Raw genomic sequence first — 57,671 nt, forward strand, 5'->3', positions numbered from 1 at the left:
TCTCAATTGTTTGGTGGCGATAGCGAAGAGGTCACACCCGTTCCCATGCCGAACACGGAAGTTAAGCTCTTCAGCGCCGATGGTAGTCGGGGGTTTCCCCCTGTGAGAGTAGGACGCCGCCAAGCAAGGTAAAGACCAGTTCAGCTGAACTGGTCTTTTTTATATCTGTACTGATTCGTTTTTCTCGGTGTTCATTTATTCGAGGTTTCGGCTTTTGAAGCTCTCTAGTATTTTTAATACCAATACAATAGCCAGCATGATCAACATGCTGAGCGGCAAGCCGGTTATCCGATTATGTTTATCACCCGCGGGATTTAACGGAGGATGAGGTCAGACACATTAATCAAGGAAGAAAGTTTGATGTGATCTTTGACGCGATCGGCAATCAGCTTGATTGGGCCTATCCGTTCCGTTAATAGACAAGGGAGGAAGGCTTGTGCCGATGGGGTTTGATGATACGTATGAAATGAAAATCAGGCCTTTCAATTGCTTTTTAACGGGGTTACGATCGTCGAAACCGGAGTGACTCGGCAGGTCATGGAGGCCGCGGTTTCATGCGCTGTAGTATACCGCAGCTTTCTGAGCTCTTTACGGAAGAAATGCCGCTGGAAAACTTCGAGTCCGCCATCCAAAAGTTGATAGGCATAGACCCGGTACCAATGTTCAAGCAGTCAAAACGATTCTTGTTTCTGATCCTGATATGGTGTGACCATGGACAATGGCTCAAATATGCTTTGCCATTTTTTTTCTTCAGCATTTGACCTTGCATATTGGATTAAAATTTATTATGATACTCTTTGTATAATAACTCCTTACCTCAATACACTATACTCGACGTTTCCCCTTTTTCTCCGAAAGTTTTTCTTTTCATTTTCTTCTGTAAAATAATTAAGCTCCCAATACAACAGAAACGGTGCGGATTTATTTTTAAAAAGGAGTCGTTATATTTGAATAGTTTTACATTAAAACAGCAGTGGTTCGGTAATATCCGAAAAGATATTCTTGCTGGTATTTTGGTGGCGTTAGCCTTAATACCTGAAGCGATTGGTTTTTCTATTATTGCCGGCGTTGATCCAATGGTTGGTCTTTATGCTTCATTTTGTATAGCCATTATTATTTCTATTTTTGGCGGAAGACCGGGAATGATTTCGGCTGCGACTGGTTCGATGGCGGTTGTGATGGTGTCGCTGGTTGCCGATTACGGGCTTCAGTATTTATTTGCGGCCACCATTTTGACAGGTGTTATTCAGATGATCTTAGGCATCAGTAAAATTGCGAGATTAATGAAATTCATTCCTCGTTCTGTGATGATCGGGTTTGTGAATGCGCTGGCGATTCTTATTTTTTCTGCGCAGCTGCCTCAATTTGAAGGTGCATCTTGGAGCATGTATGTGATGCTTGCCGGATCATTGGTTATTATTTATGTACTGCCGAGGTTTACGACTGCGGTGCCTTCTCCGCTTGTCGCAATTATTGTGATGACGATTATTGCGGTCACATTCCATGTGGATGTGCGGACGGTTGAAGATATGGGCAATATCTCTAGTTCATTGCCTCATTTTCTAATACCTGATGTTCCGTTTACCTTTGAAACGCTCAAAATTATTTTTCCTTATTCCATTGCTTTGGCGTTTGTCGGTTTGCTTGAATCTTTGCTGACAGCACAGATTATTGATGAAATGACGGATACGGACAGTGATAAAAATAAAGAGAGCCGCGGACAGGGAATCGCGAATATCGTTACTGGATTTTTTGGCGGTATGGCGGGCTGCGCTATGATCGGACAATCTGTTATTAATACAAAAGCAGGCGGCCGCGGACGGTTATCAGCCTTTGTTGCCGGTGCTTTTCTTATGTTTTTAATTGCCGTTTTGAGTCATGTCGTCATAAACATTCCGATGGCTGCGTTAGTGGCTGTTATGGTTATGGTATCTGTCGGCACATTTGATTGGTCTTCTTTAAAAGGCTTGAAAAAAGCGCCGATTACAGATTCAATTGTAATGGTTGTGACGGTGATTACGGTTGTCGTGACAGATGACTTATCGAAAGGCGTATTCGTCGGTGTTCTGTTAAGTGCCGTATTCTTCGTAGCCAAAATCTCGAAGCTGAAGATCGTTTCTCATGCAGAAGATCAAAAGCTGAGAACGTATCAAGTGAAGGGACAGATCTTTTTTGCGTCAGTAACTGATCTTACGAATGCGTTTATCTATCAAGAGGATATCGAGCGAGTTGTCATTGACTTGACCGATGCTCACGTATGGGATGATTCAGGAGCGGCTGCGCTTGATAAAATTGTTGCGAAGTTTAAAGAGCAAGGAATTGAAGCTGAATTAAAGGGGCTGAACAATGCAAGTAAAGCCCTTATGAAACAGATGGCATAAAAGTATGAAAGTCCAGATTGATGAGATCTGGGCTTTTTTATATAACATATGGTTGAACTGCATTGATATAATAGAGAGAAAGAAATTTTTAATAGGGGACTTGTATATGATGCTTCAGAAGCTGAACCGTGTATTGGGGAAAGCCATGCCGCTTTTGACACCGACTAGCGTTGTGATTGGCGTGCTGCTGTCACAGTTTTTAAATGGATATGAAAGCGCAGTGCCTTGGATATTTGCGTTTATTACGTTTGCGGGCAGCTTGAGTGCGAACTTTCAATCTTTAAGACACGCCTTGGCGCATCCTCTTCCTATGATTCTTGCATTATTTGTTCTTCATATTTTTATGCCGCTTTTCGCTTGGGGCAGCGGACATCTCATATTTCAAGGTGATCCATTAACGATCACGGGTTTGACATTAGCTGTTGTCATCCCTACAGGAATTACGAGCTTGATTTGGGCTGCAATGTACAAAGGAAATGTCGGTTTGACGCTTTCTATTATATTGATTGATACCGTGCTGTCGCCGTTAATCGTTCCGCTGAGTCTTTCTGTGCTGGCCGGTGCCCAGGTTCACATGGATATCTGGGGAATGATGAAGGGTCTGATTGTGATGGTAGTAATTCCTTCATTCCTGGGCATGCTGTTTAATCAGATATCATCTCCAGAAAGAACCGCGGCGTTGAGCAGTACGCTGTCTCCCTTTTCAAAGCTGTGCCTGATGGCCGTGATTGCGATTAACAGCTCTGCGATAGCTCCTTATTTCAAAGCGATTGATTTAAGATTTTTAGGGATTGCTGTCACTGTTTTTTGTATCGCGTTAACCGGGTATGCTGCGGCGTGGCTTATCGGAAAAATGATGAAAAGGCGGCAGGAGGAAATTGTCTCTCTTATTTTTACGGGAGGCATGAGGAATATCAGTGCCGGCGCTGTTCTTGCCGTCACTTTCTTTCCGTCTCAAGTAGCCGTTCCGGTTGTGATTGGCATGCTGTTTCAGCAAATCCTGGCTGCCTTGTTCGGCTATATGCTGAACCGTTTCGAATTAAAACCCGTCTTGCAGAAGGCATGAAATAAACCGCTCATATGTTGGAGCGGTTTTTTTCGTATAGCCATTCCAGCGCATTGATAAATTGTTTGCAGAAATGCTTGCGGTGGTGCACCGCCCCTTTTTCAATGACGAGGCATAGCTGATCTTGAGTGAACCCTTTTTCTATTAGGCTCTCGTGCACATATTTTGTTGTTTGGAGCATCGTCTGCTGAATCGATTGTTTTCCGGCGCCTTCTTCACTGCCGACAGACATAAAAATACGCGTTGAACCCGGTCTTACAGAGGAAGTATAGATGGTTTCTGCTGCGTTCTCGTACCAGTATGAACTTGAGAGAGATCCTATTTTTCCAAATAATGATGAATGTCTTAGAAAGGCGAACATTGAGATGAGACCGCCTAATGAGGCGCCGATCATACCTCTGGATTGAGCTCTTCTGGAGACATTCCAATTTCCCTCCACAAACGGAATGAGCCGGTTTGTTATTTCAGAAAGATAGTCAGCCCCCTTACCGCCGAAGTCTGGAAACTGATCGCTGAGTGATGCGGCGGGCCAAGGAGTATACTCGTCGAGCCGATTTTTAGGCTCTATGCCGATCAGCACAAGCTCAGGCACCCTGTTTTGATGAAACCTGTGTTCTATCAGTTCTAGTTGATCTTGAAACAAAGAACCGCCATCCTGTACGTAAACAGAAGGAAATGCCCTGCTGTCCGTACTGTAGGAAGGAGGGAGATACAGCTTAAACATCCTGTCGCCCGCCTTATGCTCTGATAAAGATCCGTTCAAACATTCTCCCCCTTTTTTTGCTTGAAAAGCAGGTATAAGAAATACGGAACACCGAGTATCGCCAAAATAATGCCGGCTGGCACTTCTGCGGGCTGGAAAAACAGTTTTCCGGCAAAGTCTGCGCTCAATACAAGCAGCATGCCGATCAAACCGCTCAAAGGCAAAATATAACGGTGTTCAACACCGGCCAATCTCCGGGAAATATGAGGCGCGATTAAGCCGACAAATGCCATGCTTCCCGCCACAGAGACACAGGCGCTAATGATGGCGACACAGGCGACGAGCAGAATGGTTTTTTCTTTATTTGACGAAATGCCGAGGCTTCTGACCGTGTCTTCGTCAAAGCGGATGGTATCGAGCAAACGAGATTTGGCCAGAAGAATAGGAATAAACAGCAGCATCCACGGAAGAACCGCTGTGATATATGTCCAGTTTGCCGACCAGATGCTGCCGTTTTTCCATACCATAGCCATTTCATAATCTTGCGGGTCCATTTTTAATGATAGAAACAAAGACAACGCGCTGAAGCCTGAATTAATCGCGATTCCTACCAGAATAATTCTGCCTGAATCTAAATTGCCTCTGTTCCAAGCGAATATGTAAATCATAACTGCGGCAGCCAGTCCGCCGATCAGGCCGAAAAACGGCATTCCCATTGCCGCGACAATCGAAGTTACTTCTTTCTGGCCTTGGAACAATAGCATAAACGCCACAATACCTGCCCCTGCTCCGGCATTGATTCCCAATATTCCCGGGTCTGCCAGGCCGTTTCGTGTGATGGCCTGAATGACAGCTCCTGCTATGCCAAGTCCGAGTCCGATAATGGCTGCCATGACAATCCGCGGCAGTCTTAAGTCAAACAGCAAAACTTCATATTGCGGATTGGGATTGATCTGAAAAAGAGTGGAGAGCAGCTCTGTCGGACGAACAGAAAATGATCCGCTGGTCATGCTGAAATAGCTGACGAGAAGAATCAATACGATTAACACTGCATATTTTTTAGCCATTTTGCTCTCCTCCTTTTCGTTTGATCAAATAAAGGAAGAAAGGAACGCCGATAATAGAAGTCACAACCTCAATCGGTGTTTCAAATGGATAATTGATAAATCTGCTGGCGAGATCGCACAGCGTTAAAAAGACGCCGCCCAAGATGCAGGAACAAGGAATCAGTCTGTTATAATCTGAGCCGACGAGAAATCTCGTGATATGCGGAACGACTAAACCGACAAACGCAATTTTTCCGGCAAGCGCTACAGCACTTCCGGTTAAAATGATGACAGAGATCATTGCCATGATTTTGATCGTTTTTTTCTTTTGGCCCAAACTCTTAGAAATATCGTCGCCTAGTGATACAGCGGTCACCTTTTTGCTGAGAGAAACAGCTATGACGATACCCGCCAGGAAAAATGGAACGGCAAGCTTTAGAAAGTCGGGGCTCATTTGATGAAGTCTGGCGCTGTACCAGAAACTCAGATCCTGTGAGATTTGAAAATAGATCGATATGGCAGCCGCTAAACTATTAAGCAGCATGCTTGTGACTGTGCCAATGATGGCTAGCTGTACGGGCGTAAACCCGTTAGGCAGCATTGTTGCCAGGCCGAATACCAATGCAGCCCCAAATGCGGAGCCGATAAAAGAGTAAATGATCATTTCGAGCGAAGTTGATTGCGGGAGCAGAACCATACAAAGCGTGATGATAAACGCGGAACCATCTGAAACACCCATAATTGAGGGCGATGCCAAATAATTGCGTGTGATGCCTTGCATGAGCGCTCCAGATACAGCAAGGGCTGCTCCAATGAGCAGAGCGCCTGCAACCCTTGGAATCCGGGAATGCCATATGATTTGATGGTCTGAGTTTCCCGGATCAAAATGAAAAAGTGATGCAAAGACAATATCAGCATTAAGCTGCTTTGCGCCATAGAGGACGGAAAGCAGCAATGATAATGCAATAGCAAATGGAGAAGTAATCAAAATGATACGTGTCCACTGTTTTGAATACATACAAAAACCTACTCTAATTTAGTCTTGTGTTAATTTTTCAGATGCCGCTTTCAGGAAGCGGACTTTGCTCCAAGCCGTACCGCCTTGTGCAAGAGGATCAACTGAATTGACGTACACATGATCTTCTTTGACTGCTGTGAGGCTTTTCCAGATTGGATTTTTCTCTAAATCTTTTAGTGCATCAGGTTTATCCGCATTTTCATCATCAGAAAATTGGACGAAAATGTGGTCAGGGTTCATTTCACTGAGTTTTTCTAATGAAATCAGCTCTTGCGCTTTTGCGGCTTTGACTTCATTCGGCGCTTTAAGGCCTAAGTCGCCATAAAGAGTTGAATTGAAGTACACTTGTTCAGGATAAATGTAAATATTTCCTTGTCTGATTCTGATGACAAGCGTTTTTGAATCTTTTGCTTGTTTACTGATTTTCGTTTTTGTTTCTTTTAGATCCTGTTCATAGTCTGCAATGATTTTTTTCGCTTTTTTCTCTTTTCCAGTCAGCTGGGCAAGCAGCATCATATTTTCCTTCCAGTTTGATGAGATGTGAGAAACCGGAATGGTAGTGCCGGCCGTGCTTATTTTTTGCAGGGTTTTTTCAGGGAACTTTGTAGATGCCAGGATCACGTCTGGCTGCATCTCAAGAATTTTTTCAATGTTTGGTTCCATTTTTTCCCCTGTAGGTGTTGCTTTATCTGTGATGTCCTTGAACATTTCAGGGAATTTTCCGGAGAATGAGATTGCACCCTGCGGATGAACGTCCAGCAGTTTTGCGTCTTCCATGGATTCAACGCTTCCCGTAATGGCAATCTTATCTGTCGGTACGTTTACTTCGTACGTTTTATCCAAATACTCGATTTTCTTTTTCTCGGACTCTGTGCCGCTCGCTTTGCTCGCAGAGGATTCTTCCTTGCTGCCGCAAGCTGCCGCCGTGAGTGCGAGAAGCAAGATTAATAAGGTAAGAGATAGCTTTTTCATCTATAGTGCCTCCTGTTCAATTGATAACTATTATCAATTGGAATTATAGAGAATCAACAGACATAACACCATGGACAAATTCCGTATTTATCATGGACTATCACCGGATAGCATAGAAATGGTTTGCTGAACAATCCGCTCGTGCCCGCAAGCCGAGTACTCATTCCATGGGTCTGAAGAGAGGTGATACACACGTCCGTTCCGCACTGCGCTTAGGTTTTGCCATATTTCCGACTGTTTTAATTGCTGATAATAAGCAATGGTTTCCGGCTCTTTAAAAAGAAAGAGCATGATACAGTCAGCTTGGCAATTTGTGATGTCTTCTAATGAAATCGCTTGTTCTGAAGGTGTGTCAGCCGGTTTGAATCCTAAATCTTCAAAGAAGACTTCGCGGACGCTGCGATTATGCGCCATATAAAAGCGCTGCTTATGCAGACGAAGAAAGAGATAACGAAATTCTTGAGCGTGCAGCAATGTCATTTTAGCGGCAGAAATCTGCTTGTCATAGGCTGCGAGCCACTTTTCAGCCTCCGATTCTTCCTTTAAAAACGAGGCGGTGTGCAGAAAGTGAGCTCTCCAGTTTTCTTCTGAAGGAAGGTAACATACTTCTGCAATGCTGTTCAGGCGCTTTTGTTCTTCTGAAGAAACAGAATCCATGCTGAAAATGATATCGGGTTCAGCTTGGGACAACGTTTGCAGGTTTTCCTCCCATTTTTCATTAAACCGGTATGCGCTGAGCTGAACTGGAATATCTGCTGAATAATGCTGATAATAGTAAGCCGTCCATTTTGGATGGAGTGCGGCTGCAAACGGTATGTGATGGAGAGGAATGAGCTGCCCTATTGTTCCCTTTCCATAGGCGGCTAGTTTTTGCCTGCGTTTTTTCATATAGCTTGTAGGTGAAGAGCCTGTGTGCTTTTTAAAGATTCTGCTGAAATAAAATTCATCTTGATAGCCGGTTTGATGGGCGATTTCTTTCAGTTTACAGTTGGATCTTGCCATAAGCCGCTTTGCTCGGGTAATCCGAGTTTTTGTAATGAATTCTGTTACGCTCTGGCCTGTCCATTTTTTAAAGGTTTCGCTGTAATGCTTGGCGCTGATTCCTGCCATTTTTGAGAGCTGGGCAAGTGTAATTTTTGTATCGGCATGAGTTTCAATGTAATGTTTTGTTTTTTCAATCGCAGACTGTGTATCGTTTTGATCGGATACATGAGCTGTGAATAGATCATAAATCAGGCTCTGAACCTCTATCACACATTTTAATTGAGAAAGCTGAGCTGATTCTGTCCATATTTCTGCAAGTTCTTGAAGCCGGGCTGAAAGGTTTTCGATATGTGAAACATTCACAAGGTTTAGACTGGATAAATCAGTTTCAGTGCATGGTTTTAAGAGATCTTGCCGGGCTTGAGCTGTATAGCAGTGAAGTCTGATCAGACACACATCTATATTTCTCTCTTCTGCAAATGTAATGCCGAATGTCTCATGAGGCGGACAAACATACAGTGTCTTTTTTTGGAGAGGATCGGTTCTCGTCCCGATAGAAATATGTCCATCTCCTTTTAAATGAAAGATCAGTACGAATGAGTCGGTCAATTGCTGTTCTGAGAAGAGATCACTCGTTTTCTTCATATATTCAATTTGTACCGGATGATAAATCATTGAGTTTTGCAAGGAGAAGACCACCTTTTCAGAAACGCTCGCTTAATTGATAATCATTTTCAATAAGATTGTACCAAATAAATGAAAGTTTTCCTATATAAAGTGTGTTGTTTTTTATATTTAAAAAACCCTTGCCGCGATGTGCGGGCAAGGGAAAATGACCATGCTTTTGTTGGGTAAGAAAATGTTACACGTGTAACATACCATTCTTAAGTCTTAATATAGGAGATATTGTTTTCTGGTTTTATTAAATTGCTTCAGCTGTTTTTGATAGGTGTCAATGATTTCATCAATTGAAGCATCGTTCTCGATTTTCGTTCTAATCCAGCCGTTGCCTGCCAATTTATCAAATGAGCCGGACGCTAGGAACTGGAAATCATCAGGATAGAGGTCTTGTATCATTTTAATAAGCGACAGTCCTGTTTTAACCGCTTCAAATTTTTCTCTGTCCGTAATATAGAGCTGCACGCCGTGGCAAAGTGTTCCTTGATGTTTAGAGAACGTTGGAGTGAAGGAGGAAGCTCTGAATGTAACGCCACGCAGATCAAGACTGTTCATTTTTTCTGCAAGCTCTGTGCTTTTGATAAAGGGAGCTCCGATCAACTCGAATGGCTTAGTCGTTCCCCGTCCTTCAGATACATTTGTTCCTTCAATTAACCCTGTTGCAGGGTATACAAATGTACTCTCTGCGGTTGGCATGTTTGGTGAAGGGAGGACGAATGGCAGTCTGGTATCGTTAAAATCCATAGAGCGTTTCCAGTGTTTCATTTTCACGACTGACACATCAGCATTAATATTAAATTCCTTGTTGAATAGTAAAGCCAATTCTCCAATGGTCATCCCGTGCTTTAACGGAATAGGATAGAGTCCGACAAAGGATGCGTACTCGGGCTCCAGCACTGGTCCTTCAACCTTTTTTCCGCCTTGGGGATTCGGGCGGTCCAGCACGATAAAAGGAATTCCGTTTTCTTTAGCGGCTTCCATTGCATAAGCCATGGTATAAATGTACGTATAGTAACGAGTCCCAACGTCCTGGATGTCAAAAAGAAGAACATCGACATTTTTCAGCATATCAGGAGTGGGTTTTTTCGTTTTTCCGTAAAGGCTGTATACGGGAACCCCGGTTTTTTCATCAATGTAAGAGCCTACTTCGTCTCCTGCCTGAGCGTCGCCACGAACGCCGTGCTCGGGCCCGAATAAAGCTGTCAGCTGAATATCGGGGTCTTCGTAAAGAATATCTACACTGCTTTTAAGGGATGCACTCACACCTGTTGGATTGGTAATCAGTCCAACTCTTTTTCCCTTTAGCTGCTTTTTGTGTTGTGACAAGAGGATATCAATACCGGTCTGGACTTTAGGTTTTTTTGCTGTTTGTTTTTCTGAATCAGGCGAAGCTGAGGCAGCCGTCATTGTTCCGAACATCATAAGCCCTGCGAGAAGAACCAATACCGTTTTCTTCATATGCTCCTCCTTATTAAAGCGGTTTTCCCGTTTTGATGTTTACTCCATAGCCATACGGATAAAGGATGTCTCCCGGTTTGGTGACGGATGGAATGTCGACTGGCAGCGTGCCCTTTGGCTTTGATTGTCCGAAGATCGCTTTAACGCCGGCCGGAATATTCGGCTGAAGATAACGCCCGTTTGCATATCCTTTAAAACCATAGACGGCAATCAAAGCTCTTGCTTCTTCGAAATTGGCGGCATCATATGGATTGCGCAGACTCATTAAGACAAATTGCTTTTTATGCTGCAGTGTGGCATTCATGACAGCTCTCGGAAAAGCGGTGGCCCATTTGCTTGAATCTCTTACCGTGTCGTCGATGACACCGTCGTTGACGACAGGATCATTTTTTACAACGTAAGAGCCTGTAATAATATAATCAGCTTCTTTTACTTGTTTTTCATACTCAGCATTAAATACCTTTTCTGCAAAGTTAATTTTGGTAAGGGAAACAGATTTGATTTTTTTTCGCTGCATTAAATCGTGAATGGTTTTTTCAATGGATGCTGTTTGTTCCTCGTAAGGTGCGGCAATTAAGATTCGGCTGCCTTTTTTGGGTTTGAACGGCAAGGTATGCTGATCATTTTTTAATACTGTCACTGCCTTTTCAGCGATTTTTTGCTCTGTCTTCGCATGGTGTTTGCTTCCCACTGTTTTGAGTGCTTTCTTCACCTTTTTATCTATATTGCTGTCATGCTGAGCGGGGTAAATACCGCGCTTTATTTTCAGGGAAATGATTCTTTCCACCGATTTGTTGATTTGCTGTAAGGGAATGTCTCCATTTTTAACAGCTTCTTTTAAGGAGTTAATCACGCTTGCCAACTTTTGTTCATCTTTTAAAGATGTAACTGAGACAGGCATTAACGCGATATCAACACCGGCCTTTATGGCCATGACGACCGCCTCTTCTTGACCGAAATGATCTGCTATGGCTTTCATATTGAGAGCATCAGTGACGATTACACCGCCAAATCCCATTTCCTCCCGAAGCAGCCCAGTCATTACTTTCTTTGAAAGTGTAGCGGGAACCATAATATCTGATCCATCAAGCTTGCTTTTATATGTGGTGTCGTCAAAGGCTGGGAATTGAACATGAGCTGTCATCACCATATCTGCTCCGGCATCAATCGCTTTTTGAAAAGGGTAGAGTTCAACCTCACGAAGCCGTTTCTGGTTATGAGAAACGAGTGGCAGTCCATAATGGCTGTCAACGTCAGTGTCTCCATGTCCCGGGAAATGTTTAAGAGCAGAGGCGATATTTTGCCGTTGCAAACCTTTCATAGAATATAAACCGAGTCGTGCTGTCAGTTCACGATCAGAACTGAATGATCTCACACCGATCACTGGATTATCAGGGTTATTATTAATGTCCAAGACTGGGCTGAAATCTGTATTGATGCCTAAGACAGAAAGCTCTTTTCCAATCATGCTGCCGGTCTGATATGCATTGATTCTGCTTCTTGTTGCGCCAAGCGCCATATTGCCTGGGAAATTAGTGCCCTCCCCTAATCTCGTCACGATCCCGCCTTCTTGATCAATGCTGAGTAAGAGCGGAATTTTGGGGCTGGCCTTTTGATATGCGTCTGTCAGCCGTACCGTTTGCTCAGTTGTTTTTACATTTTCTGCAAATAGTATGACGCCGCCGAATTGATATTTCTTGATGAGGCCAGCGACTTCCTCATTCATTTTTGTGAAGGCTTGCGGAGAAGACTCACCTTCCTTTTTCCAGTTTCTGAAATCCGGCATCAGCATTTGGCCAAGTTTTTCATCTAACGTCATACGATCAACGATCTGCTTGGCATCATCTGAGCTGCGGGGTTTTGCTTCAGCTGTCTGACTGACGCCGAGAAAACATGAAAGAAAAAGGACGGTGGAAAGGATAAGCGAAATGACAGGTTTCATAACAACTTCCTCCTATCGTCGATTATTTCATTGCTTCATAAATCGCGGTAATGACGCTTCCGTAACTGCCTGTTGAAAATTGGTCACCCTCAAACACGTTCGGATTTTCCGCTGGATCAGCGACAGGTGAATGCTTTTTATTTGTTAACAAAGCGATGCCTAAATTGTATGCCGGATCAATGATGGTAACCGTTCCTGTCCAGCCAGTATGTCCGTACGCATGTTCGCTTGCATAAGGGCCAAACATCCATTCCATGCTTTTACTGCCGTTTCGCCGCCACCCAAGGCCAAACGTCGGATCTGTTGCTGATGGCGCCGTAAATAGGTCAGCTGTTTTCTGATCGAATAATGAAACGTTTCGGTACGTTCCTTTGTTTAACATGACTTGAAGCAGAATCGCCATATCATCAGCGTTTGAAAACAGTCCGGCGTGGCCTGAAACGCCTTCCATCGAATAGAAGGCTTTTTCGTCATGTACTTCTCCTTGCAGCGTGTCTGTGCGGATATGAGGGAAATGGATAACACCGTCTCGTGTATTGCCCATACGTTCAGTGGCTGCGAATTGTTTTGCTTTAAAGCCCTTTTGCAGCGGATTGTACAACGTATGTTTTAGCTTCAGCGGTTTGTAGAGCTCTTGTTCCGTATAGACATCAAGCGGTTTGCCGGTGAGTTTTTCGACAATACAGCCGAGAAGCATGTATCCAATGTCACTGTATACGTGTTTTGTTCCTGTTTCATAATCCAGCGGGATTTTCATCAAGTATTCAATGGTTTTCTCCCGCTCTTGCGAATAGTACATTCCGGCTTTTTCCGGGCTGTAAAAGTAGAAGCTGGATGGAAGCCCTGATTGGTGCTGCAGGACATCAATGACACGAATGTTATCTTTCCCTTTGATGCGATCTGTAAGCTGATCATTGAAATCAGGCAAATAAGCAGATACCTTTTCATAAACGTCGAGTTTACCTTGGCTCACTAAGCGCTGTAAAGCAAAATTGGCCGCATACATTTTTGTATTTGATGCCAAGTCAAACATCGTGCGGGTTTTCATTTTTGCCGGACGGCGCAAGAGTTCAGCCCCGTCATATTTTTTACTGTAGCCGTAGGCTTCTTTTTTGATCATACGGCCGTCCTTCACGACGACTAGAACGGCGCCGGGGAATCCTGCTGCAATGTCCCGTTCAATCATTTGATCAACCTTCCTTAGTTTCTTCGACGAAAACTGTGCAGTTTCTGGATTTATTGTTTTCGGCTCAACCTGATTGTCTGCTTGATGAAGGGCGGTTTGTGCGAAGGCTTCGTTCGGCGTCAGAATGGACACGGTTAAAATAGCGCTGAGTAATGCTAATGTCTTCGTTCTCACAAGCTTGCTCCTTTCCGCGTTTCTATGCCGTTACTATTCCTAAAACGTCATCATTTAATCGAACTGGGCAGCCATTTCATCTTTATATCCGAAAGCGTAGGTCAACAAAAAGCCGAACGCATAGGAAATAAAGAGACCAATGATATATAAGATGATTTGTGAAGGCAGAACCAGGAAGGAGAGCGGCAATCCGGAGACACCGATCGCAACCGTGGCTACCTGAAAATAAGCTTGAAAAGCTCCGCCGATCCCCGCCCCTAAGCATGCTGTCAAAAACGGACGGCCAAGCGGCAGCGTTACACCGAATATGAGCGGTTCACCGATGCCGAGCAGTCCTGAAGGAAGACCCCCTGTGATCGCTTTTCTCAGCGTTTTTTTCTTTGTTTTAACGAATATGGCGAAGGCTGCGCCCACTTGTCCCGCGCCTCCCATGGCAAGGATCGGGAGAAGCGGGTCATCACCGATCGAATTGATGAGTTCCATGTGCACCGGCGTCAGGCCTTGATGTAGCCCGGTGACAACGAGAGGGAGGAAGGTCGCGCCCAGAATAAAGCCTGCAGTGATTCCGCCCATGTCTAAGATGGACAGAAGGCCGGATGTGATGACATCTGAAATGAACCCGCCTAAAGGCATGAAAACGACATACGTCAATATTCCAGTGATCAAAAGTGAAACTGTTGGAGTTACGATAATATCGAGTGATTGAGGAATAAAGCGGCGGACGAATTGTTCTGTGTAAGCAATGAATATAGCTGCGAATAGAACGCCGATGAGCCCTCCCCGGCCGGGAAGAAGCTGTTCTCCGAATAAGCTGATCTTTGCGATTTCCGGGTTAATGATCAGAATCCCTGCCAGAGCGCCGAGAGCGGGCGTCCCGCCAAATTCTTTTGACGCGTTAATGCCGACGAGAATGCCGAGATAAGTGAACAGGCCTGATCCGATGACTGTGAGGACAATAGCCGTTTGTGATTCTGCAGAGAGCCAGCCGGCTTGGATTATCGCTTTGGTAATCCCGGTAATTAAGCCTGAAGCGACGAGTGCGGGAATGAGAGGTATGAAGATGCTGGCTATTTTACGTAAAAAAAGCTTAAATGGAGTGGCGTTCTTACGATTAATATCGGATTTCTTTTTGGCGGCGGCCTCTTTTAGATTAAAATCTTCTTCTGATGATACCAGCTTCGAAAAAGCGGCGGTGACATGATTAACGACACCAGTGCCGAGGATAATCTGCAGGGTTTCAGCTTCGACGACTCCAAGGACGCCATCAAGTTCTCTTAACGCCTTACTATCCGTTTTGCTGACATCGTAAGGCGTAATGCGCAAGCGGGTCATGCAATGCGTATAGGAAGAAATATTGGATTTCCCCCCGCATAGCTCAAGGATTTTTTCCGCCAGAGTATTGTAGTGTTTTTCTTTGCTCATACAAACCCCTCCCTTTCATGATGCCTTATGTCTTTCTCATAGATTTGATTGCTTCTCTCGTTTTATCAATGCAGCCGACCGTTTCTTCATACTGCTCGGCCGCCATGCTTAAAAACAAAACATCAATCATAAAAAGCTGGGCGAGACGGGAGGAAGTGGCTGCGCTTCGAATCAGGGCCTCGTTGGAATGGGCTGTATATAATGAAACGTCGGATAATGCAGAGACGGAGGTTTGGCTGAATTGCGTGAGGCTGATGATTGTGACGCCTTTTTCCTTTGCCATCGAAAGCAGCTCGATGATTTCCTGTGTCTCACCTGAAAATGAAATGGCAAATACAATGTCTTTCTTATCTGCATTTGCGATTAAAGATGCCACAAGATGAGTGTCCGTGAAAGCAGTCGCCTGTTTATGAATTCGAAGCCATTTTTGCTGGGCGTCCTTGGCGACAATGGCCGAGGCGCCCAGACCAAAGAAATGTACAGTGTTCGCTTGAAGCAGCAGAGAAACAGCGCGCTCTAGCTCTTGATAATCCATGAGATCTGAGGTGTCTTGAATTGCTTGAATGGCATTGCCAGCTGCTTTTTCAGAGATGGAAGGCAGCGATTCATGAGGAGCGATGTCCCGGTAGCCTTGAACAGCAGGTTTTGCCAGATCGCCCGCTACCCTCATTTTTAAATCCTGAAATCCTTTTAGTCCCAGTGACTTGCAGAGCCTGATGACGGCAGCGTCACTTGAATTAGCTAAGGCGCTGATTTCGCTGACTGTGCTTTCTATCGCTTTGTGGGGATGGGCTAATATGTAGTCCGCAAGCTTACGCTCTGATTGTGGCAGCTTGTGTTTCATTGATTGAATGATAGCTAAACCGCCTGTCGCCATTACTGTCTCTCCTTATCATGAATGGTAGTTTTCAATTGCTTTGTCTATAAAACCGTTCGCTTCATCAAGCAATGTCTTCGCTTTGTTTTGATCTGTGCTGGTTTTGAGCATAACAATTGCTGTTTTGACATGAAGATTCGCCTGTTCAAGTGTGTATTGCGCTTTTTCATAAGAAACGTCTGCGAGGCTTTGAATGATGCTGATGGCGCGTTCTTTTAGTTTTTTGTTGCTGACATTGACATCCACCATCAAGTTTTCGTAGACCTTGCCGATTTTGACCATTACAGCGGTGGATATCATGTTTAGAATCATTTTATGAGCGGTTGCGGCTTTCATACGTGTCGAGCCTGTAATGACTTCTGGCCCGACGACGACCTCAATGCTGTGATCAGCGTGTTTGCTGATGGCAGATTGACTGTTACAGGTAAGGGAGACGGTGTTTGCTCCGATTTTGCGGGCGTATTTCAGCGCACCCGCTGCATAAGGCGTACGGCCGCTTGCTGCAATCGCGATCACTGTATCGGCTGAGGTGAGATGGATGGATCGTAAATCCTCGGCCCCTGCTTCTTCATGATCTTCAATCCCCTCTGCCGCCTGCAAAAATGCGTTGGGACCGCCGGCCATTAATCCGATTACCTGATCAGGACTGACACTGTAGGTCGGAGGACATTCAACTGCGTCCATCACACCGAGTCGGCCGCTAGTGCCTGCACCTGCGTAAATGAGCCGTCCGCCATTTTGAAAGGATTCATACGCGCATTCGACGGCTGCTTCGATATCGGGAAGGACACGCTGAACGGCGGCAGCGACTTTGATATCTTCATTGTTAATCATTTTTAAGATATCGAGGGTATTAGCTTTGTGTATTTCCGATGTTTGGCTATTGCGTGATTCCGTTGTAAGGCTGTGAAGATTCAATTGTTCTGACATGAGGATGCCCCCTGTGTAAAAATAAATATATCTCAATATTCAGTATATTCATTTCTGTTATGATATTTCAACTATCATTTTTGGTTTTTGAAACTTTATTTCAAAAGAGGCTATAAGAAATAATGAAGTATCAGCTGTTCGCCAAGCGGCCCGATTTTTCGGCGTCCTTTATCAAGAAATCCGGTTTTCATATATAGCTGCTTTGCACGGGTGTTCAGGTGGTTGACGGCTAAAATGATTTCATCGCACCATGGGAAATACCCGTTAACAAAAGAGGGGAGCTGAAGCATGGCTTTTTTCGCATAGCCTTGTCCGTGGTAGGCAGAGTTTAATGATAAGGAACTGAGCAATAAAGCAAATGGATTGTTGGAATAGGGAGCAATGGTTTCTTTTGACGTATGTAGAATGAAAAAGCCTATTGGCAGATCACCTTTTAAGATAACAACCGGATAGCGCTCCTGTATGCTTAGAGCCTGAGTCAGCACCTCTTTAGGGAGAGCGGTAAAGCGTTTGTCATCATTGTGTAAAGTAAATGCGTAAAGCTCCGGCAAATGCTCAGGCTTATAGAAGGATAAAGAGATATCTTGCGTCATGATGAGCCTCCTTATAATATGTCGTCTAACTGGTTTTCAGAAATTACACGGTACCCCGCTTGTTTTAATAGCGCGGCGGTTACTCCGTTCCCAGCGATTTTTTTGCCTGAAAATGAGCCATTATAGATGAAATTGCTTCCGCATGATGGGCTGTTTTCTTTCAATATGACGGCAGAGGCGTTGATTTCTTTTGCATAGGCCAATGTTTGGGCCGCGCCCTTCATATATAAATCTGTTACATCTTCTCCTGAAGACGTTATGATTTTCGCGGCTCCATTAAGAACATCCTCACCAGTACCCCCGATGATTTCTGCTGGTTCCCGGGGAGTGGAGAAGCCGCCGAGAAGCTCAGGGCAAGCCATCACTGCTTGTTTTTCTTCAATCAGTTTTCGAATTTTCTCTGATGCGGCATGCGAACCGTTGTATCTGCATTCAATGCCGCCGAGGCAAGAGCTGACTAGTATCATAATATTGGTTTCTCCTCTCTTGATTCGATCTATATCTATCTTAAAATAAATGATAAATGGAAGGAGGCTTTTTCAGTTAAAAAAGGGGTTAAAAAGTTTGAAAATAAAAAATTTAAAATTCCTCTTTACAAAAGGGGGGGAACCTGTATATAATAACTTTTGTCAGCTCGACGAGAACAGAAACGGCCCGTTGGTCAAGCGGTTAAGACACCGCCCTTTCACGGCGGTAACACGGGTTCGAATCCCGTACGGGTCACCATTTGGAGGATTAGCTCAGCTGGGAGAGCATCTGCCTTACAAGCAGAGGGTCGGCGGTTCGAGCCCGTCATCCTCCACCATCTTGCCGGTGTAGCTCAATTGGTAGAGCAACTGACTTGTAATCAGTAGGTTGGGGGTTCAAGTCCTCTTGCCGGCACTGTTTTTCTTGAAAATATGGAGGGGTAGCGAAGTGGCTAAACGCGGCGGACTGTAAATCCGCTCCCTCAGGGTTCGGCAGTTCGAATCTGCCCCCCTCCACCATCATTGGGCTATAGCCAAGCGGTAAGGCAACGGACTTTGACTCCGTCATGCGTTGGTTCGAATCCAGCTAGCCCAGTCACAGACACCTTTGATCAAAAGGTGTCTTTTTTCTTTTTGAAAAATCATTCCAACTTCTAACTGTTCAGTCTGTATAATAATTTTAAAAATATGTTAAGGTAGTTTATTCACAAATTGCCATCTACACCCTGCCAAAAATTTGTTAAACTTATTTTATAAAAAAATTGAAACCTTTAGAAACGAAGCTCGTATACATACAGACCGGTGAAGGCAGAGGTTAGATAAATATGGAAATGATGATTAAAAAGAGAATTAAGCAAGTCAAAAAAGGCGATCAAAATGCATTTGCGGACATCGTAGATATTTACAAGGATAAAATTTATCAGCTTTGCTACCGTATGCTTGGCAATGTGCATGAGGCGGAAGATATCGCACAAGAGGCTTTCATCAGAGCGTACGTCAATATCGACAGTTTTGATATCAACCGGAAATTTTCAACTTGGCTTTATCGAATTGCGACCAACTTGACCATTGACCGCATTCGCAAAAAGAAGCCGGATTATTACCTCGATGCAGAAGTGGCGGGTACAGAAGGCTTGACGATGTATTCCCAAATCGCCGCAGATGGAGTTTTGCCTGAAGATGCAGTCGTATCGCTGGAGCTTTCACACACGATTCAGCAGAAAATATTAAAGCTTCCTGACAAATACAGAACTGTCATTGTATTAAAGTATATTGATGAACTCTCATTAATTGAAATCGGCGAGATTCTGAACATTCCTGTGGGGACTGTAAAAACGCGGATTCACAGAGGCAGAGAGGCTCTTAGAAAACAATTAAGGGATCTTTAAGTGGGGTGATGAAATGAGCTGTCCTGAACAAATTGTGCAGCTTATGCATATGCATCTTGATGGAGATATCCTTCCGAAAGATGAACAAGTATTAAAAGAACATCTGGAGGCATGCGAGGAATGCAGAAAGCATTTTTATGAGATGGAAAAATCCATTGCGCTCGTCCGGAGCACATCGCATGTCGAAGCCCCCGCCGATTTTACCGCTAACGTCATGGCAAAATTGCCTAAGGAGAAGAAAAGGGCTTCTGTGAAAAGATGGTTCAGATCCCATCCGGTTATCGCGGCTGCTGCGGTATTCATCATTTTGATGGGCGGAGGATTGTTAAACAGCTGGCACAATGACCACAACTTCAGCGTGTCGAAGCAGCCGAATCTGGTCGTGCAAAACAACACTGTGATCGTGCCTGAAGGTGAGACGGTCAAAGGTGATGTCACCGTCAAAAACGGCAAGCTGATTATTAAAGGGAAAATAGACGGGGATGTCACCGTTGTAAACGGAGAAAAGTATATGGCCTCTGCTGGACAAGTCACCGGTCAAATTGAGGAGATTAATCAATTATTCGACTGGACTTGGTATAAAATGAAGTCTGCGGGGAAAAGTGTATTCAATGCATTAGACCCGAACGGAGAAGAGTAAAGCGTGTGGTGCGCTTTACTCTTTTTTAGGTTCTCAAACGGCTGGCATATTTCACTTGCCAAAACGAAATGTGGTATAATGGGCTCGCTATGTAAAGTACATATGCGTAACACATTAAACTTCAAAATACGAAATGACTGAATTCTTGGAGGACGAGGAAATGGCTTTTGAGGATATCCCTTTTTTGCAGTACCTCGGCAATGCCGTTGATATTCTCCTTGTTTGGTATGTGATATATAAACTGATTATGGTGATACGCGGCACGAAGGCGGTTCAGCTCTTAAAAGGAATCGTTGTGATCGTGCTTGTCCGTATGGCCAGTCAATATTTGGGCCTCAGCACGCTTCAGTGGCTGATGGACCAAGCGATAACATGGGGATTTTTAGCAATTATTATTATCTTTCAGCCTGAGCTGAGAAGAGCGCTTGAACAGCTTGGACGGGGCCGTTTCTTCTCGAGGAGCGGCACGCCGGTTGAGGAAGCGCAGCAGAAAACAATTGAGGCTATAACGAAAGCGATCAATTATATGGCGAAACGCCGGATCGGCGCCCTTTTAACCATTGAGCGGGATACGGGTATGGGGGATTATATTGAAACGGGCATTCCTTTGAATGCAAAGGTCAGCTCTGAGCTCTTGATCAATATTTTTATCCCGAATACACCGCTTCATGACGGAGCGGTCATTATGAAAAATAATGAAATTGCCGCTGCCGCCTGTTATTTGCCGCTTTCTGAAAGCCCGTTCATTTCAAAAGAACTGGGAACGCGGCACAGAGCGGCTGTCGGAATCAGTGAAGTTACAGACAGTTTGACGATTATCGTGTCTGAAGAGACCGGCGGCGTCAGTGTGGCGAGGAATGGCGACCTTCACAGAGAGCTGACGGAAGAAGCACTGAAAGAAATGCTTGAAGCAGAGTTTAAGAAGAACACCAGAGAGACTTCTTCTAACCGTTGGTATTGGAGGGGCAAGAAAAATGGATAAATTCTTAAACAACCGCTGGGCTGTGAAAGTCATTGCGCTGCTTTTCGCGCTCTTGCTTTATGTAGCGGTTAACAGCAACCAAGCACCAACTCCGAAAAAACCAGGTGAATCATTTTTTCCAACATCTACAACTGATGAGGCAACACTGACTGATATACCGGTTAAAGCATATTACGATGATGAAAATTATGTCGTGACGGGCGTTCCGCAAACGGTGAATGTCACGATAAAAGGTCCGACAAGCGCCGTGAAGAAGGCGAGACAGACAAAGAATTTTGAGATATACGCGGATATGGAGAAGCTGAAAACCGGCACGCATAAGGTCGAGCTTAAGGCCAAAAACGTGTCGGATGGGCTGACGATATCCATTAATCCGTCCGTGACGACCGTCACCATTCAAGAACGCACGACAGAAAGCTTTCCTGTTGAAGTGGAGTACTACAACAAAAGCAAGATGAAAAAAGGCTATTCTCCGGAGCAGCCGATTGTCAGTCCTAAAAATGTACAGATTACCGGTTCTAAAGCCGTGATTGATAATATTTCTCTTGTGAAAGCCTCGGTAAACCTGGAAAATGCAGATGAAACGATTGAAAAGGAAGCGAAAGTGACTGTCTATGATAAAGACGGAAACGCGCTTCCTGTCGATGTGGAGCCCTCGGTCATCAAAATTACCGTTCCGGTGACAAGTCCGAGTAAAAAAGTGCCCTTTAAGATTGAGCGGACAGGAAGCCTTCCTGACGGGGTCAGCATAGCAAATATCGAATCAAGTCCCAGTGAGGTGACGGTTTACGGCTCGCAGGATGTCTTGGATTCTCTTGAATTTATAGACGGTGTCAGCTTAGATTTAAGCAAAATCAAAAAGGATTCTGATATCGAGGCAGATATTCCGCTTCCTGACGGCGTCAAAAAAATCTCGCCGTCAAAGGTGACGTTGCATATAGAAGTAGATAGTGAAGCAGATCAGACGTTTGAGAATGTCCCTATTAAGACTGTAGGGCTGAGCAGCTCACAGAACATTGAATTTCTGGATCCGGAATCACAAACGATAGATGTTACGGCCAAAGGCTCTCCCGGCAACATAAAAAAACTGCAGAAATCAGACATAGAATTGTATGTGAATGTATCTGATTTAGATGACGGAGAGCACAGTGTGAAGCTTGAAGTAAACGGGCCTCAAAATGTAACCTGGTCCTTGGGGCAGAAAAATGCAAAAATCAAGCTTACGTCTAAAAAAACCAATACGACAACAAAAGATAACAGCAATACGACGTCAGGGAACCAGGATGAGACTGATGACAAGACGAATGACAAAGAGAATAATCAGCGAGAAGATACAACGAACAGTGATAAAAACAATGATGATCAAAATCAAGACGAAAACCAAGATCAAAATCAGGATCAGGATGAAGATGAATCAAATACAGGTTCACAATCTTCATCAGAATAAAAAAGGAGCGATTATAAAATGGGCAAGTATTTTGGAACAGATGGTGTAAGAGGTGTTGCCAACAGCGAGCTTACGCCTGAGCTGGCCTTTAAAGTCGGACGTTTCGGCGGGTATGTGCTGACAAAAGACAAACAACGTCCAAAAGTGCTGATAGGCCGCGATACACGCATCTCCGGCCATATGCTGGAGGGAGCCCTTGTCGCCGGACTTTTATCAATTGGCGCAGAAGTCATGCGTCTGGGAGTCATTTCTACACCTGGTGTTTCCTATTTAACAAAAGCGATGGATGCAGAGGCGGGCGTCATGATTTCTGCTTCTCATAACCCAGTGCAGGATAACGGAATCAAGTTCTTTGGAGGAGACGGATTTAAGCTTTCTGATGAACAGGAGGCTGAAATTGAGCGTCTGATGGATGAACCGGAGGATAAGCTGCCAAGACCGGTTGGAGCTGACTTGGGACTTGTAAACGACTATTTTGAAGGCGGCCAAAAGTACCTGCAATTCTTAAAACAGACTGCCGACGAAGATTTTACAGGCATTCATGTTGCGCTTGATTGCGCACACGGAGCGACGTCATCGCTTGCGACACACTTGTTTGCCGATTTAGACGCAGACGTGTCGACAATGGGAACTTCTCCGAACGGATTAAACATCAATGACGGAGTTGGATCGACTCATCCCGAAGCGCTCAGTGCGTTTGTAAAAGAGAAAAATGCTGATATCGGCCTTGCGTTCGATGGTGACGGCGACCGCCTGATCGCAGTCGACGAAAAAGGAAATATCGTTGACGGCGACCAAATTATGTACATATGCTCAAAATACCTGAAATCAGAGGGCCGTTTAAAGGATGATACCGTTGTTTCCACAGTCATGAGCAACCTCGGTTTCTATAAAGCGCTTGAAAAAGAAGGGATAAAGAGCGTGCAGACGGCTGTCGGCGACCGCTACGTGGTAGAGGCGATGAAAAAAGACGGCTACAATGTCGGCGGAGAACAGTCCGGCCACTTAATTTTCCTTGATTACAACACAACAGGTGACGGATTATTGTCCGCCATTATGCTGATGAATACATTAAAAGCGACAGGTAAGCCGCTGTCAGAGCTTGCGGCTGAAATGCAGAAGTTTCCGCAGCTTTTAGTCAATGTGAGAGTAACTGATAAATATAAAGTCGAAGAAAACGAAAAAGTAAAAGCCGTTATTTCTGAGGTTGAAAAAGAAATGAACGGCGACGGCCGGATTTTAGTGCGCCCATCTGGCACTGAGCCGCTCGTTCGTGTGATGGCTGAAGCGAAGACGAAAGAACTGTGCGATGAATATGTTAATCGCATTGTTGAAGTCGTCCGGTCAGAAATGGGATTAGAGTAACGAAATCTATAAACAGAGAGCGAACAAGACAAGTGCGACTCACATATAATAATTGTGAGACAGGCGGCAAAGTTGTTTAAAAAACAATTGACCATTCTTGGCACATGCTGTAAAATCAAGCTTGTCTTGTTCTTGTTTTCTAGAGGCAGGAAAGACGGGATTTTGTTTTACTTATAATTATAGCGCCCGAACTAAGCGCCCGAAAAAAGGCTTAGTTGACGAGGATGGAGGTTATCGATTTTTCGGCGGATGCCTCCCGGCTGAGTATGCAGATCACAGCCGTAAGGATTTCTTCAAACCAAGGAGGCGACTCCTTGAACAAAGGGAAATCACATGATCTTCCATAAAACATGTAGGAGGGGACGATTGAAAGTCCCCTTGAAAAATGACTTTCTTCGTCTCCTTTTACAATCTTAGGAGGAAGAAATTATGTGTGGAATCGTAGGTTATATCGGTCAGCTTGATGCGAAGGAAATTTTGTTAAAAGGGTTGGAGAAGCTTGAGTACCGCGGCTATGACTCTGCGGGTATCGCAGTTGCCAACGAACAGGGGATCCATGTGTTTAAAGAAAAAGGACGCATTGCCGATCTTCGTGAAGTTGTGGATGCCAATGTAGGAGCAAAAGCAGGAATTGGCCATACTCGCTGGGCAACACACGGTGAACCAAGCTACCTGAACGCTCACCCGCATCAAAGCGCACTGGGCCGCTTTACACTTGTTCATAACGGCGTGATCGAGAACTATGTTCAGCTGAAACAGGACTATTTACAAGATGTAGAGCTCAAAAGTGACACCGACACAGAGGTAGTCGTTCAAGTAATCGAGCAATTTGTCAACGGAGGTCTTGATACAGAAGAAGCGTTCCGCAAAACACTTACACTGTTAAAAGGCTCTTACGCAATTGCTTTATTCGATAACGATAACAAAGAAACGATTTTTGTAGCGAAAAACAAAAGCCCTCTATTAGTTGGACTTGGAGATACATTCAACGTCGTGGCGTCTGACGCGATGGCAATGCTTCAAGTTACAAACGAATATGTAGAGCTGATGGATAAAGAAATGGTCATCGTGACTGATGATCAAGTTGTTATCAAAAACCTTGATGGCGACGTTATTTCACGTGCGTCTTATATCGCTGAGCTGGATGCCAGTGATATCGAAAAAGGCACGTACCCTCACTACATGTTGAAAGAAACGGATGAGCAGCCAGTTGTGATGCGCAAAATCATCCAAACGTACCAAGACGAAAACGGCAAACTGTCTGTGCCTGGCGATATCGCTGAGGCTGTAGCGGAAGCGGACCGCATCTATATCATTGGCTGCGGAACAAGCTATCACGCAGGACTTGTCGGTAAACAATACATTGAAATGTGGGCAAACGTGCCGGTTGAAGTGCATGTAGCGAGTGAATTCTCTTACAACATGCCGCTTCTGTCTAAGAAACCGCTCTTCATTTTCCTTTCTCAAAGCGGAGAAACAGCAGACAGCCGCGCGGTTCTTGTTCAAGTCAAAGCACTCGGACACAAAGCGCTGACGATCACAAACGTACCGGGATCAACGCTTTCCCGTGAAGCTGACTATACATTGCTGCTTCATGCAGGCCCTGAAATCGCTGTTGCGTCAACAAAAGCATACACAGCACAAATCGCAGTGCTTACGGTTCTTGCATCTGTAGCTGCTGACAAAAACGGCATCGATATCGGGTTTGATCTTGTCAAAGAACTTGGTATCGCAGCAAACGCAATGGAAGCCCTTTGCGACCAGAAAGACGAAATGGAAATGATCGCTCGTGAATACTTGACTGTATCCAGAAACGCTTTCTTCATCGGACGCGGCCTCGACTACTTCGTATGTGTCGAAGGCGCATTGAAGCTGAAAGAGATTTCTTACATCCAGGCAGAAGGCTTTGCCGGCGGCGAACTGAAGCACGGCACCATCGCCTTGATCGAACAAGGAACACCAGTGTTCGCACTGGCAACACAAGAGCACGTAAACCTAAGCATCCGCGGAAACGTCAAAGAAGTTGCCGCTCGCGGAGCCAACACATGCATCATCTCACTGAAAGGCCTAGACGATGCGGATGACAGATTCGTATTACCGGAAGTAAACCCAGCGCTTGCTCCGTTGGTATCTGTTGTTCCATTGCAGCTGATCGCTTACTATGCTGCACTGCATCGCGGCTGTGATGTAGATAAGCCACGTAACCTTGCGAAGAGTGTTACTGTGGAGTAAAATGTTTAACCCTTTTGGTTGTTTTTGTGGCTTTAAAATAAAGTTACGACGTTTATAAAAATGTTGCGATGCTTTTTCCCTTAGATAATTTTTGTCTAAGGGTATTTTTCTATTTTAACTAAAGAGGCAGGTAACTAAAAATTATAAGGGGATTCCAATTGATTTTGGGCCCCCTTTTTACATAAAGATGTGACACCAATCTTACAAAAATGTAACTTTAATCTCAAATAATGTAATTTGATTCGATGGCAGGTCATCTAATTTTCTTTTATTATGTTCTAAAAAGAGATTGGATGGTGTTGGGTTTGGATATTTCAGAAGTTAATATATCACTGTTTAGACTAGTTAATGACTTAGGAAAAGAACATCCCTTTTTGAATCCTGTAATTAGTTTTATTGCTGAATATATGGTTTTTTTACTTGCACTAAGTGTTCTTTTTATTTGGTTTACAAGAGATACGGATAATAGAATTATGATTCTTTGTGCATCTATCGCTTTCATTTGTGCCTTTACGATAGGGAAGGTTTCAGGGGTATTTCACTCGAATTATCAACCTTTTGTTGAATTGGAAGAGGTTAATAAACTGATACATAAAGAAAAAGACAATTCTTTTCCAAGTGACCATACAATTTTATTCTTCTCATATTGTATTTCATTCTGGCTCTTTAAGAGAGGCTGGTCAATTTTATGGGTATTGTTAGCTGTTCTTGTGGGAGTCTCCCGTATATGGGTTGGTGTTCATTATCCTTTTGATGTTTTAGCAGGAGTATTAATAAGCCTAGCAGTTTCAACTTTTATATATTTAACATTCCCTAAACTAAATATTACTCAAACTACCATGAAAATTTATGAAAAATGTGAAAACATACTTCTTTATCGGTTCAAAAGAAAGGAAAACAAGTCAAAAAACCTTTAGATTTATTCAACAATCGGGTGCTAATGTTCAAAAAATCATAACCTAAAATGATAAACTCTTTTATAAAGATTCCATCTGTATTCAAAGCTGTAGAATTCATTTTGATCTATCTTTTTTTCTATGGATTCTTTAAATTTGCCGTAAACTGAAGGTTCATGTGTTATTTTTGATCAACCTTTATTTTAAAGCTACAGTTTTAGCCAAAGGGGTTTTTTGTTTTAAAGATGGCTATGTTTAATTTTACAAATATTTAGGATTGCCATAAGAATAAGAAAATATTAAAGAAGGTATTTTTAAGGAAAGTGACATCTACGGAGACATTGGGGAATTCTAGCTATAACAATATCCACAACAGCTAGTTCAATTTCTTGGTCGTTAAGGCTGTTGAAAATAAAGTAGGAACCAGTATTCATTTATAGTTCCTAATTGAACTCAGTTATTTACTAAACAAGAAAATAGAAAAATGATTATAAAATTCTTCTTGTATTTCTACAAAAAATTAAAGTGATAGATATCATAAGCCTTGGATAAAGATTCAGGATGTATATTTAAAGGGAAAGAAGGATTTGATACTTCTTTCTCTGTATTTCAACATCTTGACAATGCTTAAAATTTAGCATATCTTATACTTAACTTAATAATCGCGGCCAGATGTTTATTTTCGTTTGTTAGGTCTTTAGCATTCTTTCAACTAATCTTGACAGGATGAAAAAGTATCCTAGTTTAAATGGAGGAGAAACATAAGTCGATTTATAATCAAGCACTATATTAAAGTGTAGCGGTGAGTTCATTCCTTTAGAAGGAAGTTAAAACATAGCATATAGTAAAATGACCAATAATAAGGTAGCTCTTCAAAAAAACTTCGCAGGAGTTAGTTGAAGTGAAGCCGACAATTTTCAAGATTCAATGATCAAAAACATCATTGAAATTTTGAAATTGTCGGCTTTTTTATTGGAAAAAAATAGAGATATATAAAATTTGTATTAAATGATAGAAAATATGATCTGATCTAAAGGTCTTTTGAGCAATAACGACTTTTAAAAAGGGAGAATTTGAAATGTTAGTTTCGCTGAGTTTGTCATCATTATTAACATTATTTTTTATTACGCTTATTGCTTCTGGGATAAGTGGACTTTTGTTTTTACATCCGCGCGTACCCTTGAGTTTTGTTCGCATTCATATTGGTATCTTGGCTTTACCGCCGTTGGTTTCCTTAGTGATTCTTGCCAATAGGAGTGTGAATGGAAATGTTGGCCCTTGGCACTTCGATTCCTTAGCTTGGTTAATGACTTTCTTTGTTTTGACAATTGGTCTAATCATTCAGCGTTTTTCTGTACGTTACTTAATGGGTGATCGATCTTATCGAAAATATTTTACGCTATTTACTTTCACTACAGGTGCTGCTTCAATTGCGTGGTTAAGTGGTGATCTCCGCCTGATGGTTATTTCTTGGGGAGCAACTCTTGTCGGTTTAACCCTGCTTATCAGGTTAAACAGTGCTTGGCAAGTCGCTAGTGAAGCAGCCAAGGTTACTGGCCGATTATTTTTGTTAAGCTGGCTTTCTTTGTTTTTCGCGATAGTTTGGCTTTTCCAAGTCACAGGTCAATGGCAGTTATCATTGGTTTTAACAAATGAAAGCTTAGCTCAACTGGGGGCATGGGAGAGAACAGGGATTAATCTATTGATTGTATTAGCAGTGATCATTCCTGCGGCTCAATGGCCATTCCAAAGATGGCTGATTGAGTCTATTGTTGCTCCAACTCCTGTTTCTGCGATTATGCACGCAGGTTTAGTAAATGCAGGCGGGATTATACTAACTCGATTTTCGCCTCTATTTAATGGCGGTATAGCTTCAATTGTTTTACTTCTGCTTGCTGGTGTCTCTGTATTGATTGGAACTGGTATTAGTTTAGTCCAGGTTGACTATAAACGTCAGTTAGTAGGATCCACGATTGGACAAATGGGGTTTATGCTCATTCAGTGTGCATTAGGAGCCTATATCGCAGCCATTATTCATCTTATTTTACATGGTTTATTCAAAGCTACGTTGTTTTTACAGGCTGGTTCAGTGGTACGGCGTCATGAAGTATCGAAACGCGCTAATGAGGGATCATCCTTTTTATGGATCGTAGCTGGCCGTGCGTTAGCCTTAGTGATAAGCGTTGCTTTTTGGCTAGCTGCTCCTGGAGAGGGGTATCAATTCATTAGTGCCTTAATCTTAGGGTGGTCATTGTCCGTTTCTTGGACTCAGCTCGTGGCTTTTGGAGAGGGGAGAATGGGTCGCATTGCCGGCTTAACATGTTTAGGAGGAGCAGCCTTTGTCTATTTTATCATTCATAACCTCTTCTATAAGTGGCTGCATACAAGCGTTTTTCAAAGTGTTCAACCTCCAATGTCAGCTGTCATCATTGTCGTATGTCTCTTGCTATTTGGCAGTGCTCTAGGTACTTGGGTTGCTCGTCATCGTAGTTCAGTTTTCTTCGCAGTGCTCTATCTTTGGTTAGTGCGATTAGGTGAAGCAAAACCCAAGACAGTAGAGAGTCATCCAGACTACCTTAAACAATATTTATCATAAGGAGGTAATAAGTGTTGGGCATTACATCCGTATTAATGAAAGAAAATGTAAAAAAGAAAGAGACAGATATTGATGTTCAAGAAAGAGATATTCACGTTTTAATTGAATCTGCCAGCCGAGTGATCGCGCCACTCTGGCCTATTTCTACATTTGCTGCACGCAATCCGTGGATGGGACTTGAAAACCAACCTTTTGATCAGGTTGCGAGCTGGTTGAAAAACACTCGTGATGTTGATATATACCCTAGTGCGTCTATGATTCGTTCAGCAAGGAATAAAGGCGAGGTTGATGAAGATTTTGTGGAAATGGGGCTGCAGCGCTGGCTTGATTCACATTCCTTTCATATCCCAAGGGACGTGGCAGAGCGATTTTGTCATGCTGGATTAAAATTAGAACCACTGCCTTCCGACCTTTTATCATCACATAAGCTGGAGAAATTTGTGAATGAATGCAGTGGACTGGATCATATCGAGAATGTTTTTATGCAGCCAATCAGTTCGTATATAGAGAATCAGGTTGGTGAAAAGGTAGTCAATATACTAGATCATCATGTCATTAAATGGAGTAAATTATATCTTGATGACTCTCAAGCAGGCTGGACAATGCCCAACCGTGAGAAAGGTTTCTATCGGGCCTGGCAGCATCTCATTCAGTATGATCCAGCACTTAGTAAAAAGCAGCGTGAAAGGTTAAAAGGCTGGCCGCAAGAGGCACATGTGGCTTTACAAGAAGCGTTATTCGCACTAGAAATCCCTGAATCAGAAATACAGCGTTATCTTGAAGGCCATTTACTATCCTTACCCGGATGGGCAGGGATGATGCTGTGGCGCTCCCAACAATCGAGCCATGAACATGCACTTCTAACAGAATATTTAGCAGTTCGAATATCTATGGAATGGGCCCTTATAAAGCCTTATTTACCTTTGACTAATAAACAACGATGTGAGAAAAAAATTTCGATTACTCCCCTTTTAGCAGCTTGGATACATTGGGGGGGCCTTACATTAGAGGAATGGTCACAGATGCCGGCCAATGAACAAAATGAATATTTATCATTTGCCTACAGCTTTGATGAGAAACTTCGCAGGAAACTTTGGTTAGAAGCATGGGAGCAAACACACACTGATCGATTAAGTCAGAAGATCATCTCGAAACAACGTGAAACCAACGGTAAAAAATCTGCATTAGCTCAATTAGCATTCTGTATCGATGTACGGTCAGAGCCTTTTCGTCGTCAACTAGAAAAAGCAGGCCCGTTTGAAACGATTGGTGTTGCTGGTTTCTTCGGGGTGCCGATTGCAACTTGTGAACTTGGCAGTAAACACAGTCATGCCTCTTTGCCGGTCATACAAAAACCGCAAAACAAAATAAAAGAGTTCGCAGATGAAGATGTACTCGAAAAATACAACCAACGCAAGCAGGCAGTTCATTCCTTAAGCTATACATTTAAAAAGATGAAACAGAATGTACTTACGAGCTTACTTCTACCTGAGCTAAGTGGACCTTGGCTTAGTTTGCAAATGGTGGCACGCAGCTTTGCGCCAAGAAGAGCAGATCGTTTTATTCGTAATCTTCGTGAGACTTGGTTACGGAAACCTGATACAAAACTCTCGCTTCATCATGTTAATGACACAGAGGCAGAGATACCTATGGGTTTTACTGAAGAAGAAAAAGTGAACTATGCTCGGCAAGCACTAAAAATGATGGGATTAACAGAGAATTTTGCACCCTTGGTCGTGATTTGCGGACATGGCAGTCAAAGCACCAATAATCCTTATGCCGCGGCTCTTGATTGTGGTGCCTGCGGTGGAGCGGCCGGCGGATTCAATGCAAGAGTTTTAGCTGCTTTATGTAATCTTTCAGAGGTAAGAGAAGCTCTATTAACTGAAGGAATGAAAATCCCTGAGGATACGGTTTTTGCCGCTGCTGAACATAATACAACGGTGGATGAATTACATTGGCTTTATGTGCCAGAGCTTTCCGAAGCTGCACAGGAAGCATTTGATCATATTGAAGCCGTTATGCCGAAAGTAAAACATCATGCAAATGCAGAACGACTGGCCCAATTACCGAATGTCCAATCGAAACTTAAAAATCCGAAGGCTGAGGCACACCGATTTGCGGAAGATTGGAGTGAGATACGTCCGGAATGGGGACTGGCTCGTAATGCCGCTTTTATTATCGGCCAACGTGAATTAACACAGGATTGTGATTTGGAAGGAAGAGCTTTCCTTCATAATTATGATTGGAAGCAGGATGAAAGCGGTGAACTCCTAGCAAATATTATTGCAGGACCTGGAACTGTGGCCCAATGGATTAATTTACAATATTACGCATCAACAGTAGCACCCCATTATTATGGCAGCGGAAATAAAGCAACTCAAACCGTTACTGCAGGTCTCGGAGTGATGCAGGGGAATGCAAGTGACTTGTTAGCCGGACTGCCTTGGCAATCCGTCATGCAATCAGACCATAAGGCTTATCATTCTCCTCTTCGTTTGTTGATTGTCATCCAAGCGCCTAGACAACATGTAGAACGGTTATTAAATAATGACCCAGTATTTCTGCAAAAAGTTCAAAATGGATGGGTTCGACTGGCTAGTATTGATCCAGAAGGATGTTGGGAAAGCTGGTAATTATGAATCTAAACATTTCTCAAATGGATTTGTTACTTAATATAAAAATGATAAACATAAGGAAGAGGTGTGTTATATGAATGTAAATAAAAAAGTATTATTTTTGACGGACATGGAAAACGGTTTGGAGCCTATTTTACAAGAAGTGACTAATACTCCAGCAGAAAATATGCTGACGATACAAAGTTATGGTGCCGCTATCTCACACCCTTATGGAGAAATCATGAGGTCTGTTATTTTTGCGATTTACCAGGAAGATGTTGAGGAGGTCTTTGTAGTAGGAACAAAAGATAAGCAGACTCCAACAGGTCATAGACTAACTCAACTTGAAACAATGAAAGATAAAATACAAACATTGGATTATCTCTTTCAACATTGCAAGCCTGAATTTTTAGGTGGTACAGTCGATGAATGGCTAAATGAAGATAGCAGTGGCGCTGTTGAAAAAAGTGTTGATATCATTCGTCAACATCCACTGGTGCCGTCATATGTTAAAGTCAGAGGTTTAATCGTTGATCATAAGGATGGGGAATCCTCAATTGTGGAGGTTCCTTTTACTAAAACAGGTCAAGCCTTACCTGATCATTGCTTGTTATGATGGAGTGAAGTGGTCAGCTTCTACACCCATATATGGGAGAAAGCAGTTTTAAGGAGAATGTAATGGGCGCTAATATAACTGATTTTGTCACGAAAACAATAGAGGAAATGACTCTGTTTGATCGTGAAAATATGGAATGTATGAAAAAAGTAATAAGAAAAGCAATTCATTTTTATCATTTAAAATCTTATGAAGAAGTTGAGGAAACCCATTTAGGGAGCGTTCGATTTTTGCATGTACACTCTATGATGGAAGAAAATATGTTATCCAAAATTGTAGCGGTCACAAGAAACGGCACAACTGATTTGGATATTGAAGGTGTATATGAAGGATATGTTGTAAGAGAATATTAATGAGACGAAATAACTAATAGAATATGCCAATTATTTTGCCAGGAGATGTGTTATATATGAAAAAAACGAAAGGTTCTATTGAATCAGAGATCAGTAAGTCCATTACTCAATGGGAGAAGGATTATCTTGGGCGTGGGTCTGTATCTGTTAAAACTGATATACTGCGGGATATGATCATCGTTAATTTAAAAGGAATTTTAACACCAGCAGAATATGCAGTTTGTGGATCAAAAGAGGGTATGTTATCTATCAAACAAACTCGTTCGGAGCTAGTTGAATCAGGGATAGAGGGTCTAAAGGATATTATCCTAACGATAACCGGAGAAGAAGTGAAAAGTTTTCATACCGATTTAAGCTCTCGGACAGGCGAACGAGTGATGGTATTTAAATTATGTAATGATCTTGAGAAAAATCTATAATATTTGGAGAGATAAAAAAGCAGAATGAGAGCAAAGTATATATAAAGCAGCGCTTTCTAATGGTCAATCTAACAGTAGATATGCGAAAGTTAAGTTCTGTAATACCTCCAACTGAACTGAAATAAGCCTTCAGATTTTTAATGTCTAAAAAGAAGTCAGTCATCAAAAACAAAAAAACGAATTGACATATCGGAATATAACGATATAATAAACGATATGGAACCAATTGAAGTATTCAAAGCCTTATCAAATGAATCAAGGCTGCAAATTTTGCAATGGCTGAAGGAACCTGATCGTCATTTTTCACCCCATGAAGGGATTGATATGAACACAATCGGGGTATGTGTCAGTCAAATAACAGACAAATTGAAAATGACGCAATCAACGGCTTCCCAATATCTCACCATCCTTTTAAGAGCCGGCCTGATTAAGGCTCAACGAATCGGAAAGTACACTTATTACAAAAGAGATGAAGAAGCCATTGGGAAACTTGCGGACTTTCTTAAAACAGAGATATAAAAATAAACATCAAAAGATGTTTATTTTTATACCATACATATCGACATATTACGATGTGTTTATTTTTTAAATTAACACATCGATAATTCGTGATATGTTGTTTTAATAAAAAATAAGGAGTGAACGTTTATGTCTAACACCTTGAAAATTTATATGTTAGCCATTGTCAGCTTTTTAGTCGGAACTTCAGAGTACATCATTTCCGGTATTTTGGATCACATTGCGCATACACTCGGGATCACCTTGGCTGCCGCGGGCCAGCTCATTACGATCTTTTCACTTGTATATGCTCTTTTAACACCCGTACTCATGGCGTTGACAGCAAGTATGGATAGACGCAGATTGATGATTTATGCTCTCGGTTTGTTTGTGTTCGGCAATATCTTGGCCTTTGTTCTGCCTGGTTATGGTTGGTTTATTGCAGCGCGGATCATTATGGCGATGGGAGCAGGTGTGGTTGTTGTAACCGCATTAACGATTGCCGCTAAAATTGCGCCGGAAGGGAAGCAGGGCAGTGCCATCGCTACGGTCGTTATGGGATTTACCGCTTCTTTAATCATTGGTGTTCCGCTTGGAAGAATGATAGCAGTAGCATTAGGCTGGAAGTCTGTATTTGGTGCAATTGCTTTGTTGGGGTTGATCGCAATGGCCGTTATATTCTTTACTCTTCCGCATACTGAAGGGGATAAACCTGTACCTTTGCTTCAACAGCTTGCTCTTTTCAAAAAACGGAAAGTGGCGATGGGCTTATCAATCACTTTCTTCTGGCTCGGGGGATATTCTGTTGCTTATACCTATTTGTCACCGTATCTCTTGAACATCTCAGGTATAAACGGCAAACTGCTTAGCGGTGTTTTGCTTATATTTGGAATAGCCAGTTTGGTTGGATCAAAGTTTGGGGGATATAGCACCGATAAATGGGGAGTGCCCTTTACACTCGTTGGCGGGATGACATTGCATATCGTCACACTGATTCTGCTGTCACTTGTCACTCATTCCCATATCGGAGTGTTGGTGATTCTGATATTATGGTCGTTTGCCGCATGGTCTACCGGTCCAACACAGCAATTTCACCTGGCTACAATAGAACCGGGAATGTCAGGTGTTTTGCTTAGCATGAATCAGTCAATGATGCAATTCGCCATGGCAGTCGGCGCAGGAATAGGGGGAGTTTTTGTAGAAAACGTATCATTGGCCTCGATTACCTGGATTGGTGCATTAGGGGTTATGATTGCCATTATTGCATCATTGATGATTTTTCATTCACAGCCGAAACAGGCGCTAAAAGATATCAATCAATAATATACTGCTTTGTTTTACTGTTTAAAATTCAATGGGTTCATTTCGAAAGATCTAACATCCGCTTGTTATCAAGCGGGTGTTTTTTTATCAAAGTCAGTCCATAAGCTTTCCAAGGGCCGGTATCGTTCTGTATGTGTCGAAGGCCACTGAAGCTGAAAGAGATTTCTTAAGGCTTTGCCGGCGGTGAGCTGAAGCACGGCACGATTGCCTTGAGCAAACAAGGTACACCAGTATTCGCACTGGCAACACAAGAGCACGTAAACCTGAGCATCCGCGGAAACGTCGAGGAAGTTGCCGCCCGCGGAGCAAACACTTGCATCATCTCGTTGAAAGGCCTAGACAATGCGGATGACAGAATTCGTATTGCAGGAAGTAAATCCAGCTCTCAGCAGTTGCGAGAGTACATTTAAAAAGGCAGCCGAGTTTCTTATAGTGGACTAATACTAACTGATAAACAAGTTAACAGTAGTATATGATGTCAAAACGGTCAGTTTGTTAGTCGTTTTATTAGCTCCTCACAGGAGTATTTACAGTGTTTGTGGTATTTATAAGTTAATTGGAAGTTAAGGCGCTTACTGATATATCTCTATGGAAAATATGCTGAGTGTCTGTTATCAAACGAGAGAGGGGCTCTTTTATGAAATCAAATGGTGATGAATTGTCGTTGTCTGTTCAGAATTTAGCGAATACAAATGAGATCACAATTGTTCAAGTGATAGGGGAGCTAAAGAAATCAGGACAAGATGCAATACCTGTTTTGGTTGAGGCCTTAAAAGAGGAAGGTTCTTTGCGTAATATCGCGGCGGCCGTTTTAGGTGAGTTTGGGGAAGATGCGGGTGAAGCAGCGGAGGAACTGTCATGTTTATTAAAAAGTCATGCCGAAGATACAAGGATGGCTGCGGCCATTTCACTTATGAGAATCGGGAAGGCCAGTCTGCCCTTTGTCATCAAAATCGCTCAAGAAAGTGAAGGACAATCTCGTTTTTGGGCATCCTGGTGTATTGCATGGATCGATCCTTCTTACATTGAACCGAAGATGTATGAATGCCTAAAACATGAGCATGAACATCCTTCAGGAATGGTTGCTCCGTTTGCAGCTGAAGAGGCATTAGGAAAGCTGATTGCTTTTCAGCTTAAAGATAAGGAGGATTGAAAGGATGAAAGCTGAACAAATAATAAAAGAATGGCCAATTCATTTGCCCTGGTTGAATCAATCACAGAATGATTTGACATTCTTGTCAGTATGTATGGCAAACGGTCCTTCCTATAAGCAGGAAGGTTTTTTAATGAAGAAATATTTTTTTATTAGTGGGTAAATTCATCAAATGTTCTGCTATGCTCCAAATGTACACCTTTCCGTAAGGGCAAAGTCAAATGTGAAAATAAAACCGTTCCAAAGTTAATCAGTTATTTATTTTCATTTCGTATCCTTTCAGTATCACGTGAAAGGAGCATCATATGAAAACGTTATGGAAAGTCGTAAAAATCTTTTTTGGCAGCATAGTTGCTTTGATTTTGCTTGCAGCCGTCTCGGTCTTTATCTACCACCATTACCAGCTAAATAAGGAAGCAGCACTCCTTAAAGAAAAAGGCACATTAGTCGATGTTGACGGTAAAAAGATGAATGTGTATCAAGAGGGAAGCGGGAAGGATACGTTTGTGTTTATGTCCGGTTCGGGGATTGCGGCGCCTGCTTATGAGATGAAGGGGTTGTACAGCAAGTTTTCAAAAGAAAACAAGATTGCTGTAGTGGATCGTGCGGGCTATGGCTACAGCGACGTGTATGATGATGGCAGGGATATTGATACAATATTAGAACAGACGAGAAAAGCGCTTCTGCAAAGCGGGAATAAGCCTCCTTATATTTTAATGCCTCATTCCATATCCGGGATTGAAGCGATTTATTGGGCGCAGAAATATCCTGAGGAAATTAAGGCGATTGTTGCGATGGATATTGGATCGCCTCAGCAGTATGTCACGTATAAATTGAGCGGGATTGACAGACTGAAAATGAGAGGGTTTCATCTGTTAACTTCGATTGGTTTTCATCGATTTATGCCTTCCGCAGTATACAATCCTGAGGTGATTCGTCAGTCGTTTTTAACTGATGAAGAAAAAGAAATCTATAAAGCCATTAATTTTAAGCAATTTTTTAATGCTGATATGGAGCATGAGCTTTTACAGTCTGACCAAAATGGCAGCAAATCTGTGAATTTGCCGGTGCCAAAAGAAACCCCGATTTTATTTTTAGATGCCATCGCTGATCAATATAAAAACTCAAAATATACAAAACAGCAACGTAAAGATTATAAAGAACTTGCAGACCAATTAGAAGTATCAGAAGTGAAAGAGCTAAGGGGCACACACAGCATATATTTATACCAGCCTGATCAGATCTATCAGCTTTCTATGAAGTTTCTCAAACAAAAACTGAAATGAAAGGTTCGCTAAGATGAAGGGTTATCATATTTTAATCGTGGAAGACGATGTCATGATTGGTGATCTGCTGCAGAAGATTTTGCAGCGTGAGGGATATCATGTGATGTGGAAAACAGATGGAGCGGATGTGCTTTCGGTGATTCAGAAGGCGGATTTGGTCATTATGGATGTGATGCTGCCAGGTGAGGACGGGTATCAAATGTCTAAGAAAATAAAAGATTTGGGGTTAAACCTTCCTATTATTTTTCTGTCCGCCCGCAATGATATGGACAGCAAGCTTCAAGGGTTGAAAATTGGCGAGGATTACATGGTAAAGCCTTTTGATCCGAGAGAGCTGCTGCTGAGAATGAAAAATATGCTTGAGCATCATTATGGCACCTTTACGCAAATCAAACATTTGTCTATTGATGCAGACACCAAAAAGGTATTCAATGGGAGTTTGCACCATGAAGTGCTGTTTACCGCGATTGAGCGGAAAATATTCTTTTATCTGTATGAAAACAGAAACAATATTTTAACAAAGGAACATTTCTTTGATTATCTATGGCAGCTTGAAGACAGAAATCCGAATATCGTGAATGTGCACATTAAAAAAATCAGAGCGAAAATTAATGATTTAGCGGGTGAGATCATTGAAAATATCTATGGAGAAGGGTATCGGCTGAATACCGTTGTGAAGAAATGAAGCTAAAGACAAAATATCAGTTGTTATTATGTACGGCCGTCATTAGTGTTCCGGTACTGTTGCTGGCGGTTAGCATTTTGATGTCGGTGATTTATGACAGCATGTTTAAACCGATCAATCATGGCATGCCCTTTCACAGGTCTTTTGCGTATCCGGCAATGCTGGCCGTATTTTTATTATCACTTTTATTGTTAGCTTTTTTATTTTCAAAATCGATCCATTCTCTGCTGCGTAAAATCAATCTATTGAATCAAACCATTCGGCATCTGGCGAGTGATCAAAAGGTGCCCGATAAAATAGCAGTGAAACACGCTGATGAAATTGGCGAATTGATCAAGTCGGTCAACTTGTTAATTGAACGGACAACGTACCGGGAACTGGAACTAAGACAGCGAGAGGAAATAAAAAAGGAGCTGCTGCAAAAACTAAGGCATGATATCAATACACCTTTAACAGTTCTCAGGCTGCAGTTATTTTATTTGGAGAGCCAGTGCGAGGATCAAACCGCATTTGAATCTTTGTACCAGCAAATTGAATATATTGCGGAATTAACGAATGAATTCAATCATTACTCAGCCGAAACGTTAGAGAGTTCTTATATTGTAAATGAAGAAGTCAATATTTCTGATCTATTAGAAACCACAGTGAAAAAGTGGGATTATTTATACAGTATCAATGGCATTGAATTGCAATTTAAGCCGTCAGACCAAAGTTTGATATGGATGAGCAACAGTTTATGGATCCAAAGGTTATTCGATAACATTTTTCAAAATACGCTAAAGCATTCGAAAGCTGAAAAGCTGGAAGTCACGATAGAAAACGGCGCTGTTTCGATTCGCGATGATGGCATTGGATTTGATAGAGATCAAGATAGTAACGGGCTTGGGTTGAAGATTATTGAGGATATATGCCGGTTGCTTCATATTAGCTATGAGCTGCAGACAAATGAAAATGGGACTGCGTTTTTGTTTTCAAAAAAGTGATCGGGCTATGTTTTTCTTTCTACCGAACAATTATATATAATAGGAAGCAGAAAAGGGGTGAACAGCATATGTTTAAAAAAATCATCAAAACGATCAAGTACCTCTCTAGCAGCTCGAGTGATCGCCATCGCAGACACCGGCACTACAGCAGCAGCCGGCGCCGCCATTACCGGAGCTACAGCAGCAGTTCTGGCAGAAGAAGACATTATGATCGTTATGGCGGCAGTCACCGCTACAAACGCCGGAGCTACAGCAGCAGTTAATCGCAAAAAAAGTTCTTGTTCCGCATTGGGACAAGGGTTTTTTTATGTCACTGATTGAATCGCACGCTTCAGGTCTTCGCGAATGGAAGCCGTGTGCTGATACTCTTCATCAATGCCCAATAATTTTTTCAGCAGCAGGGTTACTTCTTTTGTCAGCGTTAATTCCTCCAGCCAAGTGGCGTTTTTCTTCTTTTTCCCTTTATATTGAGAGTACAGCAGGAACAACAGGGTTTCTCCGAGATCGAAGAAGTCATCCTGTTTTCTGAGCTTTAATTCCTCATCTTCTTCATGAGATAACTGTTTGGCAAGGCCGAAATCGATAAGATATACGTTACCGTGATTCATCATAATGTTTGGCGTTCTGATGTCAGTGTGGAAAATGAGACGTTCATGCAGGTATTCTACAATGTCCAGCAGCTGAGACATCAGCTGTAATGCCATCAGCTCTGTAAACGGCTGTTTTTGAAAAAATAACAATTCCTCTATATTATCGCCCTCGACCAGCTGCATGACATAGTAGGCTTGTCCGTCTATGCTGAAGTCTTCTATGAAGGCCGGGATTTGCGAGTGGCTGATGCTTTTGAGCAGACCAATTTCCTGCTGAAATCGGACTCTTTCCTTTTGTTTTTTGGCTTTTGTCGGACGGAGCTTTTTTAAGACGTACGGTGTTTGCGTATGGATATCGGTGCACACATAAACCAAGCCGTAGCCGCCCATGCCGAGGCATTCTTCGATTTTGTATTGGTTGTTCAGTATGACGCCGTTCTTCAGTGGGCGGTCAAATAATAGCTTTTTTAACTGTTTTAATGCCATTTGCGCTGCACTTCCCTTGGTTGTACTGATTATAGTTTATCAAAATAATTGCATCTTGGGCTAAGTCTATTCTATGGAAGCTTAGCATAAAAAAGAGCCGGATCATGGAATCTGAGCCAGCTCAGTATGACATTAAAACTGCTTTGTGACATCGTATTGATAATCTATTTTTGCCTTTACATTACTCATCGTCGATTTTGCAGTCGCTAATGTATTGTATTTAAAACTCCATACCTTTGCCACACTGAGTTGGTCTGTTAAGGATATATCATAAGATCCCGAAGTTGAGCTATTCACAAGAGCACGGCGCCATTCGCTGTTTTCACTCGTCATGATGATATGTCGTGTATTTCCCTGGCTTGGTGTTTGAGTAGCGGTTGTTTGGACTCTTGTTACAGTGGCATCACGAGGAATTCCAGATTGGTTTGTTAAGTCAAGCTTGATGACGCTGGAGTCAGAACCTGAGGGGCTAAGGCTTGTATTTCCTTTATTTTCAGCCACGCCGCTGAATTGGAACGTTCCGCTGCCGGATTTGATCCGGTCTTCAATTGAAAGTGTGAAATACATGTTTCCAGTATAGGTGCCGCGCGACACTTTTACATAGAATGTATCAGTGGTGTTTTGGGCGTCGGCATTTGCATAAATAAAAGAAGAAAATGTATTAGGATTAATGACTTCTGTGCCTTGCGAAACAGGTACTCTGTTCTTATCGTAAATTTCGATTTTCATCCCTGTGTACGCACTCTGGTATGTACTTCTTACGTATACTTTTTCTCCCTTATTGGCTGTAAATGTGAAATAGGCTTCATCTTGTCCGGCTTCCAGTATCGTTGTGTCTATATTCTTATATTTTCAATATCCGATTGGGGCTGCTGTATCAAATGAATTGTTCCCTGTAATGGCAGTGATTCCGGCTGCGGAAGCAGAATAAGTACAAGTAAATAGAACTGACAGCATGATAGCGAATTGAATGATCCATTTTTTAGCCATGAGAAAACCTCCTTTTTTTTCCATCATACATAATGAAGTTTCAAGTGTAAATAAATGTTTTAATAGGTTAATATATACAAGGGATTTGCCGATAAATAGAGAAGAGAGAATTATTCAGGAGGGAATCGAATGCGTCTGGATCGTCAATATATCCGCACCCAGCTCATGGCACAGAATATCACGAAAAAGGTTTCGGCTGATAAAGGCAGGAGTACATCTGCAGAGGTGCTGGAAAAGGCATACAGCCGGCTTGAGACACGGTCCTCTGAGAAGGGAATCGATCAGCTCAATTACTCAAAAACCAGTGTAGCGGGGAACAACGGGACTTTCAGCAAAGTGTTTCAATCAGCAAATGACCGAACAGTGGAAGAAACTGTGATTCGATCCAATAATCCTTATGAATCTGAGAGCGATATCCGAATCAAAATTCTAGATGAAAAGTACAGCCGGATGAATGCGATAAATAAAACGAAGTCTGATCCTTTAGGTTATATAAAGGATAAGTATCAAAATTCGAAGTCTCCTTATTTCAGAAGTGATCTGTCAGCTGCAGAAAGACAGGTTGCTTACGATAATGAAACAGAATGGCTATTCAAAGGAAAGGCGCAAAACTATAACCTCCAGGATGCAGCGTTTCGCAATCTTACGTTTAATGGGGAAGTGGAATCGGAGAATGCAAAGGTGTTCCAGCGAAGCCAAGTTAACCAACAGCTTCAAGTGCTCCTGAATCGGAACCATATTCAAATCCCGGCGGGTACAGAACTTACGTTTACCATTACACCCATCGATTATAAGGTAAAGGTGAGCGGAACAGACGACAAGGAGCTCATCGGTCAAATTGAGCGATTGCTGCAATCTGGAGACAACAGCAAAGAGCTGTTTTTACATATCATGAAGAGCCAGGCCAGCGATTCAGCACAATATTCCGAAGCGGCGTATCAAAAGTACCAAACAGTTCGTGAGATGTACGAAGTCACAGGCTACCATTTGAAGGATTTAGAAGTTGTCGATGGCCGATACATCACACCTGACGGACGAGATCTATTAGAGGTATATAAAGAAAAACTTGAGAATGATCCTATGCAAAAACAAACTGCTTCCTATGCTATATCTCACTATGGTTCGCAGCTCAGTAACATTGCGAAAATCGGGTATGATGCCATCTCTGATTTCATTCTGTCAATTGGCTACAGGAATGGGTCTTTGAGAGATTTGGGGCAAAGCAAGGGCTATGGGACAGGTGATACTGAGTGGCTTGAAACATTAAAACGTCAAACCGGCGTGAATTATTAGGTAAGCTGTTCATCGTGAACAGCTTATTTTTTTATGCCCATCTCATGAAAGCAGCTGTATCATGTATCGTTTTCAATATTGTCATGATTTCATTATATTCATATAAAAGATTTTAATTAAAGTGATAGATCAAACCCATTGAATGAAAGTGTTTACCCGAAAAAAACAATTGTATTTTCCAGAGAAATTTATTATGATGAAATAAGTAATTTTGGAGATTATCTAACAATTTTATGATTGAATTTTCTGATATTTTCAGCTTGATAAGAAATGAAGAACGTTTTGGAGGCTGGTCGGCCTTGATCCTATTTCGGTTGAGCTGTACATGTATTCGTTTTTAAGAGGAGGAAGCGGAGTGGAAAATAAAGAATTGAAGAGGGGTTTGAACGCCCGTCATATTCAGATGATTGCCTTGGGCGGTACGATCGGTGTTGGTTTATTTATGGGTTCTGCCAGCACGATTTCATGGACTGGCCCGTCTGTCCTTCTGGCTTATGCGATTTGCGGAATTTTTATCTTTTTTATCATGCGTGCAATGGGTGAAATGCTGTATGTGGAGCCGAGTACCGGTTCTTTTGCAACATTCGGCCATAAATACATTCATCCCCTTGCTGGTTATATGACGGCGTGGAGCAACTGGTTCCAGTGGATTATCGTCGGCATGTCAGAAATTATCGCAGTCGGTTCTTATATGAAATATTGGTTCCCGGATTTGCCTGCTTGGATACCTGGTATAGTAGCTATGGCAATTCTTGGTGCGGCGAATTTAATTTCTGTTAAGTCGTTTGGCGAGTTTGAGTTTTGGTTTGCGATGATTAAAATTGTGACGATTATCTTAATGATTATTGCCGGAATCGGGATTATCTTCTTTGGCTTTGGCAACGGCGGAGATGCTATCGGTTTGTCTAATCTGTGGTCTCACGGAGGCTTCTTTGCGGGCGGTTTCTCAGGATTTTTCTTTGCATTGTCTCTGGTTATTGCGGCTTATCAAGGTGTTGAGCTGATCGGGATTACTGCCGGAGAAGCAAAGGACCCGCAAAACACGCTGCGCAACGCGATTCAAAGCATTATCTGGCGTATTTTGATTTTCTATATCGGTGCTATTTTTGTGATTGTGACGGTATATCCTTGGGATGAGCTGAATTCACTTGGAAGCCCGTTTGTGTCTACGTTTTCTAAAGTTGGAATTACGGCAGCGGCCGGCATTATTAACTTTGTCGTTATCACGGCGGCGATGTCAGGCTGCAACAGCGGAATTTTCAGCGCGGGACGTATGCTTTATACATTAGGTGTCAATGGACAGGCACCGAAATTCTTTGCGAAGATTTCTCGCAATGGTGTGCCGCTGTATGGCACAATCGCGGTGCTGATCGGATTAGCTGTCGGCGTTGTGCTGAACTATGTTGCGCCGCCGAAGATTTTCGTTTATGTATACAGCGCAAGCGTGCTGCCGGGGATGATTCCTTGGTTTATCATTTTGATCAGCCACCTCGGATTCAGAAAAGCGAAGGGCGCGGCGTTAGATAAACATCCGTTCAAAATGCCGTTTGCACCTTTCACAAATTATTTGACGATTGCTTTCTTGCTGATGGTTCTTGTCGGCATGTGGTTTAATGATGATACTCGGATATCTCTAATTGTAGGGGTTATTTTCTTAGCTCTTGTGGTCATCAGTTATTATGCTTTTGGAATTGGGAAGCGCGTGCAGGCGGATCTTACAAAGAGAAATCAAGCAGCTGAATAATAAAGGAAAAAGAGACATTGACTGATGTCTCTTTTTTCATTTTTTGCGTATGGATTTTTCTCATTTCAGCAACCTATAGGATATAGAACGCAAAGGAAAGGTGCTTATACTATGGATGTTACACTCGGTTATTTGCGCGAGTCACTTTCAAATCATCTTGAAAACGAAGTCTGTCTGCGGATTTGCAAGAAGATGCTGGCGAAGCGCTATGCCAATGAAGAGGAGTTTGTAAAGGATTTGGATGACGATGAGATGTCATATTTGAATCAGGTGCTGGAAAAGGAAATTAAGTATGCCCAAGACGAACAGGATCAAAAACGGGCCAAGGAATTAAATGAGGTGTATGAATTACTGCTTTGAGAAAGGCGGGAATGAAATTGGGTGCGATTGAACGAAGCGGATATACGTTTCAGCCGGAGTTTAGTGTCGTCCGGCAAAATGGGGCGATCCACGTGTATCATCATGGAGAATTTGTTGAAGAAATTGAATTCGAGTTTAACGGTGATTACCCGGATCATGATTTGATTGAAGAGCTTGTGAATCATTATTGCTTTGAGCATGACATTTAAGAGCCCTGTACGTTGGCAGGGCTCATTCATTTATGAAGTGATCAGGCCATATTTTTTTAGAATATCAATTGTGATGTTTTTGGCTGTTGTACCGGAGTCATCAACATTGGTGACAAACGTATAGGAGCCGTGATTTGTTTTGATGAATCCGACAAACCATCCTAATCCCATGTCTGTCAGGCGGGTTCCGGTTTTACCGTAAAGCGTATAATGATCTCCTTCTTCTTGAATCATCATGCGTTTGACCGTTTTCATGACCGTTTTGTCAAACGGGAGCTTCTCTTTGTAAAGCTTCTCCATAAAGGCTTCTTGTTCCAACGGAGAAATTGTCAGAGAGCTTTGCAGCCAAAACTGGTCGATTCCGCCGCTGATATCTTCGTTTCCGTAAGACAGGGTATGAAGCCATGCTTTCATTCTTTCCTCGCCGATGTCCCTCGCTAATGCCTGGTAATACCAGATGGCAGATTCCCGCATGGCTGAGCCAAGTGTATGGTCGCGGTTCCATGATTCGAATTCGCGTTTGACGCCATCCCAGCGTTTGACATCGTATTCATCCCGGACAGCTTTTACCTGCAAGCCGATTAAAGCATTGGTCACTTTAAAGGTAGATTGCGGAGTTTGTCTTTGGTTGGCCCGTTCCTTGTTGTAGACAAATGTCTTATCCTTTTCTAGATCATGAAGGATGAAGGTTCCGTCAGTACCCTTGAACTCCTTATCCACATTCATTCGGCTGACATTCAGGTGCTTTTTTGTTTCATTGGCGGGCGCTTTTGCATGAACGGACAAACCTCCTGTCACGGCAATGACCAGCACAAGAAAAGCATATATCCATTTCTTCATTTTGATCTCCCCTTTGTTTTGATCATCTATCTTTTCTCCATTTCTGCTTTTCTACCTTTAAAAGTAATGAAAAAATGCTTGGAAGCAAATACTGTAATGGGGTTTATCTTCGTGAGATAACGTGAAAACAGAAGTAAAAAAGGAAGGCAGGGTTGCGGGATGAATGAGCAGATTCCACATGACAAAAGCCTCGATAACAGTGTGGCTTTGATGCGAGAAGGATATTTGTTTATAAAGAATAGAAAAGAGCATTACCATTCGGATTTGTTCCAGGCACGCTTGCTTGGAAAAACATTTATTTGTATGAGCGGCGCGGAGGCTGCGAAGGTATTTTATGATACCGAACGGTTTCAGCGGCAGGGTGCTCTCCCGAAACGAGTGCAGAAATCGCTGTTTGGCGTCAATGCAATCCAGACAATGGATGGCGACGCTCATATTCATCGGAAGCTGCTTTTTCTGTCATTAATGACACCGCCCCATCAAAAACGGCTGGCTGAGCTGATGACAGAGCAGTGGGAAGCGGTTGTAACAAGCTGGGAAATGGCGGATCAGGTTGTGTTGTTTGATGAAGCGAAAGAAATCTTATGCCGGGTGGCCTGCTATTGGGCGGGTGTTCCGCTGAAGGAAACGGAAGTGAAAGAGAGAGCGGACGATTTCATTGATATGGTAGACGCGTTCGGTGCTGTGGGACCGCGGCATTGGAAGGGAAGAAGAGCAAGACCCCGAACAGAAGAGTGGATTGAAAAAATGATTGAAGAGATCCGCGGCGGCAGGCTGAAAACAGAAAATGGATCAGCGCTGCATGAAATGGCTTTTTATACACAAGAGAATGGAAGCCGGCTTGATGCCCGCATGGCAGCCATTGAGCTCATTAATGTGCTGCGTCCGATTATAGCGATAGCTTACTTTATTTCATTTTCAGCGTTGGCGCTGCATGAACACCCGAAGTATAAGGAATGGCTTCGTTCTGGAGGCAGTGAGGAAAGAGAAATGTTTGTGCAGGAGGTGCGCAGATTTTATCCCTTTGGGCCGTTTTTAGGAGCCGTTGTCAAAAAAGATTTTATATGGAATGACTGCGAGTTTAAAAAGGGTGCATCAGTGCTGCTTGATGTGTATGGAACGAATCATGATCCCCGTATGTGGGACAGGCCTGATGAGTTCCGGCCTGAGCGATTTAAAGAGCGGGAGGACAATCCGTTTGATTTCATCCCTCAAGGCGGGGGCAACGCGGAGAAGGGTCACCGCTGTCCGGGGGAAGGGATTACCATTGAAGTGATGAAAGCGAGCCTGGATTTTCTCGTGAATCAGGTTGAATATGACGTGCCAAAACAATCGCTGCATTACAGTCTTGCCAGAATGCCGTCATTGCCTGAAAGCGGTTTTGTGATGAGCAGCATTAGACGGAAAAGCTAAATATAAAAGCTCTCTTCTTTTTCGAAGAGAGCTTTTTGATTACTTCTTTTTTTCATCGTAGTATTGAACAGGATACATGGAGCCTTCGGATACCATTTTGTTGTCCTCAATGTCATGCGGGTGCGGGTGACCGGCTTTATCGACTGGGAACGTTTCCATGTCTGGTTGTTTTGTTATCTTCATTTTCATGCTGTGAATGAATTCTCTTGCCTTTTGGCGGTTTGACGGGTCTTTTAATAGATAAGAAGTGATGCCGACAGTTGAAACAGCGAGACCGGAAAGTAACAGCTTTTGTTTCATGGTAAAAACTCCTTTCTATTTTAAAAATAATGTTTCCTGTATCATTCCCGTTCTGCTTAAGGCTAAACCTCTGTGTATTTTATCAATTGTTTTACAGTAAATTCTATTTTAGGTGAAGCTAGTTACTAAATTCCTATATTGGAAGGCGAGATACATTGATTTTTTATTATTTTAGTTATCATTCGATAAATATTGACAAAGTAAAGTAATCAGAATAATAATATAACTTAGCAACAGAATGTCATCATACATGAAAGGTGTTTACGATATGAATCAGTTACATCGAAGAATGGGAACGTTTGCCCTTATGATGGTCGGGCTCGGGTCGATGATCGGGTCAGGCTGGTTATTTGGGGCGTGGCGCGCTGCCCAAATTGCGGGGCCTGCTGCTATTATTTCATGGGTTATCGGCATGATTGTTATTTTATTTATTGCTCTTTCTTACAGTGAATTAGGTTCTATGTTCCCTGAGGCAGGAGGAATGGTGAAATATACGCAATATTCACACGGTTCGTTTATCGGATTTATTGCAGGCTGGGCCAACTGGATTGCAATTGTATCCGTTATTCCTGTTGAAGCTGTAGCCTCTGTTCAATATATGAGTTCGTGGCCATGGGAATGGGCGAAATGGACAAGCAGTTTGGTGAAAAACGGAACGCTGACAGGAGAAGGATTGGTGTTCGCTTCTGTTTTGCTTCTGATTTATTTTCTGCTGAACTACTGGACAGTCAATTTGTTTTCGAAAGCGAATTCATTAATTACGATTTTTAAAATCATTATTCCAGGACTGACAATTGGCGCTTTGCTCTTTGTCGGATTTCATGGAGAAAACTTTACAGCGGGACAAAGCATTGCACCGAATGGCTGGGCAAGTGTTCTGACTGCGGTTGCGACTTCAGGTATCGTATTTGCGTTTAACGGATTTCAAAGCCCGATCAATATGGCGGGAGAAGCCAAAAATCCCGGGAAATCGATTCCGATTGCGGTTGTCGGTTCTCTGTTAGTTGCGACAGTCATTTATGTGCTGCTGCAGATTGCTTTCATCGGAGCGGTGAATCCGTCTGATATCGCTCACGGCTGGAGCCACCTTAATTTTAATTCTCCTTTTGCTGATTTGGCGATTGCATTAAATATTAACTGGCTTGTCATCGTATTATATGCGGATGCTTTTGTGTCACCTTCCGGAACAGGTATTACGTATACGGCGACGACTTCCCGCATGATTTACGGAATGGAGAAGAACAAATATATGCCGAGCGTGTTTGGCAAGCTTCATCCGATTTACGGAGTTCCGCGCCAAGCGATGTTTTTTAACTTGATTGTTTCGTTTATCTTTTTGTTCCTGTTCAGAGGATGGGGTGTGTTAGCGGAAATTATTTCTGTAGCCACGTTAATTTCTTATATCACAGGTCCGGTTACAGTGATGACATTGAGACGGACAGGGAAGGATTTGTACAGGCCTCTTCGATTAAAAGGCTTAAGCGTGATTGCGCCGCTTGGATTTATCTTTGCGTCGCTCGTGCTGTATTGGGCGCGCTGGCCGTTAACAGGGCAGGTTCTGTTTATTATTTTGATCGGACTTCCGATTTATTTCTATTACCAGGCCAAGGCGAAATGGAAAGGATTTGGCCAAAACTTTAAAGCTGGCATATGGATGGTGTTTTACCTGCTTGTCATGATGATGATTTCCTATTTGGGCAGTGACAAATTTGGCGGTCTGAACGTCATTACGTATGGCTGGGATATGGCCTTGATTGCCTTTGTATCGCTCGGTTTCTATGTGTGGGCGCTAAAGAGCGGATTCAAGACAGAGTATTTGAAAGATGCGAAGGAGATTAATAGCCAGCTGATAAGCGCACAGTCAGAAGCTGCTGCGGGAAAAGAATAAATGGAGAAAACCTTGTGCTGAGAGCACAAGGTTTTTTTAGTCAACAAGTCATGGTTATCGCGAAATATTACACCAATGTAAATGCGGTTGGGGTCCTTCTTACTTATTGTTAAGTTATTGTAAATTTGTCAGGCGACTTGTTTACAATCATATGAACTTGAAACATAATCAAGAGAGTTTGCTGAATAATGTCTAAATAGAGGTGAACATGTTGGGGATTGACTTACAAACATTACTGTTCGAATTTCTGGGGGGACTTGGTATTTTCCTGATTGGGATCAAGTTCATGGGAGACGGGCTTCAGAAATCGGCTGGAGATAGATTAAGAAATATTTTAGACCGCTTTACAAGCAATCCGCTGATGGGCGTGTTAGCGGGTATAATTGTGACAGTTTTGATACAAAGCAGTTCCGGAACGACTGTTATTACCGTCGGCCTTGTGAGTGCAGGTTTTATGACGCTGAGGCAGGCGATCGGGGTCATTATGGGCGCCAATATTGGTACAACGGTTACCGCTTTTATTATCGGAATCGATATAGGGGCCTATGCGTTGCCGATTATTGCTGTCGGCGGATTTTTACTGTTTTTCTTTAAGCATAAAAATATGCAAAATGCGGGTCAGATTGTGTTTGGGTTCGGGGCTTTGTTTTATGGATTAGAGTTAATGAGCGGCGGCATGAAACCGCTCCGTTCCCTTGAGGCCTTTCATGATTTAACAGTCAATATGAGTTCAAATCCGGTTCTCGGTGTCGTCATCGGCACTTTGTTTACGGTTCTCGTGCAAAGCTCCAGTGCCACCATCGGTATTCTGCAAGGTTTATTTGCAGATGGTCTGATTGATATTAACGGCGCGCTGCCAGTGTTATTCGGGGACAATATCGGGACGACGATAACCGCGGTGCTTGCGTCTCTTGGAGCATCTGTTGCAGCGAGACGTGCTGCGGCTACTCATGTACTGTTTAACCTAATCGGGACAACAATTTTCCTGATTTTGCTCAAGCCGTTTACTGCTTTGATCTTATGGCTTCAGGCTTCGATAGGGCTTGATCCTAAAATGACGATTGCATTTGCCCACGGAATCTTTAATACGTCCAATACGATCATACAGCTTCCTTTTGTCGGGTTATTGGCTTTGATTGTGACAAAACTGATTCCAGGCAAGGATTCAATGGTGGAATACAAGTCGCATCTTGATCCGATTTTTATCGAGCAATCTCCATCTATTGCTCTCGGACAAGCGAAGGAAGAAGTGCTGCAAATGGGGAACTTTGCGGTGCAGGGGCTGGAAGTCACAAAACAATTCTTAGTGACAAAACAGCCGAAATACGCGGCAAATGCTTATCAGATAGAGGATGCGGTCAACAATCTCGACCGGAAAATTACCGATTATTTGATTGAGCTTTCATCGAGCTCCCTTTCAGATCACGAATCTGAGGAGCATCACATGCTGATGGATACTGTCAGAGATATTGAGAGAATCGGCGATCATTTTGAAAATGTGATTGAATTGATTGAATATCAGCAGGCACACCGTGTCGTCATTACTGAATCAGCCATGACGGACTTAACGGACATGATGGATTTAACAATTTCCACTGTGAAGGCATCAATGGAGGCTCTGCACCACAATGATGAGCAAACTGCTGCTCATGTCATTGAAAAAGAAGATGAAATTGACAAGATGGAACGAAAGCTTCGCAAAAAGCATATTATCCGTCTAAATGAAGGACTGTGCACAGGGCAAGCGGGTATCGTATTTGTTGATATGATCAGTAATCTTGAGCGTATCGGCGATCATGCGGTGAATATTGCGCAGGCTGTACTTGAGGAAAAATGATGAGAAAAAGCTTTGAATCCTAGGATTCAAAGCTTTTTTTGTAGTCTTTTTTCACATGATGAAATACATCCGGATAGTTGGTAAATACGCCGGTAACTCCCCAGTCCAGCAGGCGGCGCATATCTGCTTCTGTATTGACTGTGTAAGGATGCAAAAGCAGACCGTGGCTGCGGATCATGCGGACATTTTCTGCATTCAACGCTTTATAATCCGGACCTGCGCCGACAGCGTAGGTTTTGATTTCTTCCAAATCAGCATCTGTCATTGAAGCGATTTGCTTTGCTTCCATCAATTGAACAGTCGGCAGGTTAGGCTGTAATTGATGAATTTTTAACAGGCTTTCTTTGCTGAACGATTGGATGATCACTTGGCCGCGCTTTGAATGCTTGCTTAGCAGTTTATGCTTCTGTAAGGAAGCAATCAGTTTTTCCTCCATGCCTGGATAGGTGTCAGGCGATTTTGTTTCAATGTAATAGTTCGCATGTTTGCCAAAACGGTTTAATACCTCTTCTAATGTAGGAACTTTAAGGCCGGCGTACTGCGGCTTCGCTTTTGCCGGGTAAGCTTCATTAAACCAAGAGCCGGCATCAAGTTTCTTGATCTCCGCGAGCGTATGATCCTTCACCCAGCCCGTGCCGTTTGTGGTGCGGTCCAGTTTTTCATCGTGCATAACAATGAGTTGCCCGTCTTTTGTCATCTGTAAATCCAACTCAATATAATCGGCTTTCATTTTCTGAGCGGTTTCGTAAGACAGGATCGTGTGCTCAGGCACATATCCGGAAGCCCCTCTGTGCGCGACTGTCAGGATACGGTCAGGAGACAGCAGGTTTCCTTTTGAGGCTGCTGAAACTGGTGTAACCATAAACGACAGCAAACCAAAAGATAGCAGAACCAAAGCTAGTAATCTATTTTTTCTCATCTTTTCTTCCTCCTTATGAACAAGCAGTAACAGCTTTTATGTTAGAAAACGGATGTAAATGGCATGTTGGAAAAATATTAATCTTTTATAATTTTTTCTTAAACATGCTCCGCCCGTTTTCCCGTATTCCATGTCAAAGCCAAGAACACGATGGCCAGTATACAAGATGAGATCAGCATGATGAAGCCGCCGTTCCAATCAAATCGGTCAACGACAAATCCCATAATCGCGTTTGCGAAAGCAGACCCGCCGATGTATCCGAAAAACCCGGTCAAACCAGCTGCAGTTCCGGCTGCTTTTTTCGGAGCAAGATCAATGGCTTGCAGACCGATGAGCATCACAGGTCCATAGATTAAGAAGCCGATGCTGATCAGAGCGATGTTGTCTACCAGCGGATGGCCGGCCGGATTCAGCCAGTACACCAATACGGCAATGAAAACACCTGCCATAAACAGAACGCCTGCCGGTGCGCGGCGGCTCTTAAAGAAGCGGTCGCTGATCCAGCCGCACAGGATCGTTCCCGGTATGCCGGCGTATTCGTAAAGGAAATACGACCACCGGGAGTCTTCAGGAGAGAACCCTTTGGCTTCTGTTAAGTAAGTAGGCGCCCAGTCCACTACGCCGTACCGCACAAAGTAAACAAATACGTTTGCAAATGCGATGTACCAAAGAAACTTATTATTAAGTACATATTGAAAAAGGATTTCTTTTGTCGTTAATTCTTTTTCTTGATCTTTGAAAGCGTGTTTTGGATAGTCGTTCCGGTACTCTTCAATTGGCGGAAGCCCGCAAGATTGAGGGGTATCCCGCACCAAAAGGACAATTAAAAATGAAATCAGAATCGCTATAATGGCAGGGAAGAAAAACACGCTTTTCCAAGTGACAAACATAGCAATCCCAAGAGTGACAAGCGGAGCCAGGATCCCGCCGCCAATGTTGTGAGCGACATTCCAAATCGACATCTTCGTGCCGCGTTCACTAATAGAAAACCAATGGGCCATCGTTCTGCCGCATGGAGGCCAGCCCATTCCTTGGAACCATCCATTGATAAACATAAAAATAAACATGATGGTGACGCTCGAAGTTACCCAGGGCATAGAAACAAAAAGAATATTTACAATTGCAGATAAAAATAAGCCTGTCGCGAGAAAATACCTCGGATTGCAGCGGTCGGACACCATGCCCATAATAAATTTGCTAAAGCCATACGCAATGGATACGGCGGCCAGCACCAATCCAAGCTCGGTTTTTGAAAACCCTTGTTCCTGCAGATAAGGAATGGCAAAAGCAAAGTTTTTCCGCAGCAGGTAATAGCCTGCGTAGCCGATAAAAATACCTAAGAATACCTGCAGCCTGAGCCGTTTATAAGCCGCATCCGTCTTTGAATCATCCAGTCTCTCAATGTGCGGAGCCGGTTTAAATAAGTGAAACATCAAATCATCCCCTTTGCTGTTTGTGTTGGATGTGTAGCGTGCCCTCCTTTCTGAAAAACAAAAAGAGCCAGAAAACACCCCCTTGTCAAAAGGGGTGGAATTCCTGGCTCTCCTCATCTCCATCCAAGCTATTAACTTATCGTGATAGCGCTTTCTTAAATTATCATAGTCTGGAGTGAATGTAAACGGGTAATTTTAAATTGTGTGAAAAAGTAAATGTTATCCTTTTGGTAGTTATGTTTTTTTACAAATAACATAAAAATCTGGGGGGAGGCTGTTGCAGGTGGATACATTAGATATTGCATTCGGCATTTTACCGTTAGCAATTATTGTGTTATCGGTCGCCGGGACTTATGTTTGTAAAAATGTATATATGATGCCGTTAGTTAGCTTGATCATTTCTCTCGTGCTTACGTTTACGGTTTTTAATCAATCTTTTTTGGGATGGGCCGTTGTCTATAGCTTGTTTTCGCTGATTTTATCGTATATTACATTGAAGGTGTTGAGGAAGAGGAAGGCATCTGGAAAATAAAATTTTCGCCCCGCTTTTTTGATATATCGTTGACTATGGCAACTATATGTGATTATAATTGCTTTAATCAACGATATAAGAAAGTGGGGAGAAGTTTGAAAACCAATGAATCAGCAACGGGCTTAAAATTCAGAAAGTTCAATCGTTTTTACACGAATGTTCTTGGCTTCCTTAACGAACACATTTATGACAGTCCGTTTTCCTTAACGGAGACACGGATTTTATTTGAGATTTACAATACGCCAAATTGTACGGCGAAAGATCTTCAGGATAAGCTGGGGCTTGACCGGGGATATGTCAGCAGAATGCTGAAACAGTTTGAAAAAGAAGGTTTGATTTATAAAGAGAAGAGCAAAGCTGATGCCCGCCATCATTATATCTATGTGACGGAAACGGGGGAAGCCATTTATAAAAAGCTTGAGAAGAAAGCAAATGAACAGGTTGAGCTGATGCTGAAGGAAATCGATGACGAAGAGCAGCACAAGCTTGCGACGGCTATGGAGGAGATTGAAGCCATATTGTCTCAGTCGCTCTCATCCAGGTCATCAGGCATTTCAATCAGAGATTATTATCTTTCGGAAGATATTCACCTTCTCATTGAAAAGCAAAGGCAATTTTATGCAGAGACTCATGGCTGGGATGATACATTTTTAGCTTATCTCCATGAGACATTTGACGCGGAAATTGAAAAGATATGGATCGCGGAAAGCGGCGGAAAATTTGCAGGCTGTGTGGGATTGGTCAAACAAGATAAAAAGACGGTGCAGCTGAGATGGTTCTTGGTTGATGCCGCGTTTCGAGGCAGAGGGCTGGGCACGAAACTGCTTGAGCATCTCGTTACATATAGCAGAGAGAGGAAGTTTGAACGGATTTTTCTTTGGACAGTGAGCAGTATGGCTGAAGCCCGTCCGCTTTACGAGAAATTTGGATTCAGACTGAGTGAAGTGAAAGAAGAAACGCCATTATGGGGACAGCATCTGACAGAAGAACGATGGGATTTAGAGCTGTCATGAAAAGACTCCACTATGCTTGGATCATCGTTTTTATCACCTTTTTGATTTTATTGGCCGTACAAGGTGTGCGCCTGTCGTTTGGTGCGTTTGTCGAGCCTTGGGAGCGGGAGTTTTCGCTGGATAGGGGCACCATCTCGCTGATTTCAACGCTGAGCTTTATCGTTTACGGGATATCGCAGCCTGTAATCGGGCGGCTTGTGGACAGATGGGGCGCACGGGCGGTTTTATCATGGAGCACGTTACTGACCGGGATCAGCATTTTCTCGACATGTTTTATCACTTCACCGTGGCAGCTCTTTCTGCTTTACGGGTTGGGGGTGTCACTCGGAGTTGGCGGAGCGTCGAATGTAGCAACAAGTGTGCTGGTGGTGAATTGGTTCAGCAAAAAGCGCGGCCTTGCCTTTGGAATCATGGAAGCGGGCTTTGGAGCGGGGCAAATGCTGCTGGTTCCCGGCTCGCTTATGCTGATCCATTGGTTTAGCTGGAAGCTGACGGTTGTGGCATTGGGGTTGCTGTTAATGGTCGTTGTCCTTCCGGCAGCCCTTTTATTGCTGCGAAATCATCCTTCAGAAAAAAATGAAGAGCCGATCGGCGGGGCTGCTGAGGAGAAGTTTGAATCAGGATCAAAAACCAAAGCAGGCTCAGTAACCGCGATGTTTCGTATGAGGCAGTTTTGGCTGTTGGTCCTTCCATTTTTAATCTGCGGCTTTACGACCGTCGGGCTGATGGATACCCATTTGATTCCCTTTTCTCATGATCACGGTTTTTCTACGACTGTTACGAGCGCCGCTGTCAGTCTGCTGGCCGGTTTTAATATCGCTGGTATCTTACTGTCCGGAATCATAGCGGATCGGTGGAGCAGCCGGAAAATCCTCTGTTTTTTATATGCGGTGCGCGCGCTGTCGATTGTGATTCTGATTTACAGCCACGAACCCTACCTGCTTTTAGGCTTTGCGGTTCTGTTTGGATTAGTGGACTTTGCAACGGTAGCGCCGACGCAAATGCTCGCCACCCAGTACTTTCAAAATTACTCGATCGGCCTCATGATCGGCTGGCTGTCACTTGCCCATCAGATCGGCTCTGCCCTCGGAGCATATGTGCCCGGCGTCATTTATACCGTAACAGGTGAGTATACGCTGGCTTTTTATTTATCGATTGGAATGCTTGTGCTTGCAAGCGTGATGAACGTGATGCTGAGGGAGCCTGCGGCGATGAATCGTGACAGTGCGGCTGTGATGGAGAAGGTGTAAGTGAGAAAAAGCATCTCTGGAGAGGATTATTCAGAGATGCTTTTTTTGTATTTTTGTTCTAATACGAAGTCGATCATACCGACAATGCGGGTGTTTTCGGATTTTTGTTTGAAGTTTTGGGAGATTTGAATTCTTTTAGCATTTGCAAAAGATGCAACAATCCAAAACAAGCCGATTAACGCAAACAACATTTGTATAGACATGGCTATCAAGTCATTATAATGAGTGCTGAAAAAAAATATATATAGTGTTATTAATGTGACTGAAAATACGATTTTAATAGAATGCTTGAATGTGAGTTCAGGTTCAGTTAAGCACATTTTCATTTGATTTAATGTCAATGAATCTTGTTTCATAAGATATGTCAATAATTCATTATCATTATTTCTGACAGGAAACAATTCAGTTTCAATTTTTTTGACTGTTTTCCTATAAGTTTGCATATCAACTTTCATGTAGAATCCTCCTTGAAAATAAATCCATGAATACTCTATGAGTATTCATGGATTATAAAACTATCTAAAAGCTGCTAATAACGAACCGAACAGTGCTGCCGCTGCTCCTGCCTCAGGTGCTAAGAGTACTAAAGCACCAATACCTACAACTACAATAATACCTGTACCTACCAGCAGCATGTTGTTTACAATAGTATCCCAATTTGGTGTGTACACTTCTTCTTCCGAATCTGGTAATCTAAAGTGCTTCTGTTTTATTTTAAACGTAATCGTAGTCGTAAGTCCAGTTGTAGCACTGTCACCTACTGGAATATCAGGAGTATAGATTTTAAATTGAATATTTAATGATTGAGCTGTCGGGTTCACATAAATTTCTAAAAATCCATTACGTACTGATAAGCTGAGGCTATTTAAAAGGTTTTGATAAGAATCAATTTGTGACGCAGTGAGAGACGTTTGGGTATCGCCCAATAAACCCGTAATATAGGCACCTGGTTTACCATTTGTAATGGTAATTGTGTTTGGTGAGCCTTCACTTGGTATGGTTGCCAGAAGTGATGTGGATAGAATAATATCCAACTCTGGTGATGTGAAAATGGTTTCTGTCGTATCAAATTCAAACATCGCGTTTGCGAGACCTGATAGATTTTCTAAAGCTGGAATGGTAGATAAAATGTCTGTCAGTGTACGCAGTCTTGCATCATATACCGGATCAGACGGCGGATTTACATGGCTTACTCCA

The 57,671-nt window shown here is 42.9% G+C and carries 51 protein-coding genes, 5 tRNA genes, 1 rRNA gene and 4 pseudogenes (1 of these 61 running past the window's edge); 40 read left to right on the forward strand and 21 right to left on the reverse strand.

Annotated features, from left to right (window positions below; genetic code table 11):
• Window positions 1-9 precede the first annotated feature (9 nt).
• The 4 genes and pseudogenes from rrf to UJ203_RS14905 all read left to right on the forward strand — a co-directional run bounded on the left by rrf (window position 10) and on the right by UJ203_RS14905 (window position 3,447).
• Window positions 10-125 (forward strand): 5S ribosomal RNA (gene rrf / locus UJ203_RS14890).
• A gap of 147 nt (window positions 126-272) precedes the next feature.
• A pseudogene (locus UJ203_RS14895) lies at window positions 273-709 on the forward strand (alcohol dehydrogenase); the annotation flags it as partial.
• Window positions 710-947: 238 nt separating this feature from the next.
• On the forward strand, window positions 948-2,381 hold the full coding sequence (locus UJ203_RS14900; RefSeq protein WP_322011912.1) for a SulP family inorganic anion transporter: 1,434 nt from the start codon (window positions 948-950) through the stop codon (window positions 2,379-2,381).
• Between the two features lie 145 nt (window positions 2,382-2,526).
• Window positions 2,527-3,447 carry a bile acid:sodium symporter family protein gene (locus UJ203_RS14905; RefSeq protein WP_105955667.1) on the forward strand — a complete coding sequence of 307 codons (921 nt, stop codon included), beginning with the start codon at window positions 2,527-2,529 and terminating at the stop codon, window positions 3,445-3,447.
• A 10-nt stretch (window positions 3,448-3,457) separates the two neighbouring features.
• On the opposite strand, the gene UJ203_RS14910 is transcribed toward UJ203_RS14905, so the two are convergent.
• The 13 genes from UJ203_RS14910 to UJ203_RS14970 all read right to left on the reverse strand — a co-directional run bounded on the left by UJ203_RS14910 (window position 3,458) and on the right by UJ203_RS14970 (window position 17,897).
• Window positions 3,458-4,210, reverse strand: a complete 753-nt coding sequence (locus tag UJ203_RS14910; protein ID WP_322011914.1) for an alpha/beta hydrolase — start codon at window positions 4,208-4,210, stop codon at window positions 3,458-3,460.
• On the reverse strand, window positions 4,207-5,217 hold the full coding sequence (gene feuC / locus UJ203_RS14915) for an iron ABC transporter permease FeuC (protein ID WP_044162186.1): 1,011 nt from the start codon (window positions 5,215-5,217) through the stop codon (window positions 4,207-4,209). The genes UJ203_RS14910 and feuC overlap by 4 nt, the downstream gene beginning before the upstream one ends.
• On the reverse strand, window positions 5,210-6,214 hold the full coding sequence (locus UJ203_RS14920) for an iron ABC transporter permease (protein WP_322011917.1): 1,005 nt from the start codon (window positions 6,212-6,214) through the stop codon (window positions 5,210-5,212). The genes feuC and UJ203_RS14920 overlap by 8 nt, the downstream gene beginning before the upstream one ends.
• A gap of 18 nt (window positions 6,215-6,232) precedes the next feature.
• On the reverse strand, window positions 6,233-7,186 hold the full coding sequence (gene feuA / locus UJ203_RS14925) for an iron ABC transporter substrate-binding protein FeuA (protein WP_322011919.1): 954 nt from the start codon (window positions 7,184-7,186) through the stop codon (window positions 6,233-6,235).
• 90 nt (window positions 7,187-7,276) lie between these two features.
• Entirely contained in the window at window positions 7,277-8,857 is a 1,581-nt protein-coding gene (locus tag UJ203_RS14930) for an AraC family transcriptional regulator (protein ID WP_322011921.1), read from the reverse strand.
• A gap of 204 nt (window positions 8,858-9,061) precedes the next feature.
• The gene (locus tag UJ203_RS14935) at window positions 9,062-10,306 is read right to left on the reverse strand and encodes an exo-beta-N-acetylmuramidase NamZ domain-containing protein (RefSeq protein ID WP_322011923.1); all 1,245 of its coding nucleotides are present in this window, start codon (window positions 10,304-10,306) and stop codon (window positions 9,062-9,064) included.
• Between the two features lie 13 nt (window positions 10,307-10,319).
• Window positions 10,320-12,248 (reverse strand): glycoside hydrolase family 3 protein, encoded by a 1,929-nt coding sequence (locus UJ203_RS14940; protein WP_322011925.1) that lies wholly within the window; start codon window positions 12,246-12,248, stop codon window positions 10,320-10,322.
• Window positions 12,249-12,270: 22 nt separating this feature from the next.
• Complete coding sequence (gene pbp4b, locus UJ203_RS14945; RefSeq protein ID WP_322011927.1) at window positions 12,271-13,608, reverse strand: penicillin binding protein PBP4B; 1,338 nt, start codon at window positions 13,606-13,608, stop codon at window positions 12,271-12,273.
• A gap of 54 nt (window positions 13,609-13,662) precedes the next feature.
• Entirely contained in the window at window positions 13,663-15,030 is a 1,368-nt protein-coding gene (locus UJ203_RS14950) for a PTS transporter subunit EIIC (RefSeq protein WP_322011929.1), read from the reverse strand.
• Between the two features lie 25 nt (window positions 15,031-15,055).
• A complete protein-coding gene (locus UJ203_RS14955; protein ID WP_322011931.1) occupies window positions 15,056-15,907 on the reverse strand; it encodes a MurR/RpiR family transcriptional regulator in 852 nt (283 codons plus the stop codon).
• Between the two features lie 15 nt (window positions 15,908-15,922).
• A complete protein-coding gene (gene murQ, locus UJ203_RS14960) occupies window positions 15,923-16,837 on the reverse strand; it encodes an N-acetylmuramic acid 6-phosphate etherase (RefSeq protein ID WP_322011933.1) in 915 nt (304 codons plus the stop codon).
• 110 nt (window positions 16,838-16,947) lie between these two features.
• A complete protein-coding gene (locus UJ203_RS14965; RefSeq protein ID WP_322011935.1) occupies window positions 16,948-17,430 on the reverse strand; it encodes a GNAT family N-acetyltransferase in 483 nt (160 codons plus the stop codon).
• An 11-nt stretch (window positions 17,431-17,441) separates the two neighbouring features.
• Window positions 17,442-17,897 carry a DUF523 domain-containing protein gene (locus tag UJ203_RS14970; protein ID WP_105991847.1) on the reverse strand — a complete coding sequence of 152 codons (456 nt, stop codon included), beginning with the start codon at window positions 17,895-17,897 and terminating at the stop codon, window positions 17,442-17,444.
• A gap of 184 nt (window positions 17,898-18,081) precedes the next feature.
• Here UJ203_RS14970 and UJ203_RS14975 point away from each other — a divergent pair.
• The 26 genes and pseudogenes from UJ203_RS14975 (at window position 18,082) to UJ203_RS15100 (ending at window position 39,698) form a co-directional block, all read left to right on the forward strand.
• Window positions 18,082-18,156: transfer RNA gene (locus UJ203_RS14975), tRNA-Glu, on the forward strand.
• 3 nt (window positions 18,157-18,159) lie between these two features.
• A tRNA-Val gene (locus UJ203_RS14980) sits at window positions 18,160-18,235 on the forward strand.
• A 4-nt stretch (window positions 18,236-18,239) separates the two neighbouring features.
• A tRNA-Thr gene (locus UJ203_RS14985) sits at window positions 18,240-18,312 on the forward strand.
• 19 nt (window positions 18,313-18,331) lie between these two features.
• Window positions 18,332-18,416 (forward strand) — tRNA-Tyr (locus tag UJ203_RS14990).
• Window positions 18,417-18,420: 4 nt separating this feature from the next.
• Window positions 18,421-18,492: transfer RNA gene (locus UJ203_RS14995), tRNA-Gln, on the forward strand.
• 229 nt (window positions 18,493-18,721) lie between these two features.
• Entirely contained in the window at window positions 18,722-19,285 is a 564-nt protein-coding gene (sigW, locus tag UJ203_RS15000; protein ID WP_010332813.1) for an RNA polymerase sigma factor SigW, read from the forward strand.
• Between the two features lie 13 nt (window positions 19,286-19,298).
• On the forward strand, window positions 19,299-19,925 hold the full coding sequence (rsiW, locus tag UJ203_RS15005; RefSeq protein WP_059292084.1) for an anti-sigma-W factor RsiW: 627 nt from the start codon (window positions 19,299-19,301) through the stop codon (window positions 19,923-19,925).
• A gap of 160 nt (window positions 19,926-20,085) precedes the next feature.
• Window positions 20,086-20,907, forward strand: coding sequence for a diadenylate cyclase CdaA (cdaA, locus tag UJ203_RS15010; protein WP_024120028.1), 822 nt, complete (start codon window positions 20,086-20,088; stop codon window positions 20,905-20,907).
• On the forward strand, window positions 20,900-22,354 hold the full coding sequence (locus UJ203_RS15015; RefSeq protein WP_322011946.1) for a YbbR-like domain-containing protein: 1,455 nt from the start codon (window positions 20,900-20,902) through the stop codon (window positions 22,352-22,354). The genes cdaA and UJ203_RS15015 overlap by 8 nt, the downstream gene beginning before the upstream one ends.
• 18 nt (window positions 22,355-22,372) lie before the next feature.
• On the forward strand, window positions 22,373-23,719 hold the full coding sequence (glmM, locus tag UJ203_RS15020; RefSeq protein ID WP_044162156.1) for a phosphoglucosamine mutase: 1,347 nt from the start codon (window positions 22,373-22,375) through the stop codon (window positions 23,717-23,719).
• A 429-nt stretch (window positions 23,720-24,148) separates the two neighbouring features.
• Window positions 24,149-25,951, forward strand: coding sequence for a glutamine--fructose-6-phosphate transaminase (isomerizing) (gene glmS, locus UJ203_RS15025; protein ID WP_322011949.1), 1,803 nt, complete (start codon window positions 24,149-24,151; stop codon window positions 25,949-25,951).
• A 293-nt stretch (window positions 25,952-26,244) separates the two neighbouring features.
• Window positions 26,245-26,868: an undecaprenyl-diphosphatase gene (locus UJ203_RS15030; RefSeq protein WP_322012405.1), complete on the forward strand. Its 624-nt coding sequence runs from the start codon at window positions 26,245-26,247 to the stop codon at window positions 26,866-26,868.
• 1,057 nt (window positions 26,869-27,925) lie between these two features.
• The gene (locus tag UJ203_RS15035) at window positions 27,926-29,443 is read left to right on the forward strand and encodes an NADH dehydrogenase subunit 5 (RefSeq protein WP_322011951.1); all 1,518 of its coding nucleotides are present in this window, start codon (window positions 27,926-27,928) and stop codon (window positions 29,441-29,443) included.
• A gap of 14 nt (window positions 29,444-29,457) precedes the next feature.
• Window positions 29,458-32,079, forward strand: coding sequence for a YbcC family protein (locus UJ203_RS15040; protein ID WP_322011952.1), 2,622 nt, complete (start codon window positions 29,458-29,460; stop codon window positions 32,077-32,079).
• Between the two features lie 76 nt (window positions 32,080-32,155).
• Window positions 32,156-32,677: a carbonic anhydrase gene (locus UJ203_RS15045; RefSeq protein WP_322011955.1), complete on the forward strand. Its 522-nt coding sequence runs from the start codon at window positions 32,156-32,158 to the stop codon at window positions 32,675-32,677.
• Window positions 32,678-32,739: 62 nt separating this feature from the next.
• On the forward strand, window positions 32,740-33,030 hold the full coding sequence (locus UJ203_RS15050; protein WP_268544775.1) for a DUF6407 family protein: 291 nt from the start codon (window positions 32,740-32,742) through the stop codon (window positions 33,028-33,030).
• Window positions 33,031-33,086: 56 nt separating this feature from the next.
• Window positions 33,087-33,449: a DUF2294 domain-containing protein gene (locus tag UJ203_RS15055; RefSeq protein ID WP_003241432.1), complete on the forward strand. Its 363-nt coding sequence runs from the start codon at window positions 33,087-33,089 to the stop codon at window positions 33,447-33,449.
• Window positions 33,450-33,665: 216 nt separating this feature from the next.
• Window positions 33,666-33,968: an ArsR/SmtB family transcription factor gene (locus UJ203_RS15060; protein WP_024120036.1), complete on the forward strand. Its 303-nt coding sequence runs from the start codon at window positions 33,666-33,668 to the stop codon at window positions 33,966-33,968.
• Window positions 33,969-34,097: 129 nt separating this feature from the next.
• Window positions 34,098-35,270, forward strand: coding sequence for an MFS transporter (locus UJ203_RS15065; protein WP_105991843.1), 1,173 nt, complete (start codon window positions 34,098-34,100; stop codon window positions 35,268-35,270).
• 123 nt (window positions 35,271-35,393) lie between these two features.
• Window positions 35,394-35,660: pseudogene (locus UJ203_RS15070) on the forward strand (SIS domain-containing protein); the annotation flags it as partial.
• Window positions 35,661-35,907: 247 nt separating this feature from the next.
• Window positions 35,908-36,423, forward strand: coding sequence for a HEAT repeat domain-containing protein (locus UJ203_RS15075; protein WP_322011962.1), 516 nt, complete (start codon window positions 35,908-35,910; stop codon window positions 36,421-36,423).
• 4 nt (window positions 36,424-36,427) lie between these two features.
• Window positions 36,428-36,511 (forward strand): annotated as a pseudogene (locus tag UJ203_RS15080) (TlpA family protein disulfide reductase); the annotation flags it as partial.
• 217 nt (window positions 36,512-36,728) lie between these two features.
• Window positions 36,729-37,709 (forward strand): alpha/beta hydrolase, encoded by a 981-nt coding sequence (locus tag UJ203_RS15085; protein ID WP_322011964.1) that lies wholly within the window; start codon window positions 36,729-36,731, stop codon window positions 37,707-37,709.
• A 13-nt stretch (window positions 37,710-37,722) separates the two neighbouring features.
• Window positions 37,723-38,394 (forward strand): response regulator transcription factor, encoded by a 672-nt coding sequence (locus UJ203_RS15090; protein WP_322011966.1) that lies wholly within the window; start codon window positions 37,723-37,725, stop codon window positions 38,392-38,394.
• A complete protein-coding gene (locus UJ203_RS15095; RefSeq protein ID WP_322011968.1) occupies window positions 38,391-39,377 on the forward strand; it encodes a HAMP domain-containing sensor histidine kinase in 987 nt (328 codons plus the stop codon). Before UJ203_RS15090 ends, UJ203_RS15095 begins: the two co-directional genes overlap by 4 nt.
• Before the next feature lie 57 nt (window positions 39,378-39,434).
• The gene (locus tag UJ203_RS15100) at window positions 39,435-39,698 is read left to right on the forward strand and encodes a hypothetical protein (RefSeq protein WP_322011970.1); all 264 of its coding nucleotides are present in this window, start codon (window positions 39,435-39,437) and stop codon (window positions 39,696-39,698) included.
• Here the strand turns inward: UJ203_RS15100 and UJ203_RS15105 are convergent.
• On the reverse strand, window positions 39,683-40,453 hold the full coding sequence (locus UJ203_RS15105) for a serine/threonine-protein kinase (protein WP_322011972.1): 771 nt from the start codon (window positions 40,451-40,453) through the stop codon (window positions 39,683-39,685). The genes UJ203_RS15100 and UJ203_RS15105 overlap by 16 nt on opposite strands.
• A 132-nt stretch (window positions 40,454-40,585) precedes the next feature.
• A pseudogene (locus UJ203_RS15110) lies at window positions 40,586-41,443 on the reverse strand (hypothetical protein).
• Between the two features lie 129 nt (window positions 41,444-41,572).
• Between UJ203_RS15110 and UJ203_RS15115 the strand changes: the two are divergent.
• The 4 genes from UJ203_RS15115 to UJ203_RS15130 all read left to right on the forward strand — a co-directional run bounded on the left by UJ203_RS15115 (window position 41,573) and on the right by UJ203_RS15130 (window position 45,049).
• Window positions 41,573-42,736, forward strand: coding sequence for a DUF4885 family protein (locus UJ203_RS15115; RefSeq protein ID WP_322011974.1), 1,164 nt, complete (start codon window positions 41,573-41,575; stop codon window positions 42,734-42,736).
• Between the two features lie 355 nt (window positions 42,737-43,091).
• Window positions 43,092-44,480 (forward strand): amino acid permease, encoded by a 1,389-nt coding sequence (locus tag UJ203_RS15120; protein WP_322011975.1) that lies wholly within the window; start codon window positions 43,092-43,094, stop codon window positions 44,478-44,480.
• Between the two features lie 111 nt (window positions 44,481-44,591).
• Window positions 44,592-44,840 carry a sigma-G-dependent sporulation-specific acid-soluble spore protein CsgA gene (locus UJ203_RS15125; RefSeq protein WP_010332841.1) on the forward strand — a complete coding sequence of 83 codons (249 nt, stop codon included), beginning with the start codon at window positions 44,592-44,594 and terminating at the stop codon, window positions 44,838-44,840.
• A gap of 17 nt (window positions 44,841-44,857) precedes the next feature.
• Window positions 44,858-45,049 carry a DUF5370 family protein gene (locus UJ203_RS15130; protein WP_044162226.1) on the forward strand — a complete coding sequence of 64 codons (192 nt, stop codon included), beginning with the start codon at window positions 44,858-44,860 and terminating at the stop codon, window positions 45,047-45,049.
• A 30-nt stretch (window positions 45,050-45,079) separates the two neighbouring features.
• On the opposite strand, the gene blaOXA is transcribed toward UJ203_RS15130, so the two are convergent.
• Window positions 45,080-45,889, reverse strand: a complete 810-nt coding sequence (gene blaOXA / locus UJ203_RS15135; protein ID WP_322011979.1) for a class D beta-lactamase — start codon at window positions 45,887-45,889, stop codon at window positions 45,080-45,082.
• 159 nt (window positions 45,890-46,048) lie between these two features.
• Between blaOXA and UJ203_RS15140 the strand changes: the two genes are divergently transcribed.
• A complete protein-coding gene (locus tag UJ203_RS15140; protein ID WP_322011981.1) occupies window positions 46,049-47,302 on the forward strand; it encodes a cytochrome P450 in 1,254 nt (417 codons plus the stop codon).
• Between the two features lie 39 nt (window positions 47,303-47,341).
• Here UJ203_RS15140 and UJ203_RS15145 read toward each other — a convergent pair whose 3' ends face one another.
• Window positions 47,342-47,602, reverse strand: coding sequence for a hypothetical protein (locus UJ203_RS15145; RefSeq protein ID WP_024120051.1), 261 nt, complete (start codon window positions 47,600-47,602; stop codon window positions 47,342-47,344).
• A gap of 268 nt (window positions 47,603-47,870) precedes the next feature.
• Here UJ203_RS15145 and UJ203_RS15150 point away from each other — a divergent pair, with 268 nt between their 5' ends.
• Complete coding sequence (locus tag UJ203_RS15150) at window positions 47,871-49,490, forward strand: APC family permease (RefSeq protein WP_322011984.1); 1,620 nt, start codon at window positions 47,871-47,873, stop codon at window positions 49,488-49,490.
• Between the two features lie 211 nt (window positions 49,491-49,701).
• Window positions 49,702-51,327: a Na/Pi cotransporter family protein gene (locus UJ203_RS15155; RefSeq protein ID WP_396022370.1), complete on the forward strand. Its 1,626-nt coding sequence runs from the start codon at window positions 49,702-49,704 to the stop codon at window positions 51,325-51,327.
• Window positions 51,328-51,346: 19 nt separating this feature from the next.
• Here the strand turns inward: UJ203_RS15155 and UJ203_RS15160 are convergent, their stop codons facing one another.
• Window positions 51,347-52,246 (reverse strand): glycerophosphodiester phosphodiesterase, encoded by a 900-nt coding sequence (locus UJ203_RS15160; protein ID WP_202852394.1) that lies wholly within the window; start codon window positions 52,244-52,246, stop codon window positions 51,347-51,349.
• A 98-nt stretch (window positions 52,247-52,344) separates the two neighbouring features.
• Window positions 52,345-53,679, reverse strand: a complete 1,335-nt coding sequence (gene glpT / locus UJ203_RS15165; protein ID WP_024120054.1) for a glycerol-3-phosphate transporter — start codon at window positions 53,677-53,679, stop codon at window positions 52,345-52,347.
• A 283-nt stretch (window positions 53,680-53,962) separates the two neighbouring features.
• Here glpT and UJ203_RS15170 point away from each other — a divergent pair, with 283 nt between their 5' ends.
• The 3 genes from UJ203_RS15170 (at window position 53,963) to UJ203_RS15180 (ending at window position 56,474) form a co-directional block, all read left to right on the forward strand.
• A complete protein-coding gene (locus UJ203_RS15170) occupies window positions 53,963-54,211 on the forward strand; it encodes a YbeF family protein (RefSeq protein ID WP_322011992.1) in 249 nt (82 codons plus the stop codon).
• Window positions 54,212-54,306: 95 nt separating this feature from the next.
• Complete coding sequence (locus UJ203_RS15175) at window positions 54,307-55,224, forward strand: helix-turn-helix domain-containing GNAT family N-acetyltransferase (RefSeq protein ID WP_322011994.1); 918 nt, start codon at window positions 54,307-54,309, stop codon at window positions 55,222-55,224.
• Window positions 55,221-56,474 (forward strand): MFS transporter, encoded by a 1,254-nt coding sequence (locus tag UJ203_RS15180; RefSeq protein WP_322012407.1) that lies wholly within the window; start codon window positions 55,221-55,223, stop codon window positions 56,472-56,474. Before UJ203_RS15175 ends, UJ203_RS15180 begins: the two co-directional genes overlap by 4 nt.
• A 26-nt stretch (window positions 56,475-56,500) precedes the next feature.
• Here UJ203_RS15180 and UJ203_RS15185 read toward each other — a convergent pair whose 3' ends face one another.
• Both UJ203_RS15185 and UJ203_RS15190 read right to left on the reverse strand, forming a co-directional pair.
• The gene (locus tag UJ203_RS15185) at window positions 56,501-56,929 is read right to left on the reverse strand and encodes a hypothetical protein (RefSeq protein WP_127696106.1); all 429 of its coding nucleotides are present in this window, start codon (window positions 56,927-56,929) and stop codon (window positions 56,501-56,503) included.
• A 60-nt stretch (window positions 56,930-56,989) separates the two neighbouring features.
• Window positions 56,990-57,671, reverse strand: partial view of a glycoside hydrolase domain-containing protein gene (locus UJ203_RS15190; RefSeq protein ID WP_322011999.1) — the final stretch only. 1,496 nt of this gene lie beyond the right edge of the window; the window shows 682 of its 2,178 coding nt (coding positions 1,497-2,178); its start codon lies beyond the right edge, outside the window; its stop codon occupies window positions 56,990-56,992.

Source organism: Bacillus sp. V26, from assembly GCF_034296245.1.
GTDB lineage: Bacteria > Bacillota > Bacilli > Bacillales > Bacillaceae > Bacillus > Bacillus halotolerans.

Excerpts from the sequence above, each read along its gene's own strand:
- UJ203_RS14905 (WP_105955667.1), top strand. The coding sequence starts at position 2,527 with ATGCCGCTTTTGACACCGACTAGCGTTGTGATTGGCGTGCTGCTGTCA.
- feuC (WP_044162186.1), bottom strand. The coding sequence starts at position 5,217 with ATGGCTAAAAAATATGCAGTGTTAATCGTATTGATTCTTCTCGTCAGC.
- UJ203_RS14920 (WP_322011917.1), bottom strand. The coding sequence starts at position 6,214 with ATGTATTCAAAACAGTGGACACGTATCATTTTGATTACTTCTCCATTT.
- feuA (WP_322011919.1), bottom strand. The coding sequence starts at position 7,186 with ATGAAAAAGCTATCTCTTACCTTATTAATCTTGCTTCTCGCACTCACG.
- UJ203_RS14935 (WP_322011923.1), bottom strand. The coding sequence starts at position 10,306 with ATGAAGAAAACGGTATTGGTTCTTCTCGCAGGGCTTATGATGTTCGGA.
- UJ203_RS14940 (WP_322011925.1), bottom strand. The coding sequence starts at position 12,248 with ATGAAACCTGTCATTTCGCTTATCCTTTCCACCGTCCTTTTTCTTTCA.
- UJ203_RS14950 (WP_322011929.1), bottom strand. The coding sequence starts at position 15,030 with ATGAGCAAAGAAAAACACTACAATACTCTGGCGGAAAAAATCCTTGAG.
- UJ203_RS14955 (WP_322011931.1), bottom strand. The coding sequence starts at position 15,907 with ATGGCGACAGGCGGTTTAGCTATCATTCAATCAATGAAACACAAGCTG.
- murQ (WP_322011933.1), bottom strand. The coding sequence starts at position 16,837 with ATGTCAGAACAATTGAATCTTCACAGCCTTACAACGGAATCACGCAAT.
- UJ203_RS14965 (WP_322011935.1), bottom strand. The coding sequence starts at position 17,430 with ATGACGCAAGATATCTCTTTATCCTTCTATAAGCCTGAGCATTTGCCG.
- UJ203_RS14970 (WP_105991847.1), bottom strand. The coding sequence starts at position 17,897 with ATGATACTAGTCAGCTCTTGCCTCGGCGGCATTGAATGCAGATACAAC.
- sigW (WP_010332813.1), top strand. The coding sequence starts at position 18,722 with ATGGAAATGATGATTAAAAAGAGAATTAAGCAAGTCAAAAAAGGCGAT.
- rsiW (WP_059292084.1), top strand. The coding sequence starts at position 19,299 with ATGAGCTGTCCTGAACAAATTGTGCAGCTTATGCATATGCATCTTGAT.
- cdaA (WP_024120028.1), top strand. The coding sequence starts at position 20,086 with ATGGCTTTTGAGGATATCCCTTTTTTGCAGTACCTCGGCAATGCCGTT.
- UJ203_RS15015 (WP_322011946.1), top strand. The coding sequence starts at position 20,900 with ATGGATAAATTCTTAAACAACCGCTGGGCTGTGAAAGTCATTGCGCTG.
- glmM (WP_044162156.1), top strand. The coding sequence starts at position 22,373 with ATGGGCAAGTATTTTGGAACAGATGGTGTAAGAGGTGTTGCCAACAGC.
- glmS (WP_322011949.1), top strand. The coding sequence starts at position 24,149 with ATGTGTGGAATCGTAGGTTATATCGGTCAGCTTGATGCGAAGGAAATT.
- UJ203_RS15030 (WP_322012405.1), top strand. The coding sequence starts at position 26,245 with ATGGTGTTGGGTTTGGATATTTCAGAAGTTAATATATCACTGTTTAGA.
- UJ203_RS15035 (WP_322011951.1), top strand. The coding sequence starts at position 27,926 with ATGTTAGTTTCGCTGAGTTTGTCATCATTATTAACATTATTTTTTATT.
- UJ203_RS15045 (WP_322011955.1), top strand. The coding sequence starts at position 32,156 with ATGAATGTAAATAAAAAAGTATTATTTTTGACGGACATGGAAAACGGT.
- UJ203_RS15050 (WP_268544775.1), top strand. The coding sequence starts at position 32,740 with ATGGGCGCTAATATAACTGATTTTGTCACGAAAACAATAGAGGAAATG.
- UJ203_RS15055 (WP_003241432.1), top strand. The coding sequence starts at position 33,087 with ATGAAAAAAACGAAAGGTTCTATTGAATCAGAGATCAGTAAGTCCATT.
- UJ203_RS15060 (WP_024120036.1), top strand. The coding sequence starts at position 33,666 with ATGGAACCAATTGAAGTATTCAAAGCCTTATCAAATGAATCAAGGCTG.
- UJ203_RS15065 (WP_105991843.1), top strand. The coding sequence starts at position 34,098 with ATGTCTAACACCTTGAAAATTTATATGTTAGCCATTGTCAGCTTTTTA.
- UJ203_RS15075 (WP_322011962.1), top strand. The coding sequence starts at position 35,908 with ATGAAATCAAATGGTGATGAATTGTCGTTGTCTGTTCAGAATTTAGCG.
- UJ203_RS15085 (WP_322011964.1), top strand. The coding sequence starts at position 36,729 with ATGAAAACGTTATGGAAAGTCGTAAAAATCTTTTTTGGCAGCATAGTT.
- UJ203_RS15090 (WP_322011966.1), top strand. The coding sequence starts at position 37,723 with ATGAAGGGTTATCATATTTTAATCGTGGAAGACGATGTCATGATTGGT.
- UJ203_RS15095 (WP_322011968.1), top strand. The coding sequence starts at position 38,391 with ATGAAGCTAAAGACAAAATATCAGTTGTTATTATGTACGGCCGTCATT.
- UJ203_RS15105 (WP_322011972.1), bottom strand. The coding sequence starts at position 40,453 with ATGGCATTAAAACAGTTAAAAAAGCTATTATTTGACCGCCCACTGAAG.
- UJ203_RS15115 (WP_322011974.1), top strand. The coding sequence starts at position 41,573 with ATGCGTCTGGATCGTCAATATATCCGCACCCAGCTCATGGCACAGAAT.
- UJ203_RS15125 (WP_010332841.1), top strand. The coding sequence starts at position 44,592 with ATGGATGTTACACTCGGTTATTTGCGCGAGTCACTTTCAAATCATCTT.
- blaOXA (WP_322011979.1), bottom strand. The coding sequence starts at position 45,889 with ATGAAGAAATGGATATATGCTTTTCTTGTGCTGGTCATTGCCGTGACA.
- UJ203_RS15140 (WP_322011981.1), top strand. The coding sequence starts at position 46,049 with ATGAATGAGCAGATTCCACATGACAAAAGCCTCGATAACAGTGTGGCT.
- UJ203_RS15145 (WP_024120051.1), bottom strand. The coding sequence starts at position 47,602 with ATGAAACAAAAGCTGTTACTTTCCGGTCTCGCTGTTTCAACTGTCGGC.
- UJ203_RS15150 (WP_322011984.1), top strand. The coding sequence starts at position 47,871 with ATGAATCAGTTACATCGAAGAATGGGAACGTTTGCCCTTATGATGGTC.
- UJ203_RS15160 (WP_202852394.1), bottom strand. The coding sequence starts at position 52,246 with ATGAGAAAAAATAGATTACTAGCTTTGGTTCTGCTATCTTTTGGTTTG.
- glpT (WP_024120054.1), bottom strand. The coding sequence starts at position 53,679 with ATGTTTCACTTATTTAAACCGGCTCCGCACATTGAGAGACTGGATGAT.
- UJ203_RS15180 (WP_322012407.1), top strand. The coding sequence starts at position 55,221 with ATGAAAAGACTCCACTATGCTTGGATCATCGTTTTTATCACCTTTTTG.
- UJ203_RS15185 (WP_127696106.1), bottom strand. The coding sequence starts at position 56,929 with ATGAAAGTTGATATGCAAACTTATAGGAAAACAGTCAAAAAAATTGAA.